The following is a 57,671-nucleotide window of genomic DNA, read 5'->3' as shown; positions in this document are numbered from 1 at the left end:
ATTATTTATACTCTCTGAAGAAATAACTGTAATCAGAGCCGCTTCCTTATTAGCTTCCTGATATTCAGCTAAAAGGCGCATTAAATTTAATTTCAAATCATTCACCTTCCTTTCTACTTACATGCTACTTGCTTAACTTTCTCTCAAATAAAATTTTGACTTAATATATAAAAATTGCGAAGCAATTAATTCACAATGCACGATGCACAGTTCACAATTAAGGATGATTTTCTTCCGTTAAAACTTCAGAAAATCTAAAATATAGCACCATTGAAGCAAAGCTTCAATAAGCTTTAAATTTAAAATTTTTCGCAGCACAGCGGAGAAAAATCTACCGAAATTGTGCATTGTGAACTGTGAATTGTGAATTCATTTAGGTCGCAATTTTTTTAAACTGTGAAAGTTGAGTTATTTATAATTACTTCTTATTAGAAAATAATATTTTATAGGCCTATTATAGCTAAACATAACTTAATACAATTTAAACAAATATTAATGATCTATATATAACAGAAACTATCAAAACAAAACTAAACTATTTAAATTATAGCAACATTATCATTTTTCTGTCAATAGTATAGACTTTCATTTTTGTATCCATATATCGTCTATAAACAATAAAATAAAGACTTCTGCATTTTATTTATCATGCCTAAAGTCCTTATTTTAATTATTCAATGTATCTCATTACTAAACGTATAAACTTTACAATACGCCCTGAAGGGTTTTATTTTTTCTTATAGTGTCCTTATAAGTAATTTATATTCCATTTCTATTATAAACATAAGCAAAGACTAAAGATGAACCTACTATCCATGCAAAAATTACAAATATATTATAACCAGAGCTTCCAAGTATATTTTTGCCATCAAAAACTTTTTTAAGAATTATCATTGAATTGTAGTTTGGCAGCAAAGTGGCAATTTTATAAAAAGTTTTATTTAATCCTGAAAGCACAGGTATCATAAATAAAAACATGCATAGAGGGGTACCAATAGTCCCTGTTGCCATTTGATTTTTAGATATAATTCCAATTACAGCTCCAATTTCTACCATACTAATTAAAACTACAATCGTTATAATAAAATACATAAACAAATACTGCAGTTGAATCCCCAACATAAAAAATATAGCTATATTTACAATCGCTGAAATGAAAATAGTTATAAGTGCCTTTCCAATTAAAAATTCTACAGGAGAAAGCGAAGTTAACATAAGAGTCCTCAATGTATTTTTTTCCTTTTCCTCTGCTATTAACATAGCCATTATAAGTGTAGCCACCATAACCAAGTTCATATTAAGTATTATATTTAAAATATATATTTTGCCTTCTTGTGAATTCATTATATTTCTAAATATCTTTAAATATATAACACAAAATATTACTGGAAGTGCAGCCATAAAAAGTACATTTATATTTTTAGGCAGTTCCTTTAACTCCTTGTTGAATAATGCATTTACTCTTCTTATTGAAAATTCCATTACAATTCCCTCCCTGTAATATCTAAAAATATTTCTTCAAGATTTGGCTCCATTGAATGAATGGATAAAATCTTTCCATCTTCCATCCAGTTTTTAACTTTAATTGCTCCATCCCTATTATTCTTCACGGTTACTTCTTCATTATCTCTTAAAACAACTTTGATATCGTCTTTTGCATATTTTAACTTTAATTTTCCAGGAGCTCCTATATCAACTATCTCTCCTTCATTTAAAAAAGCTACTCTATGACACAGCTTGTCAGCTTCATACATATTGTGAGTAGTTAAAAATATGGTTGTCCCTTCTCTATTAAGCTCAAGAAGCAGTTTGTGAACTTCTAAAGCCGTGCCAGGATCTAAAGATGACGTAGGTTCATCAAGAAATAACAATTTAGGATTGTGAATCACTGCTCTTGCTATCATAAGTCTTTGTTTCATTCCTTTAGATAGTTTCTTCACATCCCTTTTTCTATACTCTGTCATTTTCACTTTTTCAAGTATTTCATCTACATTTTTCTTTTTTACTCCGTTTATATTTGCAAATAGCATCAAATTATCTTCAACTGTAAGTCTTTCATATAACCCACTGTTATCTGAAAGCACTCCTATATTTTTAAAAATATCTTTTTTTTGTGAACGCAAACTTTTATTAAATATTTTCACATCACCGCCTGTTGGCAGTAATTGGCATGTAAGTATCTTAATTGTAGTAGTTTTTCCAGCTCCACTTGGTCCTAAAAATCCAAATATTTCTCCTTCTTTAACATCCAGAGTTAAATCTTTAATTGCTGTATTTTCCCCAAAATCTTTTCTAAGACTTTTAATAGAAATAATATTTTCCATAGCTAAAAACTCCTTTCAGTTTTACTATGGTTAATTATTATACAAATGCTGCTATTAAACCATAAAATCAACATGAAAAGAGTAATACAACTTATGAATCCTGCTTTTTTAGAGCTGAATTTTCACATTTTGAGTTAAAAATATCATATATTTAGGATATCTTTTAGCTCTTTCATTCTCCCTTTTGAAAGTGGAATAGAACTTTTAGTTTTATCATCGAGACTTAAACTATAACTATTTCTTGTCCACATCACAACTTCACGTACTCTTTGAAGATTTACCAAATAAGATCTATGACATCTAAAAAATCCGAAATGCTTTAGCCTTTTTTCCAGCTCTGTAAGTGGCAGCATACATGGAAACTTTTCTCCTTTTATGTTTAAGTTACTTACACCCTGTTCACTTTCTACATAATCTATTTCCATAGGATCAAAGAGAATCATTCTTTCATCAATTTTAGCAGGAATCTTTTCAATTTTATATACTGTCTCATCTCCGCTATCTGATTCTTCCTTGCTGCTTTCCTCTCCCTGTATTTCTTTTAATCCATTTTCATCTATGCTATAGGATTTTCCACCAAGGAGTAGTATATCCTTAAAAGATACAGAAGTATTGACTACAATTGCACCATCTGAAATTAATTGATCCATATTTTGTATTATAAGTTTTGCATCATATCTGTCCATATTAAGTATAGGTTCTTGAAATATTAGAAACTTAGGTTCTTTAAGCAATTCCCTTGCAAAGCTAAGTCTCCTTTTTTGAGAATAAGTAAGCTTATTTATTTTAGTATTTTCAATATCTATAAGAGCAAGTTTCAGCACTATTTCCTTATAATTAACTTTAGAATTGGCCATATTTTTATAAAATTTCATATAGGATTTTACAGTCATATTTTCATAAAAGCCTTCTTTTCTAAATACAACGCCTATGTGTTTCATATTTCTTCTTATATAAGTTTTGTTACCTTCTCCGTGAATATATATCTTCCCCTTAGTAGGCACCTCTTTGTCTAAAATAAGATCAATCAATAAATCACTTATTTGATCACTACACTCTATATTTATCAAATTACCCTTTGTAACTTTAAATGTTATATTATTTATTACAATATCGCCTTTTACTTTATATAACTCACTTATTTCCAGCAAAACTAACCATCCTTGTACAATATATTTAGATTAGTGAAGTCAACCTATAAAACTCTTTTAAAATATTCCCAAATATCACAGTACAATTATAAATTAAGTATAATTGTAACTCAACATTTATTTAACCTATATCCAAAATTTTACCTTCACTTAATTTTTAAAAAATGTATAATATAATTATTGCTTAAAGAAAGGAATTGACAGAATTGGACAACAAAAGTTTTTTTACAAATAAGAAAATAGTAATACTACTTGCATCTTTTTGCTGCATACTATGGGGAAGTGCCTACCCTGGAGTTAAAAGTGGGTATGCCCTTTTTAAGATAGGCTCAAAAGATATATTTTCAGAATTGTCTTTTGCCGGCTACAGATTCATACTTGCAGGATTAATTGTTTTGATAGTAGCTCTATTTTCTTCTAAAAACATATTTTCAATAACTAAAAAAAATGTCAAACAGATTATCCTACTTGGTTTGACTCAAACTACTCTTGAATACATATTTTTCTATATTGGACTTGCTAATACAACAGGTTCAAAAGGCTCTATAATGAATTCCACTGGTACATTCTTCAGTGTAGTACTGGCCCATTTTTTGTATAAAAATGATAGGATAAATACTAAAAAAGCTATAGGCTGTATACTTGGTTTTATTGGGGTGCTAATTGTAAATTTCAGCAGTGAACTTTTAAGTTTTAGCTTTAAATTCACAGGTGAAGGTTTTATCATATTATCTGCCTTTGTATTTTCTGCATCTTCAATTTATGGAAAACAAATCTGTAAAAATATAGATTCAGTGCTTGTAACAGGGTATCAACTCCTTATAGGAGGTTTAGCTCTTTTAGCTCTTGGATTTTTCAATAAAGGCTATGTGACAAGCTTCACAATTGGCTCTACTGCTATTTTATTATATTTAGCAATACTGTCAGCTGCTGCATTTTCAATTTGGACAGTGCTATTAAAATATAATAAGGTTGGATTTATTTCCATGTTTAATTTTGTAATTCCTGTAGCAGGTACCATTCTATCTTCTATATTTTTAGGTGAAAGTATCTTTAATGTTGAAAACATTGCAGCTCTTGTGCTTGTATGTATAGGAATTTTTATAGTAAATAGGGATTCAAAATAATAACATTATTTTGAATCCGGTTCTACATGTATAATTGCATGTTTGATTTTAAACTCTCTATTTAACATTTCTTCTATTTCTTCCGTGATTTCATGGCTTTTAACTACAGTGAGCTTAGAATTAACCCCTATTACAATGTCAAGCAAAATATTATTACCATGAACACGTGCTTTCGTCCCTTTAACACATCTCACGCCATCAATTTCCTTTATTTTAGAAACTATACTATCTAACTGTTTGCTGTCAAAACCATCTGTTAAATTATGTGCTGCTTCCTTAAAGATTTCCCCACCTGTCTTACAAATTAAAATTCCTACTAGAACTGCTGCCAGTGGATCTATCCAGGGGAATCCAAATTGAGAAGCTATGATTCCAGCTGCAGTGCCCATACTTACCCAAGCATCTGAGAGATTATCTTTTGCAGAAGCCATCAGTGCAGAACTTTTAATTCTAAGTGCTACTCTTTTATTATATACATAAACTGCATATATAAGTATTGAACAAATAATGGCGACCACTGCTGAAATCATGTCTGGTGCCTTATTCTTTAAGAAAATAGTAGAATACACTGCATTGTAAATTACATCTAAACCTACGCCTATCATTATGATAGAAGCAACAAGTGAGGATATAGTCTGTGCTCTTAAATGACCATAGGCATGATTATCGTCTGCTGGTTTTCCAGATATTTTGAGTCCTATAATAATAGCCAGTGACGCAATTATATCCGTGGAATTATTGACTCCATCAGCAGTAAGTGCTTTAGATTGATAAAAATATCCTAAAGTCAATTTAAGCATCGATAAAATTATGTAAGCTATAATGCTAATACGTGCACCCTTTTCTGCAATCTTGAGATTTTTATAATCTTCATCCATACTTTTCTCCTTGAAATCTAATTTATTATTTTACACAGCAGTTCCTTAAATCTTTTATAGTTAGTTTTTACACCTTTATCTAAATTTATTTCTATTTTTGTAGAAGCCATGTATTTCATCATTTCATCATACTTTTCCAGTTAATTTATTTTTTTAAGAAGTGCTAAAAGCTCTTTTTGGGCTTTCTTTTTTATCATCTACTTAAACATACAAAAGCAAATAGAATATATCACAAACATGTAAAAACAAATTAAACATTTCATAAACATACAAAAATTATTTACAGCATTGAAATATGATGTTACAATAAATTGAAATGAATTATCCAGTATTGTGCATTAAGTTAAGCGAAAGGAATGAAAATAGTTATGAAAAGGAAAATTATATCGGTTATTTTAATTACCCTCATTGTTTCATCTTTTACAGGTTGTATGAATACAAATAATCAATCTGCCACTACAACACAAAGTAAAGAGACAGTTAAGAAAACAGACTATCAAACTATTACAGACATGGATGGGAACGTTGTCAAATTGCCTGTAAAGGTTAACAAAATAGGTACATCTTGGCCTGGCTTTATTAATGTACTTCTCACTGTTGGTGGTGGTGACAAAATTGTAGTTTCTGCAGATTCCATCAAGAATTATCCTTGGGCTTTAAAAATATTTCCTAAACTTAAAAATATTAATTACCCCTTCAGTACATCTGGAGTTAATCAAGAACAATTATTAATAAACAAGCCGGATGTACTTTTCTTAAGGAAAACTGATAAGAGTGTTGATAAAAATAAAGTAGCTGGCATTCCTGCTATTATGATTGATTATACCAAGAACAGTATCTATGACATGATTGATGCAGTTACTCTTGCAGGAAAGGTACTTGGTAAAGAGGGAATACAAAGAGCAGCTAAGTACAAAGAATTTGTAGTACAAAATATAAACAAAATAACTTCAGTTACAAAGCAAATACCTAATAATCAGAAACAAAAGGTGTTGACTCTTTCAGTTAGCGGTAAAGTACTTAGTACGTGGGGAAAAAATATCATTCAAAATGAAGAGATAAACATGGTGGGTGGTATCAATGTTGCGGAAAAAGATATTAATGGTTACAAAGATGTATCTTTTGAACAAATATTGAAGTGGAATCCTGATGTTATATTTGTAGATTGGAACGAAAATGACAAAGCAAAGTTAATGAAAGATCCAAGATTTACACAGATAAAAGCAGTTCAAAGTGGAAAGGTATTTGTAATACCTCAAGGTATATTTAAATGGTCAAGTTTAGGATCAGAAACAGCGTTATATCTTCCTTGGATGGCTAAAACATTGTATCCTGAAAGATTTAAGGATTTGGATGTTACAGGTGAAGCAAAATCTTTTTACAAAACCTTTTTTAATTACAATTTAAGTGATTCAGAACTTAGCAGAATATTAAGCGCACAAAAACCTGATTGATTTATATAATATGAAGACAAAAATATGTATTTTGGGAGGTCTATATGGGAAATTTAAGTAAGAGGTCAAATAAATACTGGTCAGGCAGGGCACCTGAGTTTAGCGGTCTGCGAATGAATGAGTATGAGTCTCCAATGAGAAATGCTTATGAAAAGTTTTTATTAGAGATTTTGCCAGATAACAAAAAAGATTTAGAAGTATTGGATGTTGGAACTGGAGCTGGATTTTTTGCACTTATTTTAAATAAGCTTGGATGTCAAGTAACAGCAGTCGATTTTTCCTCTGAAATGCTAGTACAAGCTAAGAAAAATGCAGAGGAAAAAGGGATGAAAGATATTGTGTTTTTACAAATGGATGCTCAAAACTTGACATTTCCGGATAACACTTTTGATTTTATCATTACCAGAAATGTAACATGGATTGTAGAAGACGCTAAGAAGATGTATTATCATATTCACCGTGTTCTGAAACCGGGAGGAATAATGGTTAATATAGATGCCAATTACGGAAAAACATTCAAAGAATCTGATGCGAGAGGAGAAAAACTTGTTCCTACAACCCAGACGATTGAACAACAAAGGGAGAGAAATGACATTTCTGAGGAATGTTACATTACGGAAAAAAGACGTCCAAGCTGGGATGTTGATGTACTAATTGATTTGGGGGTAAGTGATTTATGGATTCATCTCGATTTTAATAAGAAATTGGATTTAGCTGGTCTAAATTCTTCTTTTACTAATGGATCTAAAAAAGATAAGTCCAATAAGTTTGCCGTAGTGGCAAAAAAGTAATACATTATTTACAACTAGTCCACCTCTTGCTAGCAAAAAGAGCTGCGCACTAATTTTTAGTGCAACAGCTCCTTTTTAAATTACTCTTTTTTATCAAAATCAAATGTATCTTTAATAGAATCTAGTACTGATTTTACAGTCTTATTAGCCAGTTCTTCTATTTCATCCATTACTTCATCTTTACTTTTTATTCTTCTTATATATATATCTAGTTCTTCTTTTGCAAAATTTCTTACGGTTTTTAAAACCATATATTCTTCGCTGCCTTCTTTAGGAATTATAGTATCCCCACTTTGTATATTTGTAAATATAGGATTATCTGAAGTTATTTGACTTTTCAGTTCTTCCTTATTTTCTCCATTCTCATCTAAAACAACATAAAAATTTATAACAGTTTCCATTAATGTTCATCTCCATATTTTCAAATTGTTTCACTGTATTATAATATTGTTTTAGATGAAAAAATGTTACTTTTCCTTACCTTTGTTCAGTTTAATTAAAAACGCAGTTATAACTGCTGTTACAGGTACTGCAAATATAAGGCCTATACTTCCTGCTAGAGCTTTTAAAACTTCAGAAGCAATAATATCCTGATCCAAAGCTGTAGAAATAGATGTACTATAAGAGTAAGATGAAATCATAATTATTATGTACATGGCCCCTCCTACATAAGCAAGTATCAAAGTATTGGCCATAGTACCCATAATATCTTTTCCCACATTCATACCCGATTTCACAAGTTCCTTCATAGTCATATCAGGTTTTACCTCTTTTATCTCCATTATAGAGGACGCTATAGACATACTTACATCCATAACTGCCCCAAGTGCTCCCATGATTATTCCCGCAAACAGCAAACCTGAAAAATTGAAATTGGCATTTTGTGAAGTATATATAATAGACTGCATTTGATCATCAGTAAGTCCATTTAATCTCATTATAGAATTTGAAAAGAACGCTATAGCCCCTGCAATAAGTACCCCACCAGAGGTTCCTATAATAGCAGCAAGTGTTTTTTCATTTTTACCACTTATTATAAGCAGATTCACTATGGTTACAAAAATACATACTGCAATAGATACTATCATTGGGTTAAATCCCTGTAGTATAAGTGGTATAAGCACTTTTATTACCACGATTCCAGTTATGGCTAAAGTTATTACCGATTTAAATCCTTTTAAGCCACCTATAGCTATAAGTAATATAATCAGGAATGCAGCCAATCCATATAGACTTTTATACCTTACTATTTCATAAATATAAGCTTTTTTCACATTATTTTTTGAGTCATATTGTATATTGACTAATACTTCATCCCCTACTTTTGCAAAGCTCTGTGTACTGCTTCCTTCATCTTTGATTTGCCCACCTGCAAAATTTTGAACTGTAATCACTTTGCCTTTAAGACTTCCTGATATAATTTTTACATCTGCATTGGAAAACCTTTGGGAATTCTTGTCTCCACTTGCATGTATTTTAATAACTTTACCATGAACTGGCTTGTTATCGGTGTCTGAAGTCCCGCTTGCCATAACTTTTGCAGAAAACATACCCGCAGTCATTACAATAAAAGCCAGCAAACTAATTACAATAATCTTGCTTACTTTTTTCACTTTAACTCATCCTTCCGTCATAGATCCCCTCTAATATTTAACTTATTGTCCTTCTACCTTAATCTTTATGCTGTCATTTTCTATATCTATGACACTAACGGTATCTTTAATTTTATTGTCAAAGAGCACTTTATCTACAAAATAAGGCTTTATTTCCTGCTGTACTATCCTCATGATCTCTCTTGCACCATATTCTAATGACACACCTTTTTGTGCTAACCATTTATAGCAATTATCTGTAACTGTTATCTTTATATTCTTAGTTAAAAGTTGTTTTTCAAATTCACCCATGGCTTTTTGTGCTACACGATATGCCATCTGTTCATTCATTCCATTAAAAAATATTATTTCATCCAATCTATTTCTGAATTCTGGAGAAAATACTCTATTTACCTCCTGGGAAATTGCATCGTCTTTTACAATTCTATTTCCAAACCCCATAAGTGATTTTCCTAAATACCTAGCTCCTGCATTTGAAGTCATTATAAGTATTACATTTTTAAAATCAGTTTTTCTTCCAGTATTATCTGTAAGAGTAGCATAATCCATAAGCTGCAGCATTATATTAAGTACATCTGGATGTGCCTTCTCTATTTCATCTAAAAGCAGCACACAGTAAGGAGTTTTCCTTATAGTGTCTGTTAAAAGTCCACCTTCTTCATATCCTACATATCCTGGCGGCGAGCCAATAAGCCTTGCCACTGTATGCTTTTCCTGATACTCACTCATATCAAACCTTATTAGTGGAACATTTAAAGCATTTGAAAGCTGTTTACTTATTTCCGTTTTTCCTACACCTGTTGGTCCTACAAAAAGGAGGTTTGCCACAGTTTTATTATCTTCGTTAAATCCAGCTCTAGACCTTTTAATTGCCCTTACTACAGCCTTCACAGCTTCATCCTGCCCGAATATCTTTTCTTTAAGAATATTATCTAAATCCTTAAGAACTTTTGTCTCATCCTGTGACAAAGTTCTCTCTGGTATTTTTGCCATAGATGAAATTGTCTTTTCTATGTGTTTTTTTTCAATAACTATTTGTTCTTCATCTTTTCCATGAAGCCTTGCATAGGCACCTGTTTCATCTATTACGTCTATAGCTTTGTCTGGCAAATATCTATCATTTATATATTTTATTGATAAATCTACTGCTGCTTTTAAAGCTTCATCTTCATAAACCACATTGTGAAATTTTTCATACTGCCCTTTTATACCTAAAAGTATATTATAAGTATCTTCTGCAGTAGGCTCCGGTACTTCTATTTTTTGAAATCTTCTGGCAAGAGCTCTATCCTTTTCAAATATCTTTTTGTATTCATCATAAGTAGTAGAACCTATAAATCTAATTCTCCCACTAGTCAAAAAAGGCTTTAAAATATTTGCGGCATCAAGGGACCCACCAGATACAGATCCTGCTCCTATTATAGTGTGTATTTCATCTATATATACTATAGCCTTATCTTCCTTTTCTATTTTCTTCAATATATTTTTTATTCTTTCTTCGAAATCTCCCCTGTACTTAGTACCTGCCAAAATAGAACCCATATCCAAGGAATATATTTTACTGTTTTTTAAATTTTTAGGCACTTTACCATCTGCAATCAGGCTCGCCAGTCCTTCTGTGATAGCTGTCTTTCCAACCCCTGGATCTCCCACATGAATTGGATTATTTTTGGTTCTTCTTGAAAGCACCTGAATTGTTCTACTAAGTATATCATCTCTGCCAATTAAAGGATCTATTTCACCATTTCTTGCCTTTTCAGTAAGTTCTACTGAGAAGTCTTCTATTTGAAAAAATAAGGGCATATCCTGTTCGTCCGATGAGTATATAGCATCATCTTCAATATTATAATTAAACATATTTGCTGGAGTTCCATGAGTTATATAATTTAATATATCTATTCTCTTTATCCCTTGTTTTTTTAGAAAAAAGCTGGCAAAACTCTGCTCTTCGTCATATATTGATATAAAAATATCTCCTAATTTTATTATTTCCTTTTCAGCTGCTAAAACATGTTCGCCTGCAGAAGTTAATATATTTTGCAAGCTTACAGTTTCCAGCGGCTCTTTTTTTTCTGTAATTTCTATATTATCACTAAAATACTGCAGCAAATCATTTTTTATATCCTGTACACTTCCGCCGCATCCTTCTACTATTTCCATTCCCTCTGGGAAAAATAAAGCAGCGTATAATAAATGTTCTGGTGTAAAATATTCATGCTTACAATATTTTGCTTCATTGTAAGCTGCAGTCATAATTTCATTTACTATTCTATCTAGTTTCATAATTATTCCTCTTCCATACTAAATTTTAGTGGAAACCCACTGTTCTCCGCCATCTTTACAGCTTGCATTATTTTGGTAGCAGCAATATCATAAACATATACACCTGCTACTCCTATACCTCTTCTATGTACATCATACATTATTTTGGTAGCTTCTACAGCACTTTTTTCAAATATTTTCATTAAAACTTCAACTACAAATTCCATTGTAGTATAGTCATCATTGTGTACAATGACTTTATACATAGAAGGTGGTTTAATTTTCAATTGAGGATTTTGCTTTAAAACAGTTTTTTGCGTCATTTTAACAACTCCATAGGCGTAAGGCATTTTAAAAAAATAACCAGTCAGTATACTATCCTATTTTTTTCAAATGTCTAAATATATAATATATAAAATCATTTTAACATAATTTAATTTTAAAGTGTACAATAATGAATTGATATTACTGGAAAAGTAGATCACGGAAGCTTCAATTATACACATTTGGAAAGTAATTAATTGCATGCATATAAAAAAACATCCTCATAAAAAGGATGTTTTTACATGCTATTTTTTACTTTACAGGATAATAACTTCCCATATCAATATTCATAAGTTTCAAAGATGAATCCTTGTATTTATAAGATCCTTTTGCCCATCCGATTACATCTGCATGACAGCTTCCTGATATATCTTCATAAACCTTTAATTCATATACTCCATCACCATCTATGTCAGACACTGTAAATCTTGGTCCATGACCTATGTATGGATCTACACTTTCTCCATCCTTTTTAATATTTTGTATGCCTTCATCTCCTGTCAGATCCACAGAACAAGTCTTATCAAGAGATTTTGAATACATTTTAAATGTATCATATCCATCAAGGTTAAAAGAAAGATCACTCTCAGGAAAAGGATTTAAAGAATTTTCAGCACCATATTTTCCAAGTTCAAAAAACTTATTATCTTTTAAAGTTTCTATATCACAAGTTTGTATACTACTATTTCCCCCATTTTCAACTACTGCTGTAATATCTGTGATTCCATCTCCATTTATATCTGCAAGTACGATATCACCTCTTCCAGATGAAAAGTCTTTAATAGTCTTGGAATCAATTACTTTTCCATCTGAAGTATCCTGCACATATAATATTGGACTTAAATCATCACCTTTACAGGCTAATATAACATTCTCAGGTTTTCCATCATTATTTACATCAGCAGTTTTAAAATCAATTATTTTATTCCCTTGAAAATCTCCATCAAGATCTAATTTAATGCCGTTAAAACTATTTTCTATAGAAGAATTTACAGAACCTTGTCCACCCAAAATATACATATTTGTGTATTTTGAATCATCTATATATTTTTTTTGTACATTTGCATTTACTCCATCAGTTAAAATTATAGGTGCATTTAATTTTGAAGCAAGTGCACTACCAGATAAAGCATCTGGAAAATTTTCACCATTAGCTAAAATTACGCTTTTGGAATCCATATTAAAATAGTTAGCTATTTTAATTGAGGTTTCATACCTATTGCTGCCGCTAATTCTAACTAAATCATCACTTTTTATATAAGTCATAGCATTCTTAAGTTGGTCTTCAACCTGACTATCTAATACACCTGTTCCACCAATTATATAGATCTTAGATGGATTTATAGAAGTTATCTTCTGAATTATGCTATCTGGAACAGAATTAGATAAACTCATAAATATAGGATATCCTTTAGAAGCTGCTGCAGTTGATATACTAAGCGCATCTGGAAAATTTAATCCATTTACAAGCACTACAGGAGTACCTTTTGAAGGATTTATTTCATCAACTATGAAATTGTTAGTTTCAAATCTATTTTTTCCTCCAAGTCTTTTTATATTTTTAAAACCTAATTGATTCAAACAGTTTATGACCTGCGGACTTACAGATGCATCTCCTCCTAAAACATATATAGTTCCATCTTTAGATACATGATTTTCTATATAGATTAAAGGATCTTCCTGGGAAGGATCATTAACATCATCCATAAGTAAAATAGGTGCATTTAATTTTTTTGAAAGTACAGAACCTGCAAGAGCATCCGGAAAATCTTTTCCTGATGCCAATATCACATTTTTTACTTCCTTTGAATCAAATTGTCTGCTTATATTTGCAGAGGTTTCATACCTGTTAACACCATATATTCTAGAAATATTGTAATACTTTCCACTGTCTGCAAAAACATTGTGGAAAGATGATGCTATAATGGCACAGGTTAAAGCCATAGTTACTTTGATAAATTTTTTGTCCATAATACTTGTCCCCTTTTGTATAATCTAAGTAAAAATATATGCATTATTTCATCTCCTCATATCTGACAATACATACATAAGTTCTTCTAAAATTTATTATATTATTTACATTTTACTATGAGATTAAATTAGCTGTCAAATAAATGAATAAATTGTTTCACTATATTTACTTACCTAGAATAATTTAAATTATAAATTCATGCTTAATTCAGAAATACAATCATAAGCTTTCTACCTTAAAAATCAAATTATATGCAGGCATATTTTTACAATAATGAAGCTCATTTAAATGTTTTGTATATAAGTCTTAGTAAAAAAATTTCAAAAAATCTAGAACTTTTGAATTGTTTGAGGTACGAGTTTTCAAAAGTTCTCAGTATTTTTTAATTTTTTTGCTTAGCCTTATCAAAATATTTAACCGAGCTGAAGATTGTAAAAAATATCTGAAGTATAAATTGATTTTTTGCTTAGAAACTCTATGAGATACTTTATAATGAACAATTTACTAAGTATATCTTTTCATAAAAGTATAAAACTAATATTGAAATGGAGGTGTTACTTTATGAGTAGAAGACCTTTAGTCCCAGAATCAAAACCAAAACTGGATAAATTAAAAACAAAGTATTCAAACGAATTTGGCATGGAATTTAACGACAGCTATAAGGGAAACAAGACTTCAAAATTAAATGGTCATAATGGCGGACTGGTTGGCGGCTTAATGACTAAAAAAATGGTAGAGGAGTTTGAAAAGAATTTAATAGATAAGTAATTGTAAAAAACAGTTAGTATCCTTAGGGTTACTACTGTTTTTTTACTATCATATTTTTTAAAGTTTAAATTTAGTAACTTCTTTTTTCATATCATTGGTCATATCTGCCAAAGTGTGTGCCGTTGCTGCTACTTCCTCAGTTGATGCATTCATTTCCTCAGACGATGCTGCTATCTCCTCAGATGAAGCTGAAACTTCTTCTGCAACAGAAGATATTTCTTCAATCTTGCCAAGTATAGCAGACTTTTCATTGTCAATATTTGCTGTTAAACCGTTAACTGTATTAATTTTGGAACCCATTTGGGTTATTTCATTAACTATGAGCTTAAATGAATCAATTGTAGTATTTACAATTGAAATTTGTGAATTCAGCTGATTTTTTATTTCCCCTGATGATTTTACCATTATGTTTGAATCATCCGATACACTATTTATTAATGTGCTTATATTCTTTGAAGATTCCGTTGTTTGCTCTGCCAATTCCCTAATTTCTTCCGCAACTACTGAAAAACCTTTACCTGCATCTCCTGCCCTTGCTGCTTCAATTGCTGCATTCAATGCAAGAAGATTGGTCTGCTCTGCTATGCTATTAATTAAACTTGTTATTTCATCTATCTGTTTTATATTTTGACCAAGGGTAGTAGTCTTCGATATAAAATCATTAAAAGAATCACTTAACTTATTCATAGACTGGGCAAGTTGTTCCATTTCAGTATTACTTTTTGCCGACATAGTATTTATACCCTTTGCATTAGAATCAACTTCTTTTATAGAATTAATGATTTCAACTAGTTCGCTTCCAAATTTATTTAGTATATCTGTAATGTTTACTAAATTTTCTGCCTGGGAACTTGCACCCTTTGCCACATCCTGCATTGACGTTGCTATATCACTTGATGAAGATGCTATTTCTTCTGATATGGAAGATAAATTGTCCGCATGGCTGTTAATTTCTGAAGAGTTTGTTCTAATAGTCTTTATCATACTTATAATTGATTCCTGCATCACCTTTATAGCTCTTGCTAAGGTACCAGTTTCATCCTTAAGTTCTAAATATTTAGGACTTATTTCTGAACTCAAATCACCAGAAGATATTACCTCCAAATATTTAATTCCTGCAATAATATTCTTTATAATCTTGCTTGCGAGAATAAATACAAAAGCTAATCCTAAAATTATAAAAACTATAGATGCTGTACTAGTCCATAATCTTAAAGTATTTGTACCACTTAATACTTCGGCTTTTGGTGAAGTAATTCCAATGGACCAATTAGTGCCATTAACAGGTGCATATCCTAAATATTTGATTACGCCACCATAGGTATATTCTCCAACTCCAGCTTCACCGTTCATCATTTTTTTTTGAATATCTGCAAAGGGCTTTAATTTGGCATCTTTTTTAACATCTTCATTAATATTGTCTCCCTTTAAAACCACTTGCTCATTTACGTTGGCAACTACCGTACCTTGCTTATTTATCATAAATGCTTGTCCACTTTTCCCAAAGGTAATATCTTTTGTTATATCATTTAATGTCTTGCCATTCCTTACTGCAGTAATTACACCCACAATTTGATTTCCATTTTTTATAGGTGCAGCATATATTATAACCATAGTATTTTGTGTTTTACTTAAAATAGGATCAGATACGTTTTTTTCGCCTGCCAGAGCCTTTTTAAAGTAATCTCTATTTTTAATATTAGCTGTTTTACCATTAGTATTTATAGCATTTCCATCTTTATCTACAATATTCATTTCAATATGTCCGCTTCTTTTTAATTCTGCATCTAATATAACCTTTTTATTCTCCCATGAATTACTCATATCACTTATCTGTGTTTCGCTAGCTATAGCCTCCAAAGCATTCAACTGACTTTCCACTCTGCTGTGAACAGTTTTTGCAGACTCTTTTGCTATTTGAGGTAGAACTTCATTTACATTGCCAATTAAAGCCTTTGACGAAGTATAATATGAAATTATTCCAAGACCAATACATATAATTGCAAGTAACAATCCCATGGCCAACATTAACTTAGTTTTAATACTTTTCATTTTGCGTCCTCCTTTTTGATAACCTTTACAAGAGTGAGCTATATAATACACTTCTTGTATTAATAATAACATAATTTGATAAATATTTGCACCGTTTCCAGCTTATTTCCTGCATTTAATACTATTTGTCAAATGTAAACAAATTTAGTCAAACAACTAGCATAATATTACTTTGATTAACTATAAAGTTTGATCATGTAAAGCTTATAATATTAAAAATTAGATGAGGATGTGTTCATGGTAATGGTTGTTTCTTAATATAATTGTAAAATTTTCTTCGCTTTTGAAATTATACAGTGCATTAAGTAGTATAAAATAATTAAAATGACATAATTTAATTACTTTATGTTACTTAATGGTACTTTTAATTGAATATCTAACAAAAATGTAATATAATATTAATATTCAAATTTTACGATACATAGTATTAAATAACCATTAAAGGTAAAACAAACCGTTTAGCTTAAAATAAAAATTTACAAGACCATAAAATGTCCAAGCACTTTTATTCTATATTAGTAAAGTAATTAAATTGCAGTTAAAGAGGCGATAATTATATGCTAGAAAAAACTATTTTAGATAATTCACTAGAAAAATCTAAAACAAAATTTGAAAAAAGAAAAACAACCTGTATTATGGTTATTTGTGCTTTTTTACCTATAGCAGCCATTTTAATTTCACTAGTTATTGGAAGATATCCAATACCTTTACCAGAATTCTTCAATTCGGTATTATCAAAAATTTTTCATTTAAATATAGGAAAACCTTCCACTATGGAAACAGTTATTTTTAATGTTAGAATTCCAAGAATTTTATCGGCACTATTGATTGGATCAGGTTTGTCTGTTGCTGGAGCTACCTATCAAGGTTTATTTAGAAATCCTATGGTATCACCAGATATACTTGGTGCTTCTGCTGGTGCTGGATTTGGTGCAGCTTTCGGTATTCTTATGTCATTTAATCCCTTTGGCATACAACTTTCAGCATTTTTATTTGGACTTGCAGCAGTAGCATTAACATATTTAATAAGTGTGATTATAGCAAGAGGCACTAATGGAATATTAATTCTTGTACTTGCTGGTATGGTCATTTCAGCTATGTTTTCATCCCTTATTTCTATAACAAAATATGTGGCTGATCCCTATGAAAAACTTCCAGCTATAACTTTTTATCTTATGGGTGGGTTATCTTCTATCACTATGAAAGATATAAAAATAATATTACCAGCATTTATTATAGGAATCGTACCTTTAATCCTATTTCGATGGAAACTTAATGTTCTTTCCTTTGGAGATGAAGAATCAAAGTCTTTGGGCATTGATGTTTCAAAATTAAGGATAATTATTATCCTTTGTTCAACTTTAATTACAGCTTCAGCTGTATCAATTGGTGGTATGATTGGATGGATAGGACTTGTAATACCTCACGTAGCTAGAATAATTGTAGGGCCCAACTTTAAAAGATTATTACCTGCATCTATATTCATTGGAGGTACATTTCTTTTGTTAGTTGATGATGTGGCACGCTGTGCTTTTTCTGCAGAAATTCCCCTTGGAATTCTCACATCACTAATTGGAGCACCCTTTTTTATCTTTCTTTTAATTAAGGGAAGGAGAGGATGGCAATGAAATTAGAAATAAAAAATGTTAGTTGTGGTTATAGTACAAAAGTTATTGTAAAAAATATATCCATGAGTGTGAGTTCAGGAGAAATATTGTGTCTATTGGGTCCAAATGGTGTAGGTAAAACTACCTTTTTTAAGACTATATTGGGTTTTTTAAAGCTTAAAGATGGGGAAATACTCTTAGATGGAGAAAATATACATAACTGGTCTAGAAAACAATTGGCTAAAAATATTGGATATGTACCTCAGGCTCATACTCCTCCCTTTCCATATAAAGTTTTTGATGTAGTATTAATGGGCAGAACTGCCCACCTTTCAATGTTTTCTTCTCCTACTAAAGAAGATAAAAATATTGCTGAGGAAGCTATAGATTCCTTAAATATATCCTATTTAAAGGATAAAATATACACAGAAATAAGTGGTGGAGAAAGGCAAATGGTTTTGATTGCCAGAGCCCTCGCTCAACAGCCTAAAATGCTTATAATGGATGAACCAACTTCTAATTTGGATTTTGGAAATCAAATAAAAGTATTACAACAGATAAATAAGCTTTCTAAAAGGGGACTAGCAGTTATTATGACTTCACATTATCCTAATCATGCTTTTTTATGTTCCACAAAAGTAGCATTTATGCAAAGAAATAATGTATTTACAGTAGGTAATGCAGATGCAGTTGTAACAGAAGACATGCTAAAAAAAGCATATGGCATCAATGTAAAAATTATTACTACGACTAGCTCAAATAGAGATACGATAAAATCTTGCATACCTATGATTAATTAGTTCAAAATATTTAAATTTTAAAAAAATTATATAAGAAGGTGTAAAAATGTTAAAAAACGTAAAGAGATCAATAGTACTGATTTTTTCCATTTCATTAACTCTTTTAGCTCTAACAGCTTGTGGTCAAAGTTCAACAGGTTCTGATTCAAGTAAAAATACTGAAAAAGATCAGGGAATTGTCATTACAGACACTGCAGGTCAAAAAGTAAAAATACCAAGTAAGATTGATAGAATAGCCGATTCATGGCCAGCTCATAATGAAATGGTAACTATGCTTGGTGCTGGAAATAAAATAGTTGCAAGTATTTCTACTCCTCAAACAGTGCCATGGCTTTTTAAAGTGAATCCACATATGAGTAAAACTGCCACTGCTTTTACCAATACTACAGTAAATACAGAAATGCTTTTAAAAACAAAACCAGATATCATCTTTATGCCAACAGACCCTAAAATGAAAGCAAAATTGAAGGAAGTTGAAATACCTGCTGTTCAACTTAATTATAAAGATTTCGACAGTATGAAAAAAGTAGTAATACTTACAGGTAAAGTCTTAGGTGGAGATTCTATAAAAAAAGCTGAAACTTATAATTCATATCTAGACAAAAAATTAAAAATGGTTACAGATGTAACCTCTAAAATGAATGAAAGTGAAAAGCCAAAAGTATTACATATTATTTCTTTCTCCCCTCTTACAGTTGATGGGCGTAATACTATAATTGATTCATGGATAAAGGCTGCAGGTGGAGTTAATGTTGCTCATTCAGATATAAATGGAAATATGAAATCTGCCTCTATGGAACAAGTTCTTAAATGGAATCCTGATGTTATAATAGTTGGAAGTAATACAACAGACGATAAAAAAAGTGGTATTTCTGAAATAAATAGACTTACTAGTGATCCAGCTTGGAGCCAAATAAATGCTGTTAAAAATAAAAAGGTATATATTAACCCTACTGGTGCATTTTTGTGGGATAGATATGGTGCAGAGGAAGCTCTTCAAATTCAATGGGCAGCTAAAACATTGCATCCCGATAAATTCCAAAATATTGATATAAAACAAGAGACAAAGAATTTTTATAAAACATTTTTTAATTATAACTTAACTGACGATGAAGTTAATAAAATTTTAAATGGAAAATCTCCAAATTATAAAGATTAAAACAAAAGTTTTTTGTAAACTTAGAACTATTTCAATACCGATTTTTCAAATCGATATTGATAGTTCTTTTCTTTTACAATGAAATATTGATATTGTCTTTATTTAGGACTATGATTATGTAATAATAATTATATTATAAAATTGAAAGGAGATATTACATATGAAAAAAGTAATATTGTTAAGCGGAAGTCCAAATCCAGAAGGCAACACTATGCAAGTTCTCAAAGAATGTGCAAAAGTCATAGAACAAAATGGAGTTTCAGCTGAAGTTGTGTCCTTAGCTGGAATGACCTTAAAAGATTCCATGAACCCTCAAGGAGGCTATAATGACGGATTTGATGAAATAATTGAAAAAATAAAAGGTGCTAAGGGACTCATCGTAGCATCACCTGTTTATTGGGGAACTGCAAGAGCAGAACTCATGACAGCACTTCAAAGAATCGCTATGGCATCTATGAAAGGTGGAAATTTCTTATCCAGAATGGTAGGGGGACCTATCGCTGTTGCAAGGCGTGCTGGCCAGACATCATCAATACAGGAAATGCTTATGTTCTATCTCTACAATGACATGATTATACCAGGATCAACATACTGGAATGTAGTCTTCGGACAAAAACCTGGTGAAGCTTTAAAGGATGAAGAAGGAATGCGAACAGTAAAAAGATTTTCTGAAAATATAGCTTATTTGGTAAATAAACTGGATTAGTCATATAGGAAATGAGCATGGATTTTTGTGCAGCAAACACAATCTATGCTCGTTTCTCATTTTTATAACTATATCGTTACATCTTCTCCTGCTTTATTTCCTACAATAAGAAGGCATATTGCCATAATAATTAACCCCATAAGTGGTATATTCCAGGAATGAAATAAATCAAATATACTTCCAAGTATAAAAGGTCCGATAGCTGCTAGGGTATAACCTAATGATTGTGCCATTCCTGATAATTTTGCTGCCTCCCCTGCCCCGCTGCTTCTAAGTCCAATAAATGACATTGCAAGGCTAATGCAGCCTCCTGAACATAATCCGCATAAAAGAACAGAAGCTACAATAATCATAGTACTATTTGCAATCAAGAACATGAATATACTAACTGCATAAATGCAGGAAATGATACCTGTTACTAGCTTCTGATTTTTCCTTCTTACTGCTAGTAAAGGAACAACAAAGGATGCTGGAATCGCAATTATTTGATAAGCTGAAGCATAATATCCCCCAGTCTCAACATTAATTCCTTTTGCCTGTAAAATCGTAGGAAGCCAGGCTACAAAACAATAATACAAAAATGATTGTATTCCCATATACAGAGCAACATACCAGGCAATAGATGACTTGTACACATTTTTCTTAAGACTATCATTTGTCAATTGATTTTTACCTTTCAATTGTAAATTCCACTGAAAAAGCCAGATTAGCATAGTAACAATTACAAGTACAAGCCAAATTGCCAACGCATTTTTCCAACCTAACCCTACATCTTCTGAAAGTGGTACACTAATTCCAGAAGATATACCTGCAAAAATAGACATTGAGGTGGTAAAAATACCTGTTATCATTCCAATCTTTAAGGGAAACTCAGATTTTATAATACTTGGAATCATTACATTACCCACTGCTATTCCTATACCAATAATGGCTGTTCCAATAAATAAACCTGCTGTTCCTGCAAAAGAACGAATCATAATTCCAGCTGCCAAAAAAATTAGCGCATAGAACATAAGGTGTCCTGAACCATATTCTTGACTTAGCTTACTTACAAAAGGTGATACAACAGCAAATGCAATCAAAGGAATGGTTGTAATAATTCCTGATGAACTTGCAGAAAGATTTAACTGTGTTTTTATTATACTGATAAGTGAACCAACTCCAGTAATAGGTGATCGCAGATTAAATGCCATAAATATAATTGCAATAATTAATAAAGTTTTATTTTTTCCATTCATTTTAAAATTCTCCTTATCGTATTTTTAACTGTAAAATACAATAAATCTATTTGTCTGCAATAAGAGCCTGAATAATTTGGAAATTAAATACAGGCAAGAATGGCATAAAAATCATTTTAAAATTCCTTCCTCCTGCTCTAATTTACTCATTTATATAGTAAAACTTTTTAATGATTTTCCATATATTATATTAGCATTTTACACCTTATTATTAAATAGTTTTATAAGAGTATTAAATTATTTTTTTTTATATTCTAATAAATCTGCAGGTTGACAGCTGAGTTCACGACAAATTGCCTCAAGTGTTGAAAATCTTATTGCCTTTGCTTTGTTATTCTTGAGTATTGACAAATTGGCATTAGTAATTCCTACCCTATTTGCAAGTTCTGAAAGGGAAATTTTGTTTTTTGCCATCACTACATCTAAGTTAACTATAATTGCCATAATTTATCCCACCTAAATAGTTAAGTCATTTTCATTTTTTACTTTTATTGCTTTTTTTAAAAGTTCAGCAATAGCAACAAAAGTACATGACAACATTATAAATGCAAAGATATCAAACTTTAAATTACCATACTTATCAAACACAAATATTATTTTCAAATTTCCATTAATTTTATCATTTATCATATTTGCAATACCTAACAATAAAGTATAAACCCCTACTCTATTAAAACTCTTTACATTGTGGATAATAAAAACTTTATTATCCATAATTCTGCCAACCATATTTTTTAGCTCATATATTATTAATACAGCTATTATACAGTTTATTTCAGCAAAAGCAATAACCTTTGTAGTAACACCCAAGGTATTCCAAATTAAAAGTCCTGGTATTCCAATTAACCCCAAAACTCCAATTACTAATAAAAAATTAAGAAGTAAATATAAAAAAGTCAGAACTCCATTGTTCTCTTTATAAATTGAATCTAAAGAATTGTATTTAATAATACTTTTTTCATTGTCCATATTTATCCATCTCCCTGCTTTAATTTACTCATTTTTATAGAAAAATTTTATTTTTTACCATCACTACATCTAAATAGTTAAGTCATTTTCATTTTTTATTTTTACTGCCTTCCTCAGCACTTCTGAGATAACAAAAGAAACACATGCCACTATTATAAATATAAAAACATCTATGTCAAGATTACCATCATTATCAAATCTAAATAATGTTCCATAATGTCCATTTACTATATAATTTATTTGACGTACAACACCAAATAAAAAAACATAGATTCCTATCTTTACAAATCCATCAGCATTTTCATATAAAAATACTTTATCTTTTTTAATTCTTCCAACTATATTTTTTAACTCAACAATTATAGATAAAATCAGGATCAAATTTATCTCTAAAAAAGAAGTATGTTTTATTGAAATATGAGCTAAATTTTTTAAATACTCTGGTAATGCCATAAGTAAAGGAACGGTAAAAACTGCAAGCATACCCATTATAGCAAAAATATTAAGAGTTACCATTAAAAAATTTACTATAAATTTATCAACACGTTTCATGTTAAAATCTACCTTATTATTAAACATAATATCTTTTCCTCCAATTATCATATCTTTCTTAAATACACAGTCTATTCTTCTCCTGTCTGTTCAATTACTTTTACTTCTCTATTAAGCTCTTGAATTACTATAGAAGCTTGTTTTTTGAAAGTATCTGTCTTGTATACAGTACCTATACAACTTTTTTCATAATTAATTCTCTTTTTAATATAAAAAGTCATTCCCTTTGGATACACCAGTTTCTTATTGTGAACTTTAAGCAGTTTAATTTTTGCAGTTTCTGGAAAAAATGCCTTTTTATACCTCGCTTATTCAAGCTTCGGCTCTTCAAGTGTTACATGTGCATTACCCATCAATATCAACACTTTTTTATGGGAAGGAATTTCTTTTAGTATATTCTTATTTATGTATTCATCTCTTGTAGCATTAGTTGAGTTTAGAACATTTTTACCAGAATCTGACCACCAATCTACACCTTTTACTACAATACCAAGCTTATTTGCTGTTAAATGAGAATAAAGCATCTCACCTGGTCCATCTGCAAAATTACCATTTTTTAATTGTTCAGGTCTACTTTCAATCAAAAGTAAATCTGGTCTTAAATTTTCAATAACTGATTTTAAATTTAAGTAGGAATAAGGTGTTGAATCTAACGTCATGTTGTGATACGTTCCTAAAAAATAAATCTTTTCACTACCTTTTACATATTCTCTAAAATAGAAATCTCTTGAGAAAAAACACATAACATACTCTGGTATAAATATAAATACTACAAGTACTATACAAATTACAGCTAATACACAGTTTCTAAATATTTTGATATACTTTCTCCCCATTATCCATACTCTCCCCCTTGTATAAATTTTATATTTTATTGTATTATATATTAATTTTTATTAAAATACAATATTTTTTTATTGTTTTTCGATATAAAATTATTGTAGCTTAATATATGCTTAATTGTAGCATTATGACAAAATAGATGAAAATTATAAGGGAATAGAAAAATTTGATGGGCAAAAATAATAAACCATATGGTGGAACTAATATCCATCATATGTTCTTAGTTAGTAACCAAAATAAAAAATTTATGAATTCAATTGGTTTATTGCCAATTTATTTTTTAAAATAATTACTGATATAACTCCAAATGTAAACATAGAAGTCGATAATTCAAAAGAATGTCCTATTCGAACTGATACTGGCATATAAGAATTGGGAAATATTAATGCAGACGTTATTAATATGCTAAAAATTAATCCTGTTGCTATATAAGTCAGCCAATCTTCAATATCTAATGAATAAATTATTATACCAGCTAAGATAGACCATAAAAATCCTCTAAATAACTGAAATAAAATTATCATCGGATCTTGGCTTGACATATGTGTGAAAAAACTCATGATATGTGTACTCCCAGTATAATAATATCTCAAATCGGCAAATTGCCATGCAACAAAATATCCAAATACAAAATAAATGATAACATAAGCAACGGATAAGAGTATCATATTTGGAATTGAACTTATAATGGTGGTTTTTATTTTAAGATTACTATATTGGGAATTTGTTTCTCCTTTAAATTTTCCAAGAATTAAAACTGCCAACAACGAAAATACAAATATGTATAGGGCACCTGAAGTAACATTTCTTATTAATTCTTCTAAAGGCATTTTTACAGCACTATTGAAATACAAAGTTTCTATTTGAGTCATAAAATATTGTGTTCCCCAAAAAATGATAAAACTAACTGCTACAAGCTTATAACTTCTCAATTTGGATTTAACAATAAACAAGGTTAATATTATTGTATTTAGAATACAATAAATTAATACTGGTATAACTGTATTCTCTGTAGACTCAGGACCATGTTTAACTCCAATAAGTATAGACGAAACTGCCATACTTATAAACATTATTGTAATTAACAAAATTACTTTTAGTGATAAAATTATAACTTTTTTCATAATAGACCCATCCTCTCTTTATAAATATTTAACCATTGAATATCTACTTCAAAATGCATAATTGAAGCTTCCAAAAGTATATCCATAAATTTATTTCTTTTTGTCTTATTAATATTTTTTATCTTATTAAATTCATTTAGTTGCTTTTCTATGATATCTATTTGTTTATCTATGTACTTTTTTGCATCCTCATTTTGGATCTGTGTAAGAAACATCATTTTTAAATAAAATTCATCCTTGGTTTGTCTCATCACGACTGGTTCTGATAACCACTTATATAGCTCATTTTTGCCTTTATCTGCAATTGTATAAACAAATTTATCTGGTCTATTTTTTTGAGATATTTCCTGCTTCACTATTTCATTTTCATTTTCCATCTTTTTTAATAAAGTATAAAGTTGACCAATGTTTATGGACCAAATACAACTTACCGATTTTTCAAATTCCTTTTTTATTTCATAGCCATACATTGGCCTTTCATTAAGTAAACCTAATATAGCATGTTTTGTTGACATTAATAGTACCTCCTAAAAAATAAAATTATATATTAGTAGTATAATATATTATATGTAATATATTATGCTGCTAATATATTATATGTCAATAAAAATATTGGAAATTTTAATTAATATCTACTGTGAATAAATTAACATTTACGCCCAAGTTATGATAAAATTATATATTATAATTTCAAAATAAATATAACTATAAATTAATACACTAGTATAAAGTTATTTATGATATACAAAGGAAGGTAATCTAATAATGTTTAAATCATCTACTCATAATGAACTAGTTAGTAGGTCTCTTAATAGGTGCATTAAATATCATATGGAAAAAGGTATCCCAAAGCCTAAACGAAATCTTAACCGTAAAGAATTGGACAACTTAATAAAAGAAAACAGCTATATTATAGAAATAGCAAGACCATTTATGGAAATACTTTATGATTTTCTAAATGGATCAGGTTTTTCATTATATCTTACAGACAAAAATGGAATTGTATTAACTATTATAGGTGACAAAGATATATTAATAGAGCAAGCAAAAGCTGGAATTGTAGAAGGTGCTGATATGAGTGAAAAAAGTGCTGGTACAAATGCAATAGGAACTGCTCTTTTTGAAAATTTGTCAGTTCAAGTTTCGGGCAAAGAACACTTTATAAATATTTTTCAGATTTGTACCTGCTCTGCATCTGTCATACATAACGAGCAAGGAAATATAATCGGATGTCTAAATCTAACTGGGAAACGTCAATTGGCTCATCCACATACATTGGGTCTCGTTGTAGCAGCAGTAAAATCCATTGAAAATCACTTAAAATTAAATAAATCTCAAAATGAATTATTTAAAGCCTATCAATACTTAAACAAAATCATGAATTCCATAGATTTTGGAATCTTAGCTGTAGATAACAATGGAATCATTAAAGCTATAAATAACAGTGCATGTAATATGCTTTATATAAACCAAAAAGATATTATAGATAAAAATGCATATAAAGTTTTATATAATTGGCAATATATACTTAATGAACTTAAATCAGGAAACTCATATGAAGATAAAGAAATTTTATATTCGGATAAAAGAAGAAGATTTAATTTAAATGTATATCCTATAAGGGATAAAAGTAATACCGTAACTGGTATGGTAGTTACATTTAAAGATATACAAAATGTATACAACTTGGTTAACAAATACACAAGTGGATCTGCTACTTACACATTTGATGATATAATTGGCAGCAGTGAAAAAATGATAAATTTAAAAAAACAGTTAAAAAGTATATCTAACAGTCCTTCCACTGTACTAATTCAAGGCGAAAGCGGTACAGGGAAAGAACTTATTGCCCAGTCCATCCACAATGACAGCAGCAGAAAAAACAACAGTTTTATAGCAATAAATTGCGGTGCCATACCCAAAAATTTAATAGAAAGTGAATTATTTGGATATGAAGATGGATCATTCACAGGTGCAAAACATGGAGGGCGTGCAGGAAAATTTGAACTTGCAAATGGTGGTACTTTATTTTTAGATGAAATTGGGGAAATGCCTTTAGATATGCAAGTAAATCTTTTAAGAGTTCTTCAGGAAAACTGTATCACAAGAATAGGCGGGAACAGATGTGTAAAAATAGATATAAGAATCATTGCCGCTACTAATAAAAATTTGAGGGAAGAAATACATAAAGGAACTTTTCGTGAAGATTTATACTATAGACTAAATGTAATACCTATATATGTACCTCCACTGCGGGAAAGAGATATGGATATTAAAATACTGATAAACTATTTTTTAAAGATAAAAGCTTTTAAACTTAAAAAAAACATTCCAATAGTAAGACCTGATATATATCAAAAGCTCTTAAATTATAATTGGCCCGGAAATGTGAGAGAATTAGAAAATTGTATTGAAAATATCGTAAATATGAATGGAAATACATCTTTCAACTTCGAAAATAGTATTTCAGCAAATAAGCAAACTAATCCTTGTACTACAAAATTTAAATATGATATATGTTCATTAAAGGAGTTGGAAAAAGAAGCAATAATAAATTGTATGAATAATTGTAATGGTAACATTGCAAAAGCTTCTAAAATTCTAGGGATAAATAGAAGTACTTTGTATACAAAGATAAAAAAATATCAAATTAATTTTTCTTAAAGTGTATGTAAACACAACTTTGTCGTAAAAAGCAACATTATTTTCTTAAAAAATGTTGGTTTTTACAGCATTTTTTAATTATCTATATTAACCTTATAAAGCCTCCGCCCCCTAAATTCAACATTTTCATGATAAAAACTATACTGGCACAACATTTGCTTATATATTTAAATAGATATTTAAATATGCCATTTTATTTACTAAAATTTTTAAATTTAATTTATTAGGAGGTTCTATTATGAAAGGTTTTGCAATGTTAGGTATTAACAAGTTAGGATGGATTGAAAAGAAAAACCCAGTACCAGGTCCTTATGATGCGATTGTACATCCTCTAGCTGTATCCCCATGTACATCAGATATACATACGGTTTTTGAAGGAGCACTTGGTAATAGGGAAAATATGATTTTAGGTCACGAAGCTGTAGGTGAAATAGCTGAAGTTGGCAGTGAAGTTAAAGATTTTAAAGTTGGCGATAGAGTTATCGTACCATGCACAACACCTGACTGGAGATCCTTAGAAGTCCAAGCTGGTTTTCAACAGCATTCAAACGGTATGCTTGCAGGATGGAAGTTTTCCAATTTTAAAGACGGTGTATTTGCAGATTACTTTCATGTAAACGATGCAGATATGAATCTTGCAATACTTCCAGATGAAATACCTTTAGAAAGTGCAGTTATGATGACAGACATGATGACTACTGGTTTTCATGGGGCAGAACTTGCTGACATAAAAATGGGTTCCAGTGTTGTCGTAATTGGTATAGGAGCTGTTGGATTAATGGGAATAGCCGGTTCCAAACTTCGAGGAGCAGGTAGAATTATCGGTGTTGGAAGCAGACCCGTTTGTGTTGAAACAGCTAAATTTTATGGAGCAACTGATATTGTAAATTATAAAAATGGTGATATAGTTGAACAAATAATGGACTTAACTCATGGTAAAGGTGTAGACCGTGTAATCATGGCAGGCGGTGGTGCTGAAACACTAGCACAAGCAGTAACTATGGTTAAACCTGGCGGCGTAATTTCTAACATCAACTACCATGGAAGCGGTGATACTTTGCCAATACCTCGTGTTCAATGGGGCTGCGGCATGGCTCACAAAACTATAAGAGGAGGGTTATGTCCCGGCGGACGTCTTAGAATGGAAATGCTAAGAGACCTTGTTCTATATAAACGTGTTGATTTGAGCAAACTTGTTACTCATGTATTTGATGGTGCAGAAAATATTGAAAAGGCCCTTTTGCTTATGAAAAATAAGCCAAAAGATTTAATTAAATCAGTAGTTACATTCTAAAAATTCATATAAAAAAACTGTTGCATTAACAAAATGCGGCAGTTTTTACTTAAAACATCGGACAAGAGACTTCCTTTCTTATAGATACAAAAAATAATCAATCCGATTCATAATTAATATTTACTATGAGTAAGTCAACATATACACCTAAATTATGATAAAATTATATATTATAATTTTAAAATAAATATAATTATAATAATAACCTAAGATAAAGCTATTTATATAAAAAGGAAGGTAATCTAATAATGTTTAAACCATTTACTCATAGTGAAATAGTCAGTAGATCTCTTAATAGATGCATTAAATACCATATAGAAAAAGGTATACCAAGACCTAAACGAACACTTAGTCGCAAAGAATTGGACAACTTAATAAAAGAAAACAACGATATTATAAAAATAGCAAAACCATTTATGGAAATACTTTATGATTTTTTAAGTGGATCAGGTTTCTCATTATATCTCACAGACAAAAATGGAATTGTATTAACTATCATAGGTGACAAAGATATTGTAATGGAGCAAGCAAAGGCTGGAATAGCAGAAGGTGTTGATTTGAGTGAAAAAAGTGCAGGTACAAATGCAGCAGGAACTGCTCTTTTTGAAAATTTGTCAGTTCAACTTTCAGGCAAAGAACATTTTATAAATACTTTTCAGATTTATACCTGCTCTGCATCTGTCATACATAACGAACAGGGAGATATAATCGGATGTTTAACTTTAACTGGAAAACGTCAATTGGCTCATCCCCATACATTGGGTCTTGTTGTATCAGCAGTAAAGTCCATTGAAAATCACTTAAAATTAAATAAGTCTCAAAATGAATTATTTAAAGCATACCAATACTTAAATAAAATCATGAATTCCATGGATTTTGGAATTTTTGCTGTAGATAATAGCGGAATAGTCAAGGCTATAAATAACAGTGCTTGTAGTCTCCTCGACATAAACCAAAAAGATATTATAGATAAAAATGTTCATAAAGTTTTACATATATGGCAGTATATACTTGATGAACTCAAATCAGGAAATGTGTATGCAGATAAGGAAATTTTATATTCGGATGAGAAGAAAAGGTTTAATTTAAATGTATATCCTATAAAAGACAAAAGTAATATTGTAACTGGTATGGTAGTTATATTTAAAGACATACAAAATGTATATAACTTGGTTAACAAATATACAAGTGGATCTGCTGCTTACACATTTGATGATATAATTGGTAACAGCGAAAAAATGATAAATTTAAAAGAACAGTTAAAAAATATATCTAACAGTCCTTCTACTGTATTAATTCAAGGTGAAAGTGGTACAGGAAAAGAACTTATTGCACAATCAATTCACAATGACAGTAATAGAAAAAACAAAAGTTTTATAGCAATAAACTGCGGTGCCATACCAAAGAATCTAATAGAAAGTGAATTGTTCGGATATGAAGATGGATCATTTACAGGTGCAAAACGTGGAGGACGTGCAGGAAAATTTGAACTTGCAAATGGTGGTACTTTATTTTTAGATGAAATTGGAGAAATGCCTTTAGATATGCAAGTAAATCTCTTAAGGGTTCTCCAAGAAAACTGCATTACGAGAATAGGTGGAAATAAATGCATCAAAATAGATGTAAGAATTATAGCGGCTACCAACAAAAATTTAAGAGAAAAGATAAAAAAAGGAACTTTTCGCGAAGACCTATACTACAGGCTAAATGTAATACCTATATATGTACCACCACTGCGGGAAAGAGATATGGATATTAAAGTACTAATAGATTATTTTTTAAAAATAAAAGCTTTTAAACTTAAAAAATCCATTCCAATAGTAAGACCTGATATATATCAAAAGCTTTTAAACCATAATTGGCCTGGAAATGTTAGAGAATTAGAAAATTGTATTGAGAACATTGTAAATATGAATGGAAATACATCTTTTGACTTTCAAAATAATCTTTCAGTAAATAAGCAAACTAGTCCTTGTACTACAAACCTTAAGTATGATATGTGCTCATTAGAAGAATGGGAAAAAAAAGCAATAATAAATTGTATAAATAATTGTAATCATAATATGTCAAAAGCTTCTAAAATTTTAGGAATAAATAGAAGTACTTTGTACACAAAGATAAAAAAATATCAAATTAATTTTTCTTAAAGTGTATATAAAAACAACACTGTTGTAAAAAGCAACAGTATTTTAAGGAAAATTGTTGCTTTTTGCAACAGTATTTTAAAAGATAACTAAACTCTATAAAATATCCATCTAGATTCAATCTTTTCATGATAAAAAATATACTGGCACAATACTTGCTTATATATTTAATTAAATATAAACCAAAAAATTTAATTACCCCAATAGTTAAATTCTAAAAAAGTAATATAACTTAATAATAAGGAGGACAAAAATGGGAAGATTTACTTTGCCTAGGGATATTTACTTTGGTGAAAATGCCTTAGAAAATTTAAAAAATTTAGATGGAAATAAAGCAGTAGTTGTTGTAGGTGGAGGATCTATGAAGAGATTTGGGTTCTTAGCCAAAGTTGAAGAATACTTAAAAGAAGCAGGTATGGAAGTTAAATTAATAGAAGGTGTTGAGCCTGATCCATCTGTTGATACTGTTATGAATGGTGCTAAAATAATGAGAGACTTTAATCCAGACTGGATAGTATCAATAGGTGGAGGATCTCCCATCGATGCTGCCAAAGCAATGTGGATATTTTATGAATACCCTGACTTTACATTTGAAAAAGCGGTAGTCCCTTTTGGGATTCCTAAATTAAGGCAAAAGGCACAATTTGTTGCTATACCTTCTACAAGTGGAACAGCAACTGAAGTAACATCATTTTCTGTAATAACAGACTATAAAGCTAAAATAAAATATCCTCTTGCAGATTTTAACCTTACCCCTGATATAGCTATAATAGATCCGTCTCTTGCAGAAACAATGCCTAAAAAGCTTACAGCACACACTGGAATGGATGCACTTACTCACGCAATAGAAGCATATGTGGCAAGTTTACATTCAGATTTCTCAGATCCACTTGCTATGCATGCTATAACCATGATTCATAAATATTTATTGAAATCCTATGAAGAAGATAAAGAAGCTAGGGGCCATATGCACATAGCCCAATGTCTAGCTGGAATGGCATTTTCAAATGCACTCCTTGGAATAACTCATAGTATAGCACATAAAACTGGCGCAGTATTCCACATACCTCATGGGTGTGCTAATGCCATATACTTACCTTATGTTATAGATTTTAACAAGAAAGCTTGTTCAGAAAGATATGCTAAAATAGCTAAAAAGCTTCATCTATCAGGGAATAGTGAAGATGAATTAATAGATTCATTAACAGAAATGATTTGTACTATGAATAAAAAGATGGATATTCCTCTTACTATAAAAGATTATGGTATAAGCGAAAACGATTTTAATGAAAACCTAGATTTTATAGCTCACAATGCTATGATGGATGCTTGCACTGGATCTAATCCTAGAGCAATAACTGAGGAAGAAATGAAAAAGCTCTTGCAGTATATGTATAATGGGCAAAAGGTTAATTTCTAGTTTAAAAATTAATGTATTTATATTTAGAAAAATGTACACAAACTAAAGTAGTATGCTCCCCTTAGAGTAGACAGCCCCAATCTGTTTATAATAAGGGGAGTATTTTTGTGCCTATGAAAGTTAAGTATACATCCATAGAAAAGGAACATATTATTTAAAATTATTTTCTATTGTGAAGCATCTTCTTTGTGCTAAATATTAAATATTATGCTTGCTCTATAGAAATAACTTCATAACCTGCATCTTCAATAGCAGATTTTATGTCAGCATCTTTAATTTCACCACTAGATTCAACTAAAGCTGTTTTAGAATCTAAATCAACAGATACATTAGCTGCACCTTTAAGTTCCTCCAATGCTGTTTTTACATGATTAACACAGTGTCCACAGCTCATTCCTTCAACGATTATCTTCTTTTTCATAACTTATTCCACCCTTCATTTTATAATTTTATCCGATGACTACCTGCTCTAATACTCCCACTTCTCCAAATGGGAGTAAAGAGCAGCTACGTCTCTGGATAACGATTTCTAAGCATCAGGTGGAGTCAAAACTCCATCTGATGCCAAGAACTTTGTTTATATTGATGGCTTAAAGCCTTTCAATCTTAAAGCATTACTTAAAACTGATACAGAACTTAAACTCATGGCAAGAGCTGCTATCATTGGGTTTAAAAGTGGTCCTCCAAATATGTGAAGTACTCCCATAGCTACCGGAATTCCTAAACTATTATAACCAAAAGCCCAGAACAAGTTTTCCTTTATATTTTTTATTGTTTTCTTGCTTAAATCTATAGCTGTGACTACATCCATTAAATCACTTCTCATTAAAACTATATCTGCAGATTCCATAGCTACATCTGTACCAGACCCTATAGCTATACCTATATCAGCCTGTGCTAAGGCTGGTGCATCATTTATGCCATCTCCAACCATGGCAACTTTCTTGTTTTCACTTTGAAGTTTTTTAACTTCCTTTGCCTTATCTTGTGGTAAAACTTCTGCAAGTATTCTATCTATTCCAACCTGTTTAGCTATAGCTTCAGCAGTTTTCTTGTTATCTCCAGTTATCATCGCCACTTCAATTCCCATAGAATGAAGTTTATCTATAGCTTTTTTACTATGTTCTTTAACTGTATCTGCTACAGCAATTACACCAATTGCCTTATTTTCAAGAGCAACATACATAGGAGTTTTGCCTTCATTTGCTAAAGCTTGTGATTTTTCCTCTAACTTTTCTAAGGAGATATTACTTTCAACCATAAGTTTTCTATTTCCAAGCAATATTTTACTGTTTTCTATATCAACTTCTATTCCATGTCCTGGTATAGCTTTAAATGACTCTAATTTTTTTAATTCAATTTTTCTGTTTTCAGCTTCTTTAACTATTGCTTCTCCTAAAGGATGTTCTGATGATTTTTCACCTGAAGCTGCTAATTGAAGTAAACAGTTTTCATCTATATCTGAAATTGTAACTATATCTGTAACCTTTGGATTACCTTCAGTTATAGTTCCTGTTTTGTCAAATACTATAGTTTGAATTCTATGCGCTGCTTCCAGTGCAGTACCACTTTTTATAAGCACACCATATTCAGCACCTTTTCCGGTACCAACCATAATAGCAGTTGGTGTTGCCAATCCTAAAGCACAAGGACACGCAATTACTAACACTGATATAAATATGGTAAGTGAAAATACTCCTGTTTCACCATATATGTACCAAGCTAAAGCAGCAATTGTAGCTAATGCCATTACTACCGGTACAAAGTATCCTGATATAACATCTGCTAATTTTGCGATAGGAGCCTTTGACCCTTGAGCTTCCTCTACTAATTTAATAATTTGTGCCAGTGCTGTATCCTTACCAACTCTTGTAGCCTTATACCTAATAGAACCATTTTTATTTATACTTGCTCCAATGACCTTATCGGAAGGATTTTTTTCTACAGGTATACTTTCACCTGTAAGCATGGATTCATCTACTGAAGTAATTCCCTCTGTAACCTCTCCATCTACAGGTATTTTTTCACCAGGTTTTACTACAATTATATCTCCAACTTCAACTTCATCTATAGAAATTTCTATTTCTTTATTTTCTTTAATTATAGTAGCAGTTTTTGGTGCAAGCCCCATAAGCTTTTTTATAGCTTCCGAAGTTTTTCCTTTAGCAACAGATTCCAGATATTTACCTAATGTAATAAGAGTAAGTATTGTACCTGCTGATTCAAAATATAAATGATAGTTTGTGTTTCCTATAAAAATTTCATATACTGCAAAAACACTATAGATAAAAGCAGCAGATGAGCCTATTGCTATAAGTGAATCCATATTGGGACTTCTTCTAAATAATGATTTAAAACCAACAGTAAAATACTTTCTACCAACAATCATTATAGGTAATACTAAAAGTAACTGTATTATTGAAAAAACTTGCGGATGATTCATTGGGTCTATAGCCTGTGGAAGCATATATCCCAATTTTTCACTAATCATTGGTACCATAGCTATTATAAGTAGTGGAACTGCAAATACAGCAGATATTATAAATCTATTCCATAACGACTTTATTTCTTTTTCTTTTTTTCCCTTATCTGTATCTACAGAAATTTCTTCTTCTAAAGCTTTATATCCTGCTTTTTCTATTGCCTTTTTTATATCCTGAACATTAACTTTTGAAGCATCAAATGCTATACTTAGCTTTTCTGTAGCAATATTTACATTTGCTTCATATACGCCTTCTAGTTTTTTTGAAACCCTTTCTACTGCTTTAGCACAAGCTGCGCAAGTCATTCCTTCTATTTTCAATATTCTATTTGTAGTGTCAATTAAAGCCTTATATCCAGCTTTATCTATTGCACACTGTATATCTTGAACATTAACCTTTGAGTCATCAAAACTTACACTTAATTTTTCCGTTGCCAAATTAACATTAGCGTCTAACACACCATCTAGTTTTTTTGAAGCTCTTTCCACTGCTTTAACACAAGCTGCACAGGTCATTCCTTCTATTTTTAATGTCCTTTTTATCATTGCTTCTTCCTCCTTCTGTTTTGATACGCATAACTTTAAAACTACTATCTACCCGATTGCTACCATTGCTAACACCCCCATCGCACTCTGTGAAAGCGACTATCACTAAATCAAAGATTTGGGATATCTGCTTTTCTTCGAAGTGGTGGATAAGCACTGCTACGCACCTGGATAAGTTCTTCTAAGGTTCAGATTGAGAAAATGTATTCCTTATAAGCAAACTCCACCTGAACCTAAGAATCACTTGATATTTTAAGCTTTTACATTTAGTATTATATTTACCCCACACCTGTGGGGTGATATTTTACTATAAGTTATCATTTATGCTTTTGCTTTACGCCTCCTACATTGCTATATGTAAACCTTTAATGTAAGATGGAAAGCAAGAGGAGGCATATCTATAATTTTTTAAGTTATATATTAGTCTTTTAGTAACTTTGAAAGTAACCCTATTATCTCATCTACCTTCTCATCACCACTATTGTTAATAAAAGCATCTTTTACACAATTATTAAGATGTTGTTTTAGAATAAGCAAATTAGCTTTTTTTAGCAATGACTGAGCTGCAACCATTTGATTAGATATATCAATACAATATCTTCCTTCTTCAATCATTTTTATTATACCTTCTATTTGTCCTTTTGAAGTTTTTAAAGCTTGTATGGCCTTCTTTTTTTCTTCGTTCATTTTTCCTCCCTCCCCCCTAGAGGGGGTGTAATTATATTATATACTATTCCTAAATTTAATTCAATATAAGTTTAACCCTACTATACCATCTTCAGACCTTTATTATACATTTACCATAAATAATCTTCTTAACTATTACCAATATTATACTCAAGAAATTTAGCCACTCCATCCTCATTATTTGAACCAATAATTCCTGTAGCCAACTTTTTTAATTCATCATATGCGTTTTTAACTGCATATTTTTCATCCGCAAATTTAAAAAGTGGTGCATCATTTAAATTATCTCCAAAACAAATAAGCTTGTCTGCTTTCAAACTTTCCTTTAAGTATTTAGCTGCTAATCTTTTATTAGCATTATAATTCATTGATTCAAGCCAGAAAAAACCTTTCGCATAAATTTCCTCTGTGTAATGAAAACTGCCCTTTATTATTTTTGTAAATAATTGATATGTGTCATCTAAAACACCCTTTGCTTCTATTGCAAAAATATTTATTATATTATAATTAACTATTTGTGAAAAATCACTTACCTCAGTAAGCCTTGTATCACCATGCTGTATTCTTGAATTTATGTATATATTTTGTCCTTCATTAAAAATGCCCCTATAAAATATCTTTTTATTTCCAATTGAATCCACTGCAGACACTATAGGTGAAATTTTTTTTAATTCATAATATTTTAAAATAAAATAAACCGTACACTCATCTAAATAGTTCTCTACTATATTTTTAGCCAAAGTAGTATCATATACGAAAGCTCCATTATTTAAAATAATAGGTATATTTAGATTTAATGGTTTCAATATACTTTTACAAGCTTCATAGGACCTAGCCGTAGCAATAGTAAATTTTAATCCTGAATCTATTAACTTATTTATAATTCTAATTGAATCTTTACTTACGACTTGATCTGAATTTAATAAAGTTCCATCCAAGTCCGAAATATATAACTTCAAAATATTCAGTCCTCCAAACGCATTCATAATAATTAAGTCACAAAACCTATTATATATCTAAGAGCCATAAAAATATAGACTTAACTTTCGCAGTTTAAAAACTTTGCGAAGCAAAGCTTTTTAAAATAACAAAGTTCAAATAACAAAGTTCAAATAACAAAGTTCAAATAACAAAGTTCAAATAACAAAGAACAGATAAAGATGATTTCCCTCGTACCTCAGGAAATCTATAATTTTAATATTTTCTGACGTTAGGAAGAAAATTATCCTTATTTGATATTTGAACTTTGAACTTTGTTCTTTAAAAATATTGTTTCACAATTTTTTTATATTAAGTCAAAATTCTATATGTGCGAAAGTTGAATTACCTTCAATAATAAATGAGCATGGATTCACTCTTACACAAATCTATGCCCATTTCCTCTTTAATTCTTAACTTCTAATTCTCAATTGTATCTACTGTTCTTCCCAAATTCTTTTTCCCTCTTTGTCAATATATATATATTTATCATCCAATATTACCATAGCTGCTCCATTACAAAAATTATTTACATCATCAAATTGAGGTTTCAATACAAACTTTCCACTTTTATCAATACATCCCCATTTATCCTTTATCTTTACAAAGGCTCGTCCTTCACTAAAATTAAGAGCTTCATCAAAAATAGGGTCTATTACAAATTCATCTTTTTTATTTATGTATCCACATTTTTCATCTATTTTTACATTAGCTACGTCTTCATAAAAACCATCTGTACTATCATATTTAAGTTCTATAACTAAATTACCTGATTTATCAATAAATCCATATTTAAAATTTTTCATAACTTGAGCTAATCCTTCATGAAAATCAAAAACGCAATCGAAATTACAGTTTATTACTTCATTTCCTTTACTATCAATGTACTTCCACTTATCGCCATTATTTACCCTAGCAACCTCTTCTGAAAAACTAAAGGCATTTTCGTATTTCAATGCTATTGGGTAGTTTCCTTTTTTGTCCAAAAAACCATACTTACTATTTTTGTTTACCAGTGCCATTCCATTTGAGAACTCATCAATAAAATTAAAACTTGGTTCTATAACCATGTTATCATTATGATCTATAATACCCCACTTTTCCTTTATTTTCACAGGAGCAAATCCATCGGAGAAATTCCATGACTGTGTATATTTATAGTCTATAACTGTTTTTCCGTTGCAGTCTACATATCCCCATTTATTGTTCATCTTAACAGCAGCTAAACTATCCAGAAAATCCCATGCATATTGAAATACAGGTTCTATGATAACTTGTCCATTATTATCCATATAACCCCACTTATCATTTAACTTAATTCTAAATAAATTAGTATAGTTTTTCATTTAATTTCCCCCTATTTGCAATCGTTTTAATTTCATATAAACATCTGTTCAAATTTAATTTTATCACATATATGAATTAAATAAAATAATAAGTCAGAATCTTCTATATTCATTATTATTTAAAATGTATGTAGATTTAAAAACCATATTATATGGTAAATTATTTTGCTTTATATACTTTATATTGTATCATTTATGTGTTACAATAAATTATAGAAAAACTAAATAAGTAATATTTATTATATTTAATGAATATATTACTTTGTACAATACTAACTTAATTTAAAAATTAGGATAAAAGGAGTAAACGGCGTGGATAATTTAACTACTTTTTTGCTAGGGGCTCTACAAATTACTTTATTAGATATAGTATTAAGTGGTGATAATATAGGAGTTATTGCCCTGGCAACTAAAGATTTACCAAAGAATCATGCAAAATCTGCTTCTATGATTGGAGTTTTTGCTGCGATTTTTCTAAGAATAATATTTGCTTGCCTCATCACTTACATAATGTTAATAGAATGGCTTCCTATAAAATTAATAGGTGGAATTTTACTTATAAAAATAACCTGGAATTTCATAAGCCCTAAATCTGAGGAGGAAAATATAAAAGTTAGTCCTTCAAATAAATACTTTCGTGCAATCTCAAGTATAGTAATAGCTGATGCTACCATGAGTCTTGACAATGTACTTGCAATAGCTGCTGCTGCCCATGGACATATACCTAGTATAATATTTGGATTGGTACTAAATATTCCTATAATATTTTTTGGGAGTCAGTTTGTAGCAAAACTTATGAATAAACACCCTATGGTAATATACTTAGGAGGCGCTGTACTTGCCCATACGTCCTTAAATATGATGCTAGAGGATAAAATATTATCAGGCTTTACATCACCTGTACTAACAAATATAGCATCCTTTGGCTTTGCAATTATAGTACTTCTATATGGATTATATAGAGTAAACAAACCCATAAGTTATTCCTTTAAAAAATTTAAGGAAGATTATTTTAAAAGTAATAGTTAATATAATAAAACATGCTCTTAAATGGTGTCTTATCCCATAACTTATCTACACCTAATTAAGCAGCATGTTTTATAAATCTTTATTTTCTTCTGATTCATCATACAAATCTTTATATACAATTTTAAATACTTCTAGAGAATCTTCTATTTTATCTCTTAGAAGATTTTTTCTATTTTTAAGTTCACATACTCCTAAATCCGTAAGAGTATATATTTTTTGCATTTTATTCTTAGAATCATCCCATTTTCCAATTACCAACTTATTTTTTTCCAGTTTTCTTAGGATTGGGTAGATTCCCCCTGTACTTGGAACCCATCTTCCACCTGTTCTTTCTCCTATTTTATGGGATATATCATTTCCATTAGTAGGATTTATGCTTAAAATATAAAGTGCATATATAGGAAGAAGTCCTTTTGTAAAAACCTGCCCTACAGCTTCTTGTTCCTTTTTTACCTTTTTTAATTCTGCCAGTTTCCTTTTATATTCTTTATAAAGAAATTTTTCTTCTTCCTTTGTATTTCCTTTAAAATCAAATTTACTCATAAAATTTATTCTTCCTCAAATAATACTAACCCAACTAAACCAGGTCCACTGTGAACTCCTCCTACAGGACTTAATGCTCCTCCAAAAATTGCAGAAGTTACGTTTTTATGATCCTTTATTGAATCAAATATTTTTTTTGAATCCTCTAATGCATGACCATGTACAATACACAGTTTACACTTTTTTTTGTCAAGAATTCCATTTGCAATTTCAACCAACCTACTTAAAGATTTCTTTCTTCCCCTTACCTTATCATAAGTATAGTATTTTCCATCATTATTATCAATTGATACAATAGGTTTTATATTCAGAAGTTCCCCAATGGTACCTGCTACTTTCCCTATTCTACCACCTTTTTTTAAATATTCTAAAGTTCCAACCACAAAAAATAGATCGATCTTACTCCTTACAATTGGTATTGTCCTAACTATCTCATCAAAACTTACGCCTTTTTCTATGAGCTTTGCACAATTAGCTACTATAAAACCCTCTCCAAGAGAAATTGATTTAGAATCAAATATATATGTCTTAATTTTAGAGTGATTTTCACTTACTAACTTTACTCCGTTATAAAAGCCAGTTAATCCGGCAGAAAGAGTTACAACTATGGCATGTGTGTAATTTTCTTTTTCTAAATTTGTAAATAAGTCTTCCATTTCACTAATAGGTGGCATAGACGATGTAGGTATTTCCTTATCTAAATTATCATATACATATTCTGGAGTTATAGTTACTTTATCTATAAATTCTTTGTCTTTATATATTATCCTATAATGAAGTACTTTTATATTATATCTTTCTATAGTACTGTTACTCAAATCACTAGTACTATCTGTTATGAGTGCAATCTTTTCCAAAACTTGTTCCTCCTTAATTATCAAAATTGTCCGATGACTACCTACTCTAATACTCCCACATACTCTATAAAAGCGACTATCACCAAATCAAAGATTTGGGATATCTGCTTTTCTCCAAGTGAGAGTAAAGAGCAGCTACGTCCCTGGATAACGATTTCCCCTAAAGGATAACGCCTTCTAAGTGCTGAAGCACTAAGAATCCTGTTAATAAGCATCACATGAAGTTAAAACTTCATCTGATGCCAAGAACTCTGTTTATCACAATAATTATATCACTTGCACAGTTATTATCAATAGTGATATATATCTCTATTGATAATAACTTGTCTTATTTATTAACTATTAATTTTTCATTCTTAACTATTAACTAAAAAATATAGCACCATTGCAGATTTACTACAATGATGCTATATTTAATACAAATTTAATAAAAATATTTGTTCAATTCAGATATATACTAATTGTCAAGGGCAGCTGCAACCATAGCCTTTACATTTTCAACTTTGGCATTTGGAGGTATGCTGCATCCTGATGACATAATAAGTCCTTGAGGTGCAAATTCTTTAATCAATCTTCTGGCATACTTATAAACTTCATCTGGAGTCCCCAAAGTTAAAAGTGAAGGTGCAACATCTCCCATGAAACACATATGCCCTCTTAGTACTTCTCCAGCTTTAAAAATATCTGTTGTGCTATCTGGTGAAAAAATGCATTTACCTTTAGGCAAGTCAAGGAAATAATCTATAAATCTATCCCAACTCATATCCATATGAAGGTAAGCAATAGAACCTTCCTCTGCAATAATATCTATAATTCTTTTTGTATACTGCCATGAAAATCTTTCAAATGCCTTTAAAGAAAGGAAATCGCCTGCTTCCCTAGCTCCTCCTACAAATACTGCTAAAGGTTTTACTTCACGAATTTGCTTCCTTAACACCTTCTCATTTTCCTCTTCTATAACATCCATAGCTGCCTGAACCTTGTCAGGAATCTTGTGTAAATCGATAAGAAATTTAGATATTCCTCGTGCAGGACACAAAGCACCAAATGGTGCACCACTCATTACACTACCCTGGCATAAGGGAACAATCCCTGCATCAACAAAATTCTGCTCTATTTGTGGAGCAAATTGACTGAAATACTCTACTTCCTTAAGCCCTTCAGGTACATGCTTTTTGGCATATTCCATAAAAAAGTAATTCCATCCTTTATCAATTATAGTATCATAATCATCTTCCGTCATATATGACTTTTCATCAATCTGCCAAATCATATTATCAGGCAATTCTCTTCCTGGTACTTTGATTTTAGAAAGGAAAAATGCGCCCATAGATGGAGGGTATGTCCCAGGTATCTCTATGCTGTCAATGTCTCCAAGTGCCTGCATCCCCTTTAATAGTTCCATATTACCATATACTACATCATTGACAAGATCTGATAGCTTTCCTCCTCCGTTCTTGGTACAAAAAGCATCTGCATTAAGTACAATTGGTACTCTGTCAGTCTTTTTCATATTTATTACATCTTTAAGTCTGTTAAGATGTTCATCATACAACTCTTTTCCAGTTTTCATATTAATTCCCCCATTTAATTGAAATTATTAACAATTTTTTATTTATTAAATAACAATAACTTTTATCCAAATAATTTTAAATTGAAACCTTTTGTTTTTTAGGAGTCTTAAAATTCACCACTAAATGAATAACTGCATAAATAATAAAACATACAAGTGAAAATTCAAATGGAAATCTTAATGATGTCATATTGAATATTTTTTCAATAAATGCAAATACAAATCCTGAAACAAAACCACCTATACTCATAAATGCCATGACAATAGACATTGCAACAGCAGTTCCAGATGCTGGAACAGATCTTCCCACCTGCATCATGATAGCAGTACCAGAAAGGCTAAATCCTATACCAACAATAGTTGCTCCAATTATAAAAAGAATTAAATTCGTTCCATATGCAAAAAATATAAATCCCACAGAAGTTAATACAATCCCTATAGGAATAGTGAACTTGGATAACATTCTAAATGCTGTGCCAAAGATTGCTCCTGCTATCATTCCGCCAACTGTAAACATGGTAAGTGCCACTCCTGCTCCAGCAGCATTTCCATAGTGATTTGTAAGTATTAGCGAAGACATTCCTGTAAACATTGGATATACTAATAACATTAAAATTCCGTATATACTTGACCATATATATACGTATGCCGGCATTTTAACTTTTTCAGAATTGGATTTTGCAGTCAACGGAAGTTTTGGAAAGAAGAGTATAACTATAATAAGTGATACTGCTCCTAAAAAATAAGCAAGAAAAGTAAATCTCCAATTAACTGCACAAAATATTCCTCCAAGAAGTTGAAATACTATGCCACCAATGTTTCCAACAACAACGCCTGCACCCATAAGATTTTCCGCTTCTTTTGGTTCAAAAAGAGTTAATGTAAGAGCACCACCAAGAGGTGACATTATTCCAAGCCCCGCTCCCAAAATTCCTCTCATAACAAGAATTAAACCAAAGTTACTTATAAAATAAGGACCGACTCCACCTATTAAAAATAAGACTATTGCAACAATAGTGAGATTTTTATAAGTCATAACCGTGCCAGCTAGTTTCCCGGATATCAATGAAAATGGAATTAAAAGCAAAGTAGGTATAGTAGCAATAAGCACAACTACACTAAAAGGTAATTTAGGATAGGCTTGAGATATATTTGCCAGTGCAGGAGAAGTAGTTCCCGTTGCCATTATCAAAAATCCAAAAGAGAGTATTGCAAATATCCATAATGGCTTCTTTCCACTTACATTTTCCATTATTTCACCCCTTTTATTTTAATAATTATTCAAATCGTTTACACTAAACCTGTTACTTATACTATTTCCTATTCGCAATATACACTTTATGATTCTAAAGCAGCTGCAACCATTGCTTTTACATTTTCTATTTTTGCATTTGCCGGTATACAGCATCCTGCAGCCATAATAAATCCTTGTGATGCAAATTGGTCAATCAATTTCCTGCTGTACTCATATACTTCATCAGGTGTACCTAATGTTAAAAGTGAAGGTGAAACATCTCCCATAATGCACATATGTCCTTTAAGTACTTCTCCAGCTTTAAAAATATCTGTTGTACTGTCAGGATGGAAAATACATTTACCTTTTGGAAGATCACATAAATAATCTAAAAAACGATCCCAACATAAATCCGAATGAAGATAAACATTTGCCCCTTCTTCAACCGCAACCTCAACACCTTTTTTTAAATATGGCCATGCAAATTTTTCAAAAGCTTTTTGTGATATAAAATCTCCTGCCATACGTGATCCACCTGAAAATACTGCTAAAGGTTTATCAGCACGTATTGCTTTTCTTAAATCCTCATAACCTTCTTCAGCCATAACGTCCATTACAGCTATAACTTTATCGGGTATTCTTATCAGGTCTTTTACAAAATTTTTTATTGAACGACCAGCAAACAAGGTTTCATAAGGAGCTCCTACCATAGCATTACCTATTATTGCTACAATACCTGCATCTTTATAACTTTGTGCTATTTTGGGCTGTATTTTTATTATATCCTCCATTATCTTTAAAGGATCTCCTAATCTATTTTTACAAAAATCTATATAAAACTTATTCCAGCCTTTATCAATTATAGTGTCATAATCATCTTCTGTCATAAATCCAACTTCATCAATTTGCCAAAGAGCATCATCAGGTAATTCACGTCCAGGTAACTTAATATTCGAAAGGAAAAAGGCTCCTTTTGTTTGAGGAAAACATCCATAACCCAATGTACAATCAATATCACCAAAGGACTTCATACCTTGAAGTAATAGTTCGTTTCCATATTCCATATTTGTCACAAGATCTGCTAGCTTTCCTCCTGCTGCTCTAACACAAAAAGAATCTGCATTTAAATTAATAGGTGTCCTGTCTGCTTTCTTCAGTGCTATAACTTTTTTAAGTCTTTCTAAATGTTCATTATATAGTTCTAATCCATTTTTCATATAAATCCATACCCCCATTATTTATAGAATTACTTTATTTATATCTATAATTATACTTACCCAAAGTTTGGAAGTCATCCTACAAATGTTAAAAAGTAAGTTTACAAAACGTTACACTTTGTAATATACTTTATCATGAGGTGATTTCCTATGAATATAGATATTAAAGTTCTTTCATCTAAATTAGTACAGTATACTCACAAGTTAATACTAAAAAATGAAAAGTTCACAAAAATTACCTTAGTGAAGTTACTTCTAAGTGAAGCAAAATCCTTTGATCCAAACACTTTATATGTTGGAGACGCCTCAGATTTAGCAAATCTTCAACCCATAAACTACCCAGTAAACCTTTTGTGTATAAATTATTATAAGATCTCTGCCTATTCTAAAAATTCAAATATTATTTTCATTGATACAGATAAAAATAAATATACTATTTTCAACGAAATACAGGACATTATCTTCAAGCTTAAAAATATAGATATATATATGGAAGAACTATTAGATGCACTCATACATGAAAAAGGTATTCAACATATTATAGATATTGGATTTAAACTTGTCGGTAATCCTATTATATTTAATGATACTAGCAGCAAAATTATAGCCAATTCCATATGTAATAAGTCCATTGGTCATTATTGGGATGAACATATAAAAAAAGGTTACTTTTCCAATAACGCCATGAATTCTGTAAAGTTTAATAGAATATGGGAAAAAGTTGATAGACAAAACTGTCCTGTTATGGTAAAAGGTATAGATGATAATAATATGATTATTGAGAAAGTTACAATTGATAATATTATCATAGGATATATAGCAGTTACTGAAGCAGAAAGACCTTTTAAAGATAGAGATATTGAATTCGTTTCATTATTATGTGACGTAATCGAAACTCAAATGAGAAATGACAAATTCTACAAATACACTAAAGGCACCACTTATGAAAGCTTTCTAAAAGATTTGTTAGATAACGCTGTTACAGATAAGGAACTAGTGATAAATAAAATACGGTCTTTGAATTTTGATATTAGCTCAGGAGTTTATATACTTATTTTTGATATGAACCAGTATTCTCAAAAAAAAATACCATTAACATACTTGAGATATAAAATTTCTGGTATTATTCAAGAAAGTAAATCTCTTATATATAATAACCACATTGTCTTGCTCATTAACCATCGTACAAAAATTAGCATTTTTGAAAATGAGTTTGAAGTTTTAAAAAAATTTCTTAAAAAAAATAATCTATATGCAGGGCTTAGTAACTGCATAACAGATTTTACGAATTTACAATATTATTATAAACAATCATTAAAGGCAATTGAACTTGGGGTTAGCCTTAATATTGACAAGGTGTTTTATATATATGAAGATTATGTAGTATACGATTTACTAGATAGTCTTTCTACTTATGAAAATATAGAGAGGTTTTGTCACCCTTCTCTACATTTATTAATTCAATATGATCGCAAAAATAATACCTGTTTAACTAAAAGCCTATATGTATATTTGATGAATAATAGAAATCAATCAGTATCTGCAAACATCCTACACATACATCGTGCATCAATGTTTTATCGTATTGATAAGATAAAACAGATTATGAAAATAAATCTTAACGATCCCAATATTGTACATCATATATACTTATCCCTTCATATCCTTGAATTAATGCATAAAAATGAATTTATATTTGAAATAAATAAACAATAAAAATTTAACAGGTTTCCTATGTTTTAAATAGAGAACCTGCTTCAATATTATTTGTATATATCATATCCAAACCATTTAGTTGATAGTTTAGACATAGTTCCATCCTTTTTAAGATCATCTAATGCCTTATTTAAAGCTTCTTCTAACTTTTTATCCTTCTTTTTTATACCTATTCCTATAGGTTCCTTTGTAAGTCTATCCTTCAAAATAACATAATTACTTTTATCTTTTGAAATATAATATTGTCCAACTTGAGCATCACATACTACTGCATCAATTCTACCTATGTTAACCTCGTGGAAAGCTTCTGTTATCTTGTCATATTTTTTAATTTCTTTTATTCCACTTACTTTTGTAGCAGCCTGTTCCCCTGTAGCTCCAAGTTGTACACCTACTATCTTACCTTTTAAATCATTTTTAGTTTTTATAGAACTATTTCCAGCTTTAGTTATTATTATTTGTCCACCGTCAATGTAAGGTCCTACAAAATCTATTTTCTTTTTTCTCTCGTCAGTTATACTCATGGAAGCTAGTATAACATCAAATTTCCCTGACTGCAGTGCTAGAACTATACCATTAAAATCTGTGACTACTATATTTAACTTTACCCCTAATTTTTGAGCAAGTGCATTGCCTAAATCTATATCAAACCCAGACAACTTGTTCTTGTTATCTCTAAATTCCATAGGTGGATAGGAATCATCTAATCCTATAGTTAATTTGCCTGCATCCTTAACTCTATTAAGGGAATTATCCTGTTCTCCTGCATTAGTACCACATCCTGTAAAAAGTGTAAACACCATAATTGCACTTAACATTATCATACCTATTTTTTTCATATTTTTTGCCCCCTCATTTTTTATAATTATACATTTAATATTATAATTATGCAATAGTAATATTAAAAAATTGGGAAATAAAAAATATGTATTTCACTATTTAATATATTTTCTTAGGAATAAATGCTATACTGTATTTCATAGGTATATTATTTTTTAGCAAAGGTTTCTTTTTAGTTATTTGATTTATCTCTTCTAAAGTTTTTGCAGTAAATACAATCTTTCCGCCCCTTTTACTGTTATAAATGCCACCACCTATTAAATATTTATTTGAATTTATATTGAAATTATTTACTCTAGTTTTCTTATACAATTCTTCAGATTTATCTCCCTTATAATTTATACTTACAAATATATTATAATTACTCATTTTACCTCCTAAGATTGATATTTATTAATTTATTCTAAAAGTTGCAATCATTATGTTGTCTTAAAATCATTATACCGAACATATGTTTGTATGTCAAATATTATCTACTATAATTATATTTTATATTTCAAATTTAATGCCTAGAATACAAACCTTAGACTCATTAAAAAATTTTTTTAATAATAAAATTTGTCAAAATATTCCCTTGTGCGAGTTAATTTAAAGACTAGACTCGTTATATTAACATAAAATTAAAAAATTATTATCAAAATTACTTGTTTTTATATAAAATACTACTTGAATTTTGGGTAAAATACTTTTTATAATATATAATATAATGACAATAAATTTAAGGAGAGATTAGATGTCTTTTATCAAAGAATTTTTTTCAAAAGAATCCACAAAACGAGTACTTTTTTTTACTTGCATAATACTAGTGGTTTATTGGTCCAAATCTATAATTGATTTATTCCTGTTAACATTTTTATTTTCCTATATAATGAATAGTCTTCAGAATTTTCTTTTGAAATACATTAAAAATGTTACTGTAACAAAAGAAAAAATTACAACAATTATTTTATATTCGCTGCTATTTTTATTTATCATATTATTAGTTGTAAATTATATTCCCCAACTAATAAATCAAACAAAATATATGATAAATCATGCTTCACAATTTCAAATACATCCTACTAGTACTAATTCGCGTTTAGACATATTGCAAAAATATTTAGTAAATATGCTAGGGCAAATAGATATAAAAAGTTACTTGAGATCTGGTTTCAATATATCCCTTCAACTGGCAACAAACGTAGGGAAATGGAGTGTAAACATATTTATTTCTATAATGTTAAGTTTATTTTTTGTGCTTGGCAAACATAATATTATTGATTTCTTGAAAAAATTCAAAGATAGCAAAGTATCAGGATTATATGACTACTTGTGTTTTTTCGGTAAAAACTTTTTAAATTCTTTTGGAAAGGTAATGCAAGCTCAGATTATTATAGCATTTTTTAATACCATTATATCTGTTATAATGCTTTCCATTATGAACTTTCCACAATTAGTTACACTTGGATTTATGATATTTGTACTCAGCTTAATTCCTGTAGCAGGAGTTATAATATCACTTATCCCTCTTTCTATTGTTGCCTTCAGTATAGGTGGATTTACAAAAGTTATATACGTACTAATTATGGTTGCTATAATTCATATTATTGAAAGTTATGTTTTAAATCCAAAATTAATGTCTTCAAAAGTAAAACTTCCTATATTCTTTACGTTTATAATACTTATAGTTTCAGAACATATAATGGGTGCCTGGGGATTTCTTATAGGTATTCCGCTTTTTATGTTCATACTTGATCTTTTAGATGTAAAAATCCACGATTAATAAAATAGTTTCAAAGTAAAAAATAAACTTATACTTCAGATATTTTTATAAACACAAGCTCGTTAAATATTCTTGCTTATTATAAAAATATTCCTTCGTATAGGTTTATTTTTAGTTAAAATCCACAACTATTAATTCTTAACTCTTAATTACTAATTAACTAAAGTTATGCTATCTCCATCAGATATCCATCCTTCTTCAATAACTCTTGTAAATATACCTTCCCTTGGCATAATACAATCTCCTACCTGCTGTCGTATAGCACATCCTTTATGACATTCCTTACCTATCTGTGTTACTTCCATAAGTACTTCACCTATTTTAAGTTTGGTACCTACAGGAAGTTCATAAAGCACAATGCCTTCTGTAGTAAGATTTTCTGCAAATTTACCGCTAGATAAATTTTCTACTCCCTGTGCTGTCATTTTATCTATACTTTCTTGTGCAAGCAAACTAACTTGCCTATGCCATTTTCCTGCATGAGCATCATTTTCAAGACCATTATCTTTCTTAAAAAATCCTCTACCTATAGGTTTTTTTATTTCACCTTTTTTTTCACTTATGTTTACTGAAATAACCTTGGCCATAGTTTTCCTCCTAACTATATAAAATCAATTAAAATTGTCTCTTAAATATACCAGATTTTCCTCCACTTTTTTCAAGAAGCATTATATCAGATATTACCATTCCTCTATCAACAGCTTTGCACATATCGTATATAGTGAGAGCTGCTGTACTAACTGCCGTTAATGCCTCCATCTCCACTCCTGTCTTTCCCACAATTTTCGTGGAAGCCTCAATGTCAACTTTATTTTTTTCAAAGTCCAATACAAACTTTATGTCACATCCAGATATATTTAATGGGTGACACATGGGAATTAAACTTGAAGTATTTTTTGCAGCCATTATTCCTGCTACCTGGGCTACAGAAAGCACATCTCCCTTTTTTGCCTTTCCCTGTGCAATGATATCTAGAGTTTCCCTTTTCATGTATACGGAAGCTGCAGCCACTGCTTTTCTTTCAGTATTACCTTTTTCACTTACATCTACCATTTTAGCTCTACCTTGATCGTTTATATGAGTAAGTTCCATAAATCTGTCCTCCTTTGTTTAAAGTTATCTAGCACATTCAGAATCCCAGCCCATGAGTATATCAATTCCATGCGGAAGTGCTGGCAATATAAACTGAAGATTTTCTACAGCACCCTTTGGGCTCCCTGGAAGATTTACAATTAAAGTTTTCTTTCTTATTCCACTAACTGCCCTAGACAACATTGCCTTTGGAGTTACACTTAATGATTTCATTCTCATTGCCTCAGCAATTCCCGGCACATTTTTATCTATAACTTCTAAAGTTGCCTCTGGTGTTACATCTCTCACAGAAAAACCAGTTCCTCCATTAGTAAGAATTAAATTTAATTTCAAGTCATCACAGATATAACACAATTGTTTTTTTATCTCTTCTATTTCATCTGGTATAACTTTATAATACTCAACCTTATATTGGGACTTATCTAACATATTTTCTATAGCAGGCCCCGTTTTATCTTCTCGCTTACCCTGGGATCCCTTGTCACTCATTGTAATTATCGCCGTATTTATCATATGCTCACCTTTGTTAAAAGGTTTTCAACTCCTTTCATTTAAAAACTGCACTAGGCAGTTTTTAATATACTTTACTTTTTAACTTCATCATATTCTACATCTATAACCTTTTTATTAGAGAAATTAAATGGGTCCTCTTTATCGTCAACCATATTATTCATATTTTCCATTTTAGATGAGGTATTTTTCTTACTTTTAAAATATTTTTTTATTTTTACAAATGCAAATAATACAGTTCCAGCTACCACAGCAAAAGGCACTATTCTTACTAAAATAAAAGCTACCACTAATACCAACAATACTTTCCCAATCACCGGAAAACTTTTATTTACAAAATCCATATTATTTCCTCTCTTCCTTCATTTATTAGTATAACTCAATTATAGCATATAATTTAAAATAGTAAAAAATAATTTAAATAAATTATTTTTTACTATTCAACTATGCTTTCCTTTAATTTTTTTACTTTTTTTATTAACTTTATTTTTTCTAAAAGTTTTAAAATCCTCTATAACATCCGATCTAAGCTCTACAAAATCTATAAAATCTTCCAGGTACTTAACTGTATGATCACTTATAGTGTGTTCCAATTTTTCCGTTTGTTCTAATACATTTTCATGTATTCCAAGTACCTTTAAAAACTTTTCAACAGTATTATGTCTTTTTAAGAGGTACTGTCCCATTTTTTCTCCTTCTTTTGTAAGAATTATCATTCCGTACTTTTCATAATTTATAAATTTCAATTCAGCTAATTTTTGTACCATTTTTGTAGCTGAAGGAGGCTGCACATTTAAAGCCTTTGCCAATTCATGAATCCTTGTAAATCCTTCCTCACAAGATAATCTATATGTCATCTCAAGATAATCTTCCATAGATGGAGTTAAAATATCATATTCCTTTTTCATGTACTCGCTAAAGGTGAAAAAGTCTCCATGTGCCATATTATCCTCCTACAAATTACTATTTCCTTCGAATGTTTTTTATTTCATAAACCAATTCCTTCAAGTCAACATATACCAAAGCCACTAAACTTATAGGTATAATAAATATAAATATAGTAAAAATAAACTGTAATATACTTTTAATTATCATATATCATTTTTCACTTTAAATTATATATCTATAAATACTATGCTTAAAATTCATTTCATATACTAAATAAATTTAACTAATTTGTTTTTTGCTGATCAAAGGTTTTTATTAAATTATGATTTTGAAGTTCATCACAGTATTCTAATTCCTTAGTATACTCTTCTTTTTCCTTTTTAAGTGCATCCGTTTCTGAAATTTTATTTCCTGTTGCCAAATCATAATAAGTATTTGTCCAAGATACATATAAATTTTTTCCATCTATAAAGGAACCATTTCTAAAAACAACTTTTTCGCTGTCCCCATTTAACATATCCTTACCAAACATATAGTTTTTAGGCAAATTATATAGATTTGCTAAAGTAGGATATAGATCCATCTGGCAAGTATACTTATGGTTAACTCCTGCATACTTGTCTCCTGGAAAATGGATCAATAAAGGTACTTTTTGATATTTAAACCAAGCATAATCATCATTTCTACTTTCATTTTCAAAACTAAAAAGCTGATTTATATTATCCTTTGGTATAGCAAAATGATCTCCATACAGTGCCACAATAGAATTTTTCATCATTCCTTCTTCTTCCATCTTATCTAAAAACTCTCCAAGCTGTGCATCTGTATAATGTATTGCTTGTAAGTAGTTTCCAAGAAGAGTGCCTTTATATTGACCTACATCAAAACTTCCATACTTGTCCACGGCCTCATAAGGATAGTGACTTGTTAGTGTCACTAAGAAAGAATAATACGGCTGTTTAAAAGTCTTCATCTTTTCAAGAGACTGATTTAAAAACGACTCATCACTAATTCCAAGTCCTATCTGTTCACTTGCATCAAAGCTGTGCTCTCCAAAAAAGTCATCAAAATCCTGAGCTTTGTTCATAACATTTCTATTCCAGAATCCTTCAGTATTACCGTGAAGTGCTGCAGTATAATAATTTTTATCTTTTAGTTCACTTGCTATGGAGTCATATTTATTTCCACTATAAGTATAGTAAGCTGCTCCTGACTGTGCAGGATACAGTGAATTATTTGACATAAGCTCTGCATCAGAGGTGTTCCCCCCTGCAACTTGATAATAGTAGTTATCAAAATACATACACTTATTTACCCATCTATTTAAATTTGGTGTTATCTCCTGTCCATTTATTTTTTGATTTATAACAAACCCCTGAAGTGCTTCTACCTGAATTACTATTAAATTTTTTCCTTCAGCCAGACCTTTAAAATTAGTTTCTCCTGTGGTATTATTATTGTTTTGTAAAAAAGTTTTTATCTTATTTTCTTCATCCGTAGATAGTTTTTTTGAGTTTCTAAGGCTAGTGCTTATATAGTTATATGAATCTACTATATGAAAATTTACATCTCCTATCATTGTAGTCAAGTATATTCTATTACTCATTGCAGTTAAAAGCGTAGGTTGTTCTTTAGATACCCTATAAAATGTTTTTGCATTGATACCTACTCCTACTGCCAAAATTACTATAAAACTCACCAGTCTTCTTCTCATAGGCACTATACCAAACTCTGCTTTTTTATACTTCCTCTTTAAAGGTACTAAAATAAGTATATCTACCAGATACCACAAATCTTTAACACTAGCTACACTAGTTACACTTGCAGACACACCTTTTAACAGCTTAGCATTTTTTATAGCTGCTACCGTAGTAATGTCCTTAAAGTATCTATAATACATCAAATCTGCTATAAGTATTAAACTTAGTATTATATCTACTGTATATAAAAAACTTATTCTGCTCTTCTTTTTAAGAATCAGTGAAAAACTTATCAATATCAATATAGAAGCAGCTATTGCAAGTCTTACAGACATTGGCACAAAGCTGGATGATATATTTTTTTCATAAGATATTAATTTCCAAAAAATTATAATAAAAAATAAAATTATATCTGCATTATCAAATAGTAAACTAATTGCAAGATTAAATAGTCTGCTGTTTCTTATATCCGCTGCAAAGTCAAATAATTTACTATTTTTTATATCCGTAATCTTCATTTCTTCTCCTTTTTATAATTGAATATTTTTTAATTTATAAAAAGAATTTTACAATATATAAGTGACACTTACATGGCAAGGATGTTAATAAATTATTAACAAATCGTTAACATTCTTGAACTTTATCTGATGGCTCCCTACTGTAACACTCCCACTTCTATCAAAGTGGAAGATAACAGTAGCTACGCCCCTAGATAATTCATCTAAACTTAGTGGGAGAAGCAAAACTCTAAAGAGAAAGCGACTATTGCCAAATCAAAGATTTGGGATATCTGCTTGCACACAGCGAAAGCGACTATCACCAAATCAAAGATTTGGGATATCTGCTTTTCCCACTAAGTAAGATTCATTGATATACAACAAAATAAAATTTTACACCATTGTCTGTGTTTTTAACACCATATTTATATCCATGAAGTATCAATATATTCTTCACTATAGCAAGGCCTATACCCGTACCACCTAACTTTCTATTTCTTGATTTATCTAGCTTATAGAAATTATCCCAAATTTTCCCTAATTCCTCTTCTGGTATACTCTTCCCTGTGTTTTCTACAGACACAATAGTTTTATTAGACTCCTTTTCAATAGCAAAAGTTATAATTCCTCCTTCATAAGTATTTTTTATAGCATTAGTTGTAAAATTGGTTATTACTTGCTCCATTTTATCCCAATCTGCACAAACTTTAGTTTTTGTTATAATCTTGCAATTTATAGTTATACCCTTATCCTTTATAACTTTATAAAATCTCTTTATTACAGATTCTATAAGATCATCTATAAAAAACTCCTCTTTAGAAAGTTTCATGGTTCCAGATTCAAGGTGTGATAAATTTAACATATCTGATACTAAATTTGCCATGTTATTACTCTCATCTATTATAACATCAATGTACTGTTCTCTCTCATTTTCTTTAAATATTCCATCTTTTAGCCCTTCTGCATATCCTCCTATTAGATTTATTGGAGTTTTAAGTTCATGGGAAACTGCAGCTATAAATTCCTTTCTGGCCTTATCTATATTCCTTTCTTTTTCTATATCCTTTTCCAGTTTCTCATTAGCTGCATTAACTGAAGTTAGGGCTTTATCTAAATTGTATGATAAAAAGTTTAAAGTACTTGCCAAATTTCCTATTTCATCTTCATTTTTAATATTGCACTTTTCAGAGAAATCAAGTGATGCCATTTTCTTTGCAGTGTCATTTAACTTTACTAACGGCTTTGAAACCATATTAGTATACATTAAACATAATATCAAAATTAAAACTATGGCACCTATATAAAAATAAAAGTAAAATTCCTTTATTACTGAAGATGCTTCATTTACAGGCTGCAAGGATGTAATTGAAAATATTATCTCCATCTTTTTTTTATTAGGTACAACTGTTAATATATTTTTTGTACCATTAATTTTTTTTTCGGTAATTACAGTTACAGACCTGTTATCTCTTTTTACTTGCTCTAATAAGTCAGAATTCATAGTCCAATTTACTATAATATCATTTATGGCTTTTATTCTAACTGCATCATAACTTTGGCTATCTGGTTTTGTTACAAATTTTATTTTTCCACTTGTATCCATTATAACTATTTTAGCATTATTATCCTGCTCAAATTTTCCAATTAAATTAGCTAACTTATCTTCATCATTTGTCTTATTATAAAGCGTTCTAAACTTTTCAACCTGATTTAGCATATTACTTTCTTTTTTGTTTATATAAAATCTACCAAAAAATAGCATCTGAAATGTTAACGTACTACTTATAAAGATTATAAACACCAGAGCCGTTATTATAAACAATTTCCATGTTATATTTTTTCTTATTCTGGTAACAAGTTTGTTTTCACTTATGATATGACTTATTCTCATTGCTTTTTTACCTCAAATTTATAACCCACTCCTCTAACGGTGGCTATTAAATAGGATTTAACTCCTAATTTTTCTCTGAGTCTCTTCACATGGGTATCTACTGTTCTAAGATCTCCATAATAGTCTATTCCCCAAATTGCATCTAAAATTTTTTCTCTACTTAAAACTATATCCTTATTTTTTATTAAATAACAAAGTAATTCAAATTCTTTTGGAGAAAGATATACATTTTCATCATCTACTTTAACCTCATGACCTTCCCTATTTATGTAGAGTCCATCATAACTATTTTGCTTATTCTGATTTTTTTCCTCAGAATAAGTTCTTTTTAAAAGTGCCTTTATTTTGGCTACCAATACTTTTGGACTCACTGGCTTAGTTACATAACTATCTGTCCCAAGTTGAAATCCTAAAAGCTGCTCCTCATCCTCAGCTCTAGCTGTAAGCATAATTATAGGCACATTGGAAATCTTTCTAAGTTCTTTACATGCCGTCCATCCATCCATTACAGGCATCATTATATCCAGCACTACTAAATCAACATGATTTTCATTAAATTTTTCTAACGCTTCCTGACCATTTCCTGCTGGAATCATATTCAATCCTTCATTTTTTAAATAGGCTTCTATGAGAAACCTCATTCTTTCTTCATCATCTACCATTAAAATAGTCTTGTTCATTTAAATATCTCCTAAATATATTATTTTTTAGTTAATAGTTAAGAATGAAGAATTAATAGTTAATGTGGATTTTTTGCGATAGCTAAAAATCATCCTTCACTGTCAATTGTCCACTATCAACTTTCAACTCAAAAACTTACATACATAATTATAATATAATTCTATATACAAATTTACACAACAATATATTTAAAGATACTAAAACAATTTTATGGATAATCTAAGCTTCAAAACCCATAGATATAGGGTTTCTAACTAAAATATTAACTTATACAGAATAATTAAAATTCTTCTCCAAATACTAAATGTACGGAGAAAGGAGTTTTAATTATGGGAAGAAAATCATTTGAAATAGAATCACTGTATG

Annotated in this window: 54 protein-coding genes (1 of these 54 running past the window's edge); 15 read left to right on the top strand and 39 right to left on the bottom strand. The window is 30.1% G+C overall.

Features of this window, described 5'->3' with window-relative positions:
• From CLRAG_RS08950 to CLRAG_RS08935, 4 genes are all read right to left on the bottom strand, one after another.
• Window positions 1-105 carry the start of an XdhC family protein gene (locus CLRAG_RS08950; RefSeq protein ID WP_420808094.1) on the bottom strand. Its footprint begins 675 nt before the window's first position, so the window shows 105 of its 780 coding nt (coding positions 1-105); its start codon is at window positions 103-105; the stop codon falls past the left edge of the window.
• A gap of 654 nt (window positions 106-759) precedes the next feature.
• On the bottom strand, window positions 760-1,482 hold the full coding sequence (locus CLRAG_RS08945; RefSeq protein ID WP_065078124.1) for an ABC transporter permease: 723 nt from the start codon (window positions 1,480-1,482) through the stop codon (window positions 760-762).
• Window positions 1,482-2,324: an ABC transporter ATP-binding protein gene (locus tag CLRAG_RS08940; RefSeq protein ID WP_065078123.1), complete on the bottom strand. Its 843-nt coding sequence runs from the start codon at window positions 2,322-2,324 to the stop codon at window positions 1,482-1,484. Before CLRAG_RS08940 ends, CLRAG_RS08945 begins: the two co-directional genes overlap by 1 nt.
• Before the next feature lie 143 nt (window positions 2,325-2,467).
• Window positions 2,468-3,475: a LytTR family transcriptional regulator DNA-binding domain-containing protein gene (locus tag CLRAG_RS08935; protein ID WP_065078122.1), complete on the bottom strand. Its 1,008-nt coding sequence runs from the start codon at window positions 3,473-3,475 to the stop codon at window positions 2,468-2,470.
• A 206-nt stretch (window positions 3,476-3,681) separates the two neighbouring features.
• Between CLRAG_RS08935 and CLRAG_RS08930 the strand changes: the two genes are divergently transcribed.
• Window positions 3,682-4,602, top strand: coding sequence for a DMT family transporter (locus tag CLRAG_RS08930; protein WP_065078121.1), 921 nt, complete (start codon window positions 3,682-3,684; stop codon window positions 4,600-4,602).
• A gap of 5 nt (window positions 4,603-4,607) precedes the next feature.
• Here the strand turns inward: CLRAG_RS08930 and CLRAG_RS08925 are convergent, their stop codons facing one another.
• Window positions 4,608-5,480, bottom strand: a complete 873-nt coding sequence (locus CLRAG_RS08925) for a cation diffusion facilitator family transporter (RefSeq protein WP_065078120.1) — start codon at window positions 5,478-5,480, stop codon at window positions 4,608-4,610.
• Window positions 5,481-5,848: 368 nt separating this feature from the next.
• On the opposite strand from CLRAG_RS08925, the gene CLRAG_RS08920 reads away from it, so the two are divergent.
• Both CLRAG_RS08920 and CLRAG_RS08915 read left to right on the top strand, forming a co-directional pair.
• Window positions 5,849-6,934 carry an ABC transporter substrate-binding protein gene (locus CLRAG_RS08920; RefSeq protein WP_065078119.1) on the top strand — a complete coding sequence of 362 codons (1,086 nt, stop codon included), beginning with the start codon at window positions 5,849-5,851 and terminating at the stop codon, window positions 6,932-6,934.
• 44 nt (window positions 6,935-6,978) lie between these two features.
• Entirely contained in the window at window positions 6,979-7,725 is a 747-nt protein-coding gene (locus CLRAG_RS08915; protein ID WP_065078118.1) for a class I SAM-dependent methyltransferase, read from the top strand.
• A gap of 80 nt (window positions 7,726-7,805) precedes the next feature.
• On the opposite strand, the gene CLRAG_RS08910 is transcribed toward CLRAG_RS08915, so the two are convergent.
• The 5 genes from CLRAG_RS08910 to CLRAG_RS08890 form a co-directional block, all read right to left on the bottom strand.
• On the bottom strand, window positions 7,806-8,126 hold the full coding sequence (locus CLRAG_RS08910) for a hypothetical protein (protein WP_065078117.1): 321 nt from the start codon (window positions 8,124-8,126) through the stop codon (window positions 7,806-7,808).
• A 66-nt stretch (window positions 8,127-8,192) separates the two neighbouring features.
• Window positions 8,193-9,287 carry a YibE/F family protein gene (locus tag CLRAG_RS08905; RefSeq protein WP_420808095.1) on the bottom strand — a complete coding sequence of 365 codons (1,095 nt, stop codon included), beginning with the start codon at window positions 9,285-9,287 and terminating at the stop codon, window positions 8,193-8,195.
• Between the two features lie 93 nt (window positions 9,288-9,380).
• On the bottom strand, window positions 9,381-11,621 hold the full coding sequence (gene clpA / locus CLRAG_RS08900; RefSeq protein WP_065078116.1) for an ATP-dependent Clp protease ATP-binding subunit ClpA: 2,241 nt from the start codon (window positions 11,619-11,621) through the stop codon (window positions 9,381-9,383).
• Between the two features lie 2 nt (window positions 11,622-11,623).
• Window positions 11,624-11,923, bottom strand: coding sequence for an ATP-dependent Clp protease adaptor ClpS (locus CLRAG_RS08895; RefSeq protein WP_065078115.1), 300 nt, complete (start codon window positions 11,921-11,923; stop codon window positions 11,624-11,626).
• Window positions 11,924-12,176: 253 nt separating this feature from the next.
• Entirely contained in the window at window positions 12,177-13,895 is a 1,719-nt protein-coding gene (locus CLRAG_RS08890; protein WP_065078114.1) for a cell wall-binding repeat-containing protein, read from the bottom strand.
• Between the two features lie 562 nt (window positions 13,896-14,457).
• On the opposite strand from CLRAG_RS08890, the gene CLRAG_RS08885 reads away from it, so the two are divergent.
• On the top strand, window positions 14,458-14,664 hold the full coding sequence (locus tag CLRAG_RS08885; protein ID WP_065078113.1) for an alpha/beta-type small acid-soluble spore protein: 207 nt from the start codon (window positions 14,458-14,460) through the stop codon (window positions 14,662-14,664).
• 57 nt (window positions 14,665-14,721) lie between these two features.
• Here the strand turns inward: CLRAG_RS08885 and CLRAG_RS08880 are convergent, their stop codons facing one another.
• Window positions 14,722-16,716: a methyl-accepting chemotaxis protein gene (locus CLRAG_RS08880; protein WP_065078112.1), complete on the bottom strand. Its 1,995-nt coding sequence runs from the start codon at window positions 16,714-16,716 to the stop codon at window positions 14,722-14,724.
• A 557-nt stretch (window positions 16,717-17,273) separates the two neighbouring features.
• On the opposite strand from CLRAG_RS08880, the gene CLRAG_RS08875 reads away from it, so the two are divergent.
• The 4 genes from CLRAG_RS08875 (at window position 17,274) to CLRAG_RS08860 (ending at window position 20,988) form a co-directional block, all read left to right on the top strand.
• Window positions 17,274-18,344: a FecCD family ABC transporter permease gene (locus tag CLRAG_RS08875; protein ID WP_065078111.1), complete on the top strand. Its 1,071-nt coding sequence runs from the start codon at window positions 17,274-17,276 to the stop codon at window positions 18,342-18,344.
• Window positions 18,341-19,123, top strand: coding sequence for an ABC transporter ATP-binding protein (locus CLRAG_RS08870; protein ID WP_065078110.1), 783 nt, complete (start codon window positions 18,341-18,343; stop codon window positions 19,121-19,123). Before CLRAG_RS08875 ends, CLRAG_RS08870 begins: the two co-directional genes overlap by 4 nt.
• A 46-nt stretch (window positions 19,124-19,169) precedes the next feature.
• A complete protein-coding gene (locus CLRAG_RS08865; protein ID WP_065078109.1) occupies window positions 19,170-20,282 on the top strand; it encodes an ABC transporter substrate-binding protein in 1,113 nt (370 codons plus the stop codon).
• Window positions 20,283-20,442: 160 nt separating this feature from the next.
• Complete coding sequence (locus CLRAG_RS08860) at window positions 20,443-20,988, top strand: flavodoxin family protein (RefSeq protein ID WP_065078108.1); 546 nt, start codon at window positions 20,443-20,445, stop codon at window positions 20,986-20,988.
• 68 nt (window positions 20,989-21,056) lie between these two features.
• On the opposite strand, the gene CLRAG_RS08855 is transcribed toward CLRAG_RS08860, so the two are convergent.
• The 8 genes from CLRAG_RS08855 to CLRAG_RS08825 form a co-directional block, all read right to left on the bottom strand.
• Window positions 21,057-22,226, bottom strand: a complete 1,170-nt coding sequence (locus tag CLRAG_RS08855; protein WP_065078107.1) for a CynX/NimT family MFS transporter — start codon at window positions 22,224-22,226, stop codon at window positions 21,057-21,059.
• Between the two features lie 237 nt (window positions 22,227-22,463).
• Window positions 22,464-22,670, bottom strand: a complete 207-nt coding sequence (locus tag CLRAG_RS08850; RefSeq protein ID WP_065078106.1) for a helix-turn-helix domain-containing protein — start codon at window positions 22,668-22,670, stop codon at window positions 22,464-22,466.
• A gap of 12 nt (window positions 22,671-22,682) precedes the next feature.
• Window positions 22,683-23,195, bottom strand: coding sequence for a DUF2975 domain-containing protein (locus CLRAG_RS08845; protein WP_065078105.1), 513 nt, complete (start codon window positions 23,193-23,195; stop codon window positions 22,683-22,685).
• A gap of 69 nt (window positions 23,196-23,264) precedes the next feature.
• Window positions 23,265-23,774: a DUF2975 domain-containing protein gene (locus CLRAG_RS08840; protein ID WP_065078104.1), complete on the bottom strand. Its 510-nt coding sequence runs from the start codon at window positions 23,772-23,774 to the stop codon at window positions 23,265-23,267.
• 44 nt (window positions 23,775-23,818) lie between these two features.
• Complete coding sequence (locus tag CLRAG_RS21070) at window positions 23,819-23,968, bottom strand: hypothetical protein (RefSeq protein WP_242872121.1); 150 nt, start codon at window positions 23,966-23,968, stop codon at window positions 23,819-23,821.
• Window positions 23,969-24,055: 87 nt separating this feature from the next.
• Window positions 24,056-24,583, bottom strand: coding sequence for a hypothetical protein (locus tag CLRAG_RS08835; protein ID WP_242872120.1), 528 nt, complete (start codon window positions 24,581-24,583; stop codon window positions 24,056-24,058).
• Between the two features lie 252 nt (window positions 24,584-24,835).
• Window positions 24,836-25,714 carry a hypothetical protein gene (locus tag CLRAG_RS08830; protein WP_065078103.1) on the bottom strand — a complete coding sequence of 293 codons (879 nt, stop codon included), beginning with the start codon at window positions 25,712-25,714 and terminating at the stop codon, window positions 24,836-24,838.
• Entirely contained in the window at window positions 25,711-26,229 is a 519-nt protein-coding gene (locus CLRAG_RS08825; protein WP_065078102.1) for a helix-turn-helix transcriptional regulator, read from the bottom strand. The genes CLRAG_RS08830 and CLRAG_RS08825 overlap by 4 nt, the downstream gene beginning before the upstream one ends.
• Window positions 26,230-26,479: 250 nt before the next feature.
• Here CLRAG_RS08825 and CLRAG_RS08820 point away from each other — a divergent pair, with 250 nt between their 5' ends.
• From CLRAG_RS08820 to CLRAG_RS08805, 4 genes are all read left to right on the top strand, one after another.
• Window positions 26,480-28,378 carry a sigma-54-dependent Fis family transcriptional regulator gene (locus CLRAG_RS08820; protein ID WP_065078101.1) on the top strand — a complete coding sequence of 633 codons (1,899 nt, stop codon included), beginning with the start codon at window positions 26,480-26,482 and terminating at the stop codon, window positions 28,376-28,378.
• A gap of 238 nt (window positions 28,379-28,616) precedes the next feature.
• A complete protein-coding gene (locus CLRAG_RS08815) occupies window positions 28,617-29,672 on the top strand; it encodes an NAD(P)-dependent alcohol dehydrogenase (protein ID WP_013239134.1) in 1,056 nt (351 codons plus the stop codon).
• Between the two features lie 248 nt (window positions 29,673-29,920).
• The gene (locus CLRAG_RS08810) at window positions 29,921-31,819 is read left to right on the top strand and encodes a sigma-54-dependent Fis family transcriptional regulator (RefSeq protein ID WP_065078100.1); all 1,899 of its coding nucleotides are present in this window, start codon (window positions 29,921-29,923) and stop codon (window positions 31,817-31,819) included.
• A 250-nt stretch (window positions 31,820-32,069) separates the two neighbouring features.
• Window positions 32,070-33,236, top strand: coding sequence for an iron-containing alcohol dehydrogenase (locus tag CLRAG_RS08805; protein WP_065078099.1), 1,167 nt, complete (start codon window positions 32,070-32,072; stop codon window positions 33,234-33,236).
• 205 nt (window positions 33,237-33,441) lie between these two features.
• Here CLRAG_RS08805 and CLRAG_RS08800 read toward each other — a convergent pair whose 3' ends face one another.
• The 5 genes from CLRAG_RS08800 to CLRAG_RS08780 all read right to left on the bottom strand — a co-directional run bounded on the left by CLRAG_RS08800 (window position 33,442) and on the right by CLRAG_RS08780 (window position 39,275).
• Window positions 33,442-33,657, bottom strand: a complete 216-nt coding sequence (locus CLRAG_RS08800; protein WP_065078098.1) for a heavy-metal-associated domain-containing protein — start codon at window positions 33,655-33,657, stop codon at window positions 33,442-33,444.
• A 156-nt stretch (window positions 33,658-33,813) separates the two neighbouring features.
• Window positions 33,814-36,264 carry a heavy metal translocating P-type ATPase gene (locus CLRAG_RS08795; RefSeq protein ID WP_065078097.1) on the bottom strand — a complete coding sequence of 817 codons (2,451 nt, stop codon included), beginning with the start codon at window positions 36,262-36,264 and terminating at the stop codon, window positions 33,814-33,816.
• Window positions 36,265-36,684: 420 nt separating this feature from the next.
• Window positions 36,685-36,951: a metal-sensing transcriptional repressor gene (locus CLRAG_RS08790; protein WP_065078096.1), complete on the bottom strand. Its 267-nt coding sequence runs from the start codon at window positions 36,949-36,951 to the stop codon at window positions 36,685-36,687.
• Window positions 36,952-37,079: 128 nt separating this feature from the next.
• On the bottom strand, window positions 37,080-37,910 hold the full coding sequence (locus tag CLRAG_RS08785) for an HAD family hydrolase (protein WP_207644800.1): 831 nt from the start codon (window positions 37,908-37,910) through the stop codon (window positions 37,080-37,082).
• A gap of 456 nt (window positions 37,911-38,366) precedes the next feature.
• Window positions 38,367-39,275 carry a WG repeat-containing protein gene (locus CLRAG_RS08780; protein WP_065078094.1) on the bottom strand — a complete coding sequence of 303 codons (909 nt, stop codon included), beginning with the start codon at window positions 39,273-39,275 and terminating at the stop codon, window positions 38,367-38,369.
• A 312-nt stretch (window positions 39,276-39,587) separates the two neighbouring features.
• Between CLRAG_RS08780 and CLRAG_RS08775 the strand changes: the two genes are divergently transcribed.
• Window positions 39,588-40,304 (top strand): TerC family protein, encoded by a 717-nt coding sequence (locus CLRAG_RS08775; protein ID WP_065078093.1) that lies wholly within the window; start codon window positions 39,588-39,590, stop codon window positions 40,302-40,304.
• Window positions 40,305-40,373: 69 nt separating this feature from the next.
• Here the strand turns inward: CLRAG_RS08775 and CLRAG_RS08770 are convergent, their stop codons facing one another.
• The 5 genes from CLRAG_RS08770 to CLRAG_RS08750 form a co-directional block, all read right to left on the bottom strand.
• The gene (locus CLRAG_RS08770; protein ID WP_065078092.1) at window positions 40,374-40,847 is read right to left on the bottom strand and encodes a PadR family transcriptional regulator; all 474 of its coding nucleotides are present in this window, start codon (window positions 40,845-40,847) and stop codon (window positions 40,374-40,376) included.
• 5 nt (window positions 40,848-40,852) lie between these two features.
• A complete protein-coding gene (locus CLRAG_RS08765) occupies window positions 40,853-41,704 on the bottom strand; it encodes a DegV family protein (protein WP_065078091.1) in 852 nt (283 codons plus the stop codon).
• 457 nt (window positions 41,705-42,161) lie between these two features.
• The gene (locus tag CLRAG_RS08760) at window positions 42,162-43,277 is read right to left on the bottom strand and encodes a uroporphyrinogen decarboxylase family protein (protein ID WP_065078090.1); all 1,116 of its coding nucleotides are present in this window, start codon (window positions 43,275-43,277) and stop codon (window positions 42,162-42,164) included.
• Window positions 43,278-43,353: 76 nt separating this feature from the next.
• Window positions 43,354-44,529 (bottom strand): MFS transporter, encoded by a 1,176-nt coding sequence (locus CLRAG_RS08755; protein ID WP_065078089.1) that lies wholly within the window; start codon window positions 44,527-44,529, stop codon window positions 43,354-43,356.
• A gap of 86 nt (window positions 44,530-44,615) precedes the next feature.
• Window positions 44,616-45,728, bottom strand: a complete 1,113-nt coding sequence (locus CLRAG_RS08750; protein WP_065078088.1) for a uroporphyrinogen decarboxylase family protein — start codon at window positions 45,726-45,728, stop codon at window positions 44,616-44,618.
• A 150-nt stretch (window positions 45,729-45,878) separates the two neighbouring features.
• Here CLRAG_RS08750 and CLRAG_RS08745 point away from each other — a divergent pair, with 150 nt between their 5' ends.
• Entirely contained in the window at window positions 45,879-47,444 is a 1,566-nt protein-coding gene (locus tag CLRAG_RS08745; RefSeq protein ID WP_065078087.1) for a PucR family transcriptional regulator, read from the top strand.
• Window positions 47,445-47,491: 47 nt separating this feature from the next.
• Here CLRAG_RS08745 and CLRAG_RS08740 read toward each other — a convergent pair whose 3' ends face one another.
• Together CLRAG_RS08740 and CLRAG_RS08735 are read right to left on the bottom strand one after the other, a co-directional pair.
• Window positions 47,492-48,283, bottom strand: a complete 792-nt coding sequence (locus CLRAG_RS08740; protein ID WP_065078086.1) for an ABC transporter substrate-binding protein — start codon at window positions 48,281-48,283, stop codon at window positions 47,492-47,494.
• 100 nt (window positions 48,284-48,383) lie between these two features.
• Entirely contained in the window at window positions 48,384-48,653 is a 270-nt protein-coding gene (locus tag CLRAG_RS08735; protein ID WP_065078085.1) for a hypothetical protein, read from the bottom strand.
• A 364-nt stretch (window positions 48,654-49,017) separates the two neighbouring features.
• Here CLRAG_RS08735 and CLRAG_RS08730 point away from each other — a divergent pair, with 364 nt between their 5' ends.
• A complete protein-coding gene (locus tag CLRAG_RS08730) occupies window positions 49,018-50,046 on the top strand; it encodes an AI-2E family transporter (protein ID WP_065078084.1) in 1,029 nt (342 codons plus the stop codon).
• Window positions 50,047-50,198: 152 nt separating this feature from the next.
• Here CLRAG_RS08730 and CLRAG_RS08725 read toward each other — a convergent pair whose 3' ends face one another.
• The 8 genes from CLRAG_RS08725 to CLRAG_RS08690 form a co-directional block, all read right to left on the bottom strand.
• Window positions 50,199-50,633: an MOSC domain-containing protein gene (locus tag CLRAG_RS08725; protein WP_065078083.1), complete on the bottom strand. Its 435-nt coding sequence runs from the start codon at window positions 50,631-50,633 to the stop codon at window positions 50,199-50,201.
• A 28-nt stretch (window positions 50,634-50,661) separates the two neighbouring features.
• Entirely contained in the window at window positions 50,662-51,138 is a 477-nt protein-coding gene (moaC, locus tag CLRAG_RS08720; protein ID WP_065078082.1) for a cyclic pyranopterin monophosphate synthase MoaC, read from the bottom strand.
• 24 nt (window positions 51,139-51,162) lie between these two features.
• Window positions 51,163-51,651, bottom strand: a complete 489-nt coding sequence (locus tag CLRAG_RS08715) for a MogA/MoaB family molybdenum cofactor biosynthesis protein (RefSeq protein WP_013239154.1) — start codon at window positions 51,649-51,651, stop codon at window positions 51,163-51,165.
• Window positions 51,652-51,722: 71 nt separating this feature from the next.
• Window positions 51,723-51,992 carry a hypothetical protein gene (locus CLRAG_RS08710; protein ID WP_065078081.1) on the bottom strand — a complete coding sequence of 90 codons (270 nt, stop codon included), beginning with the start codon at window positions 51,990-51,992 and terminating at the stop codon, window positions 51,723-51,725.
• Window positions 51,993-52,088: 96 nt separating this feature from the next.
• Window positions 52,089-52,592, bottom strand: a complete 504-nt coding sequence (mntR, locus tag CLRAG_RS08705; RefSeq protein ID WP_065078080.1) for a transcriptional regulator MntR — start codon at window positions 52,590-52,592, stop codon at window positions 52,089-52,091.
• A 227-nt stretch (window positions 52,593-52,819) separates the two neighbouring features.
• The gene (locus CLRAG_RS08700; RefSeq protein WP_065078079.1) at window positions 52,820-54,754 is read right to left on the bottom strand and encodes an LTA synthase family protein; all 1,935 of its coding nucleotides are present in this window, start codon (window positions 54,752-54,754) and stop codon (window positions 52,820-52,822) included.
• A 346-nt stretch (window positions 54,755-55,100) separates the two neighbouring features.
• Window positions 55,101-56,624 carry a HAMP domain-containing sensor histidine kinase gene (locus tag CLRAG_RS08695; protein ID WP_065078078.1) on the bottom strand — a complete coding sequence of 508 codons (1,524 nt, stop codon included), beginning with the start codon at window positions 56,622-56,624 and terminating at the stop codon, window positions 55,101-55,103.
• Window positions 56,621-57,304, bottom strand: coding sequence for a response regulator transcription factor (locus tag CLRAG_RS08690; RefSeq protein ID WP_065078077.1), 684 nt, complete (start codon window positions 57,302-57,304; stop codon window positions 56,621-56,623). The genes CLRAG_RS08695 and CLRAG_RS08690 overlap by 4 nt, the downstream gene beginning before the upstream one ends.
• Window positions 57,305-57,671: the final 367 nt, after the last annotated feature.

Origin of the sequence: Clostridium ragsdalei P11 (assembly GCF_001675165.1) — a bacterium.
In the GTDB taxonomy this organism is placed as follows: Bacteria; Bacillota; Clostridia; order Clostridiales; family Clostridiaceae; genus Clostridium_B; species Clostridium_B ragsdalei.
The sequence above is the reverse complement of the archived record's forward strand: the minus strand, read 5'-3'. Positions and strand labels throughout refer to the sequence as shown.

Excerpts from the sequence above, each read along its gene's own strand:
- CLRAG_RS08945 (WP_065078124.1), bottom strand. The coding sequence starts at position 1,482 with ATGGAATTTTCAATAAGAAGAGTAAATGCATTATTCAACAAGGAGTTA.
- CLRAG_RS08940 (WP_065078123.1), bottom strand. The coding sequence starts at position 2,324 with ATGGAAAATATTATTTCTATTAAAAGTCTTAGAAAAGATTTTGGGGAA.
- CLRAG_RS08925 (WP_065078120.1), bottom strand. The coding sequence starts at position 5,480 with ATGGATGAAGATTATAAAAATCTCAAGATTGCAGAAAAGGGTGCACGT.
- CLRAG_RS08920 (WP_065078119.1), top strand. The coding sequence starts at position 5,849 with ATGAAAAGGAAAATTATATCGGTTATTTTAATTACCCTCATTGTTTCA.
- CLRAG_RS08915 (WP_065078118.1), top strand. The coding sequence starts at position 6,979 with ATGGGAAATTTAAGTAAGAGGTCAAATAAATACTGGTCAGGCAGGGCA.
- CLRAG_RS08910 (WP_065078117.1), bottom strand. The coding sequence starts at position 8,126 with ATGGAAACTGTTATAAATTTTTATGTTGTTTTAGATGAGAATGGAGAA.
- CLRAG_RS08905 (WP_420808095.1), bottom strand. The coding sequence starts at position 9,287 with ATGACTGCGGGTATGTTTTCTGCAAAAGTTATGGCAAGCGGGACTTCA.
- clpA (WP_065078116.1), bottom strand. The coding sequence starts at position 11,621 with ATGAAACTAGATAGAATAGTAAATGAAATTATGACTGCAGCTTACAAT.
- CLRAG_RS08895 (WP_065078115.1), bottom strand. The coding sequence starts at position 11,923 with ATGACGCAAAAAACTGTTTTAAAGCAAAATCCTCAATTGAAAATTAAA.
- CLRAG_RS08890 (WP_065078114.1), bottom strand. The coding sequence starts at position 13,895 with ATGGACAAAAAATTTATCAAAGTAACTATGGCTTTAACCTGTGCCATT.
- CLRAG_RS08885 (WP_065078113.1), top strand. The coding sequence starts at position 14,458 with ATGAGTAGAAGACCTTTAGTCCCAGAATCAAAACCAAAACTGGATAAA.
- CLRAG_RS08880 (WP_065078112.1), bottom strand. The coding sequence starts at position 16,716 with ATGAAAAGTATTAAAACTAAGTTAATGTTGGCCATGGGATTGTTACTT.
- CLRAG_RS08875 (WP_065078111.1), top strand. The coding sequence starts at position 17,274 with ATGCTAGAAAAAACTATTTTAGATAATTCACTAGAAAAATCTAAAACA.
- CLRAG_RS08870 (WP_065078110.1), top strand. The coding sequence starts at position 18,341 with ATGAAATTAGAAATAAAAAATGTTAGTTGTGGTTATAGTACAAAAGTT.
- CLRAG_RS08865 (WP_065078109.1), top strand. The coding sequence starts at position 19,170 with ATGTTAAAAAACGTAAAGAGATCAATAGTACTGATTTTTTCCATTTCA.
- CLRAG_RS08860 (WP_065078108.1), top strand. The coding sequence starts at position 20,443 with ATGAAAAAAGTAATATTGTTAAGCGGAAGTCCAAATCCAGAAGGCAAC.
- CLRAG_RS08855 (WP_065078107.1), bottom strand. The coding sequence starts at position 22,226 with ATGAATGGAAAAAATAAAACTTTATTAATTATTGCAATTATATTTATG.
- CLRAG_RS08850 (WP_065078106.1), bottom strand. The coding sequence starts at position 22,670 with ATGGCAATTATAGTTAACTTAGATGTAGTGATGGCAAAAAACAAAATT.
- CLRAG_RS08845 (WP_065078105.1), bottom strand. The coding sequence starts at position 23,195 with ATGGACAATGAAAAAAGTATTATTAAATACAATTCTTTAGATTCAATT.
- CLRAG_RS08840 (WP_065078104.1), bottom strand. The coding sequence starts at position 23,774 with ATGTTTAATAATAAGGTAGATTTTAACATGAAACGTGTTGATAAATTT.
- CLRAG_RS21070 (WP_242872121.1), bottom strand. The coding sequence starts at position 23,968 with ATGACTTTTTATATTAAAAAGAGAATTAATTATGAAAAAAGTTGTATA.
- CLRAG_RS08835 (WP_242872120.1), bottom strand. The coding sequence starts at position 24,583 with ATGGGGAGAAAGTATATCAAAATATTTAGAAACTGTGTATTAGCTGTA.
- CLRAG_RS08830 (WP_065078103.1), bottom strand. The coding sequence starts at position 25,714 with ATGAAAAAAGTTATAATTTTATCACTAAAAGTAATTTTGTTAATTACA.
- CLRAG_RS08825 (WP_065078102.1), bottom strand. The coding sequence starts at position 26,229 with ATGTCAACAAAACATGCTATATTAGGTTTACTTAATGAAAGGCCAATG.
- CLRAG_RS08820 (WP_065078101.1), top strand. The coding sequence starts at position 26,480 with ATGTTTAAATCATCTACTCATAATGAACTAGTTAGTAGGTCTCTTAAT.
- CLRAG_RS08815 (WP_013239134.1), top strand. The coding sequence starts at position 28,617 with ATGAAAGGTTTTGCAATGTTAGGTATTAACAAGTTAGGATGGATTGAA.
- CLRAG_RS08810 (WP_065078100.1), top strand. The coding sequence starts at position 29,921 with ATGTTTAAACCATTTACTCATAGTGAAATAGTCAGTAGATCTCTTAAT.
- CLRAG_RS08805 (WP_065078099.1), top strand. The coding sequence starts at position 32,070 with ATGGGAAGATTTACTTTGCCTAGGGATATTTACTTTGGTGAAAATGCC.
- CLRAG_RS08800 (WP_065078098.1), bottom strand. The coding sequence starts at position 33,657 with ATGAAAAAGAAGATAATCGTTGAAGGAATGAGCTGTGGACACTGTGTT.
- CLRAG_RS08795 (WP_065078097.1), bottom strand. The coding sequence starts at position 36,264 with ATGATAAAAAGGACATTAAAAATAGAAGGAATGACCTGTGCAGCTTGT.
- CLRAG_RS08790 (WP_065078096.1), bottom strand. The coding sequence starts at position 36,951 with ATGAACGAAGAAAAAAAGAAGGCCATACAAGCTTTAAAAACTTCAAAA.
- CLRAG_RS08780 (WP_065078094.1), bottom strand. The coding sequence starts at position 39,275 with ATGAAAAACTATACTAATTTATTTAGAATTAAGTTAAATGATAAGTGG.
- CLRAG_RS08770 (WP_065078092.1), bottom strand. The coding sequence starts at position 40,847 with ATGAGTAAATTTGATTTTAAAGGAAATACAAAGGAAGAAGAAAAATTT.
- CLRAG_RS08760 (WP_065078090.1), bottom strand. The coding sequence starts at position 43,277 with ATGAAAACTGGAAAAGAGTTGTATGATGAACATCTTAACAGACTTAAA.
- CLRAG_RS08755 (WP_065078089.1), bottom strand. The coding sequence starts at position 44,529 with ATGGAAAATGTAAGTGGAAAGAAGCCATTATGGATATTTGCAATACTC.
- CLRAG_RS08750 (WP_065078088.1), bottom strand. The coding sequence starts at position 45,728 with ATGAAAAATGGATTAGAACTATATAATGAACATTTAGAAAGACTTAAA.
- CLRAG_RS08745 (WP_065078087.1), top strand. The coding sequence starts at position 45,879 with ATGAATATAGATATTAAAGTTCTTTCATCTAAATTAGTACAGTATACT.
- CLRAG_RS08740 (WP_065078086.1), bottom strand. The coding sequence starts at position 48,283 with ATGAAAAAAATAGGTATGATAATGTTAAGTGCAATTATGGTGTTTACA.
- CLRAG_RS08735 (WP_065078085.1), bottom strand. The coding sequence starts at position 48,653 with ATGAGTAATTATAATATATTTGTAAGTATAAATTATAAGGGAGATAAA.
- CLRAG_RS08730 (WP_065078084.1), top strand. The coding sequence starts at position 49,018 with ATGTCTTTTATCAAAGAATTTTTTTCAAAAGAATCCACAAAACGAGTA.
- CLRAG_RS08725 (WP_065078083.1), bottom strand. The coding sequence starts at position 50,633 with ATGGCCAAGGTTATTTCAGTAAACATAAGTGAAAAAAAAGGTGAAATA.
- moaC (WP_065078082.1), bottom strand. The coding sequence starts at position 51,138 with ATGGAACTTACTCATATAAACGATCAAGGTAGAGCTAAAATGGTAGAT.
- CLRAG_RS08715 (WP_013239154.1), bottom strand. The coding sequence starts at position 51,651 with ATGATAAATACGGCGATAATTACAATGAGTGACAAGGGATCCCAGGGT.
- CLRAG_RS08710 (WP_065078081.1), bottom strand. The coding sequence starts at position 51,992 with ATGGATTTTGTAAATAAAAGTTTTCCGGTGATTGGGAAAGTATTGTTG.
- mntR (WP_065078080.1), bottom strand. The coding sequence starts at position 52,592 with ATGGCACATGGAGACTTTTTCACCTTTAGCGAGTACATGAAAAAGGAA.
- CLRAG_RS08700 (WP_065078079.1), bottom strand. The coding sequence starts at position 54,754 with ATGAAGATTACGGATATAAAAAATAGTAAATTATTTGACTTTGCAGCG.
- CLRAG_RS08695 (WP_065078078.1), bottom strand. The coding sequence starts at position 56,624 with ATGAGAATAAGTCATATCATAAGTGAAAACAAACTTGTTACCAGAATA.
- CLRAG_RS08690 (WP_065078077.1), bottom strand. The coding sequence starts at position 57,304 with ATGAACAAGACTATTTTAATGGTAGATGATGAAGAAAGAATGAGGTTT.